Source organism: Bacteroides sp. D20 (assembly GCF_003436255.1).
Taxonomy (GTDB): domain Bacteria; phylum Bacteroidota; class Bacteroidia; order Bacteroidales; family Bacteroidaceae; genus Bacteroides; species Bacteroides uniformis.
Window position 1 is genome coordinate 346028 of sequence record NZ_QSOO01000003.1, and the last position, 48703, is coordinate 394730.

Annotated in this window: 30 protein-coding genes and 1 tRNA gene (1 of these 31 only partly in view); 22 read left to right on the plus strand and 9 right to left on the minus strand. The window is 46.9% G+C overall.

The features are described from left to right. Positions 1-176 carry the 5' portion of a polyribonucleotide nucleotidyltransferase gene (gene pnp, locus DXD78_RS04805; protein ID WP_009037364.1) on the minus strand. It extends 1969 nt beyond the left edge of the window, so 176 of the gene's 2145 nt are visible here — the first part of the coding sequence; its start codon is at positions 174-176; the stop codon falls past the left edge of the window. Between the two features lie 207 nt (positions 177-383). Between pnp and DXD78_RS04810 the strand changes: the two genes are divergently transcribed. The 3 genes from DXD78_RS04810 to DXD78_RS04820 all read left to right on the plus strand — a co-directional run bounded on the left by DXD78_RS04810 (position 384) and on the right by DXD78_RS04820 (position 2632). Continuing rightward, positions 384-1535, plus strand: a complete 1152-nt coding sequence (locus DXD78_RS04810; RefSeq protein ID WP_005824390.1) for a thioredoxin-like domain-containing protein — start codon at positions 384-386, stop codon at positions 1533-1535. A gap of 190 nt (positions 1536-1725) precedes the next feature. Beyond that, positions 1726-2190, plus strand: a complete 465-nt coding sequence (gene greA, locus DXD78_RS04815) for a transcription elongation factor GreA (RefSeq protein WP_005824394.1) — start codon at positions 1726-1728, stop codon at positions 2188-2190. Positions 2191-2239: 49 nt separating this feature from the next. Then, a complete protein-coding gene (locus DXD78_RS04820; protein ID WP_005824396.1) occupies positions 2240-2632 on the plus strand; it encodes an HIT family protein in 393 nt (130 codons plus the stop codon). 100 nt (positions 2633-2732) lie between these two features. Here DXD78_RS04820 and DXD78_RS04825 read toward each other — a convergent pair whose 3' ends face one another. After that, the gene (locus DXD78_RS04825; protein ID WP_008661978.1) at positions 2733-3818 is read right to left on the minus strand and encodes a mannose-1-phosphate guanylyltransferase; all 1086 of its coding nucleotides are present in this window, start codon (positions 3816-3818) and stop codon (positions 2733-2735) included. Positions 3819-3975: 157 nt separating this feature from the next. Here DXD78_RS04825 and DXD78_RS04830 point away from each other — a divergent pair. The 3 genes from DXD78_RS04830 to DXD78_RS04840 all read left to right on the plus strand — a co-directional run bounded on the left by DXD78_RS04830 (position 3976) and on the right by DXD78_RS04840 (position 6562). Further along, positions 3976-4059: transfer RNA gene (locus tag DXD78_RS04830), tRNA-Leu, on the plus strand. 75 nt (positions 4060-4134) lie between these two features. Further along, positions 4135-4944 carry a Fic family protein gene (locus DXD78_RS04835; protein ID WP_034525383.1) on the plus strand — a complete coding sequence of 270 codons (810 nt, stop codon included), beginning with the start codon at positions 4135-4137 and terminating at the stop codon, positions 4942-4944. A gap of 229 nt (positions 4945-5173) precedes the next feature. Then, positions 5174-6562 carry a PAS domain-containing protein gene (locus tag DXD78_RS04840; protein ID WP_117652550.1) on the plus strand — a complete coding sequence of 463 codons (1389 nt, stop codon included), beginning with the start codon at positions 5174-5176 and terminating at the stop codon, positions 6560-6562. 10 nt (positions 6563-6572) lie between these two features. Here DXD78_RS04840 and DXD78_RS04845 read toward each other — a convergent pair whose 3' ends face one another. After that, positions 6573-7532 carry a FimB/Mfa2 family fimbrial subunit gene (locus tag DXD78_RS04845; protein ID WP_005833650.1) on the minus strand — a complete coding sequence of 320 codons (960 nt, stop codon included), beginning with the start codon at positions 7530-7532 and terminating at the stop codon, positions 6573-6575. A 347-nt stretch (positions 7533-7879) separates the two neighbouring features. Here DXD78_RS04845 and DXD78_RS04850 point away from each other — a divergent pair, with 347 nt between their 5' ends. From DXD78_RS04850 to DXD78_RS04865, 4 genes are read left to right on the plus strand one after another with little or no spacing between them, the layout of a single operon-like run. After that, positions 7880-11074, plus strand: coding sequence for a TonB-dependent receptor (locus DXD78_RS04850; protein ID WP_009037357.1), 3195 nt, complete (start codon positions 7880-7882; stop codon positions 11072-11074). A gap of 13 nt (positions 11075-11087) precedes the next feature. Continuing rightward, positions 11088-12767 carry a RagB/SusD family nutrient uptake outer membrane protein gene (locus DXD78_RS04855; RefSeq protein ID WP_009037356.1) on the plus strand — a complete coding sequence of 560 codons (1680 nt, stop codon included), beginning with the start codon at positions 11088-11090 and terminating at the stop codon, positions 12765-12767. 41 nt (positions 12768-12808) lie between these two features. Next, a complete protein-coding gene (locus DXD78_RS04860) occupies positions 12809-14779 on the plus strand; it encodes a hypothetical protein (protein ID WP_034529142.1) in 1971 nt (656 codons plus the stop codon). Between the two features lie 8 nt (positions 14780-14787). Beyond that, positions 14788-17409 (plus strand): hypothetical protein, encoded by a 2622-nt coding sequence (locus DXD78_RS04865; protein WP_009037354.1) that lies wholly within the window; start codon positions 14788-14790, stop codon positions 17407-17409. A gap of 394 nt (positions 17410-17803) precedes the next feature. On the opposite strand, the gene DXD78_RS04870 is transcribed toward DXD78_RS04865, so the two are convergent. After that, positions 17804-19372: a glycoside hydrolase family 43 protein gene (locus tag DXD78_RS04870; RefSeq protein WP_005833639.1), complete on the minus strand. Its 1569-nt coding sequence runs from the start codon at positions 19370-19372 to the stop codon at positions 17804-17806. A 252-nt stretch (positions 19373-19624) separates the two neighbouring features. Here DXD78_RS04870 and DXD78_RS04875 point away from each other — a divergent pair, with 252 nt between their 5' ends. The 11 genes from DXD78_RS04875 to DXD78_RS04925 all read left to right on the plus strand — a co-directional run bounded on the left by DXD78_RS04875 (position 19625) and on the right by DXD78_RS04925 (position 42079). Then, positions 19625-21406, plus strand: a complete 1782-nt coding sequence (locus DXD78_RS04875; RefSeq protein ID WP_034529139.1) for a cellulase family glycosylhydrolase — start codon at positions 19625-19627, stop codon at positions 21404-21406. Positions 21407-21625: 219 nt separating this feature from the next. Then, positions 21626-25705, plus strand: coding sequence for a hybrid sensor histidine kinase/response regulator transcription factor (locus DXD78_RS04880; protein ID WP_187370431.1), 4080 nt, complete (start codon positions 21626-21628; stop codon positions 25703-25705). Between the two features lie 138 nt (positions 25706-25843). Continuing rightward, the gene (locus DXD78_RS04885) at positions 25844-28726 is read left to right on the plus strand and encodes a TIM-barrel domain-containing protein (RefSeq protein ID WP_008661966.1); all 2883 of its coding nucleotides are present in this window, start codon (positions 25844-25846) and stop codon (positions 28724-28726) included. Between the two features lie 163 nt (positions 28727-28889). Next, the gene (locus DXD78_RS04890; RefSeq protein ID WP_009037351.1) at positions 28890-31409 is read left to right on the plus strand and encodes a glycoside hydrolase family 2 TIM barrel-domain containing protein; all 2520 of its coding nucleotides are present in this window, start codon (positions 28890-28892) and stop codon (positions 31407-31409) included. 47 nt (positions 31410-31456) lie between these two features. Next, positions 31457-33670 carry a glycoside hydrolase family 3 C-terminal domain-containing protein gene (locus DXD78_RS04895; protein ID WP_009037350.1) on the plus strand — a complete coding sequence of 738 codons (2214 nt, stop codon included), beginning with the start codon at positions 31457-31459 and terminating at the stop codon, positions 33668-33670. Positions 33671-33866: 196 nt separating this feature from the next. Beyond that, entirely contained in the window at positions 33867-36329 is a 2463-nt protein-coding gene (locus DXD78_RS04900; protein ID WP_009037349.1) for a glycoside hydrolase N-terminal domain-containing protein, read from the plus strand. Positions 36330-36425: 96 nt separating this feature from the next. Then, positions 36426-37922 carry a 3-succinylated cholic acid synthase gene (gene bas-suc / locus DXD78_RS04905; protein WP_009037348.1) on the plus strand — a complete coding sequence of 499 codons (1497 nt, stop codon included), beginning with the start codon at positions 36426-36428 and terminating at the stop codon, positions 37920-37922. 4 nt (positions 37923-37926) lie between these two features. Then, entirely contained in the window at positions 37927-38559 is a 633-nt protein-coding gene (locus DXD78_RS04910) for a hypothetical protein (RefSeq protein WP_009037347.1), read from the plus strand. A 104-nt stretch (positions 38560-38663) separates the two neighbouring features. Beyond that, positions 38664-39218, plus strand: a complete 555-nt coding sequence (locus DXD78_RS04915; protein WP_009037346.1) for a cob(I)yrinic acid a,c-diamide adenosyltransferase — start codon at positions 38664-38666, stop codon at positions 39216-39218. 70 nt (positions 39219-39288) lie between these two features. Next, positions 39289-39510: a DUF2795 domain-containing protein gene (locus tag DXD78_RS04920; protein WP_002558131.1), complete on the plus strand. Its 222-nt coding sequence runs from the start codon at positions 39289-39291 to the stop codon at positions 39508-39510. Between the two features lie 133 nt (positions 39511-39643). Next, positions 39644-42079 carry a DEAD/DEAH box helicase gene (locus DXD78_RS04925; protein WP_009037345.1) on the plus strand — a complete coding sequence of 812 codons (2436 nt, stop codon included), beginning with the start codon at positions 39644-39646 and terminating at the stop codon, positions 42077-42079. Between the two features lie 70 nt (positions 42080-42149). Here the strand turns inward: DXD78_RS04925 and DXD78_RS04930 are convergent, their stop codons facing one another. The 3 genes from DXD78_RS04930 to DXD78_RS04940 form a co-directional block, all read right to left on the minus strand. Continuing rightward, positions 42150-42509 (minus strand): DUF488 domain-containing protein, encoded by a 360-nt coding sequence (locus tag DXD78_RS04930; RefSeq protein ID WP_005824440.1) that lies wholly within the window; start codon positions 42507-42509, stop codon positions 42150-42152. Then, the gene (ric, locus tag DXD78_RS04935; RefSeq protein ID WP_005824443.1) at positions 42506-43234 is read right to left on the minus strand and encodes an iron-sulfur cluster repair di-iron protein; all 729 of its coding nucleotides are present in this window, start codon (positions 43232-43234) and stop codon (positions 42506-42508) included. Before ric ends, DXD78_RS04930 begins: the two co-directional genes overlap by 4 nt. 280 nt (positions 43235-43514) lie before the next feature. Then, entirely contained in the window at positions 43515-44012 is a 498-nt protein-coding gene (locus tag DXD78_RS04940; protein WP_005824447.1) for a hypothetical protein, read from the minus strand. A gap of 161 nt (positions 44013-44173) precedes the next feature. On the opposite strand from DXD78_RS04940, the gene DXD78_RS04945 reads away from it, so the two are divergent. Continuing rightward, on the plus strand, positions 44174-44734 hold the full coding sequence (locus DXD78_RS04945) for a porin family protein (protein WP_034529135.1): 561 nt from the start codon (positions 44174-44176) through the stop codon (positions 44732-44734). A gap of 73 nt (positions 44735-44807) precedes the next feature. Here the strand turns inward: DXD78_RS04945 and DXD78_RS04950 are convergent, their stop codons facing one another. Next, positions 44808-45368 (minus strand): hypothetical protein, encoded by a 561-nt coding sequence (locus DXD78_RS04950; protein ID WP_034529132.1) that lies wholly within the window; start codon positions 45366-45368, stop codon positions 44808-44810. Positions 45369-45479: 111 nt separating this feature from the next. Then, a partial coding sequence (locus DXD78_RS04955; protein ID WP_117652551.1) for a PL29 family lyase N-terminal domain-containing protein occupies positions 45480-48703 on the minus strand: 3224 nt, incomplete at its 5' end.

Sequence of the window (48703 nt, forward strand, 5' to 3'; positions counted from 1 at the left end):
GGCATGAAATCTGTTCCGGGAACTGCGTCCTTGGCGGCACAAACAGTAGCTAAAAGCATGGTGTTGCCCATACGAAGCATTACAGAACCGTCTGCCTGTTTTGCCAGCTTTCCCGTTTCGAGCGTGATGGTTCTGCCATCAGGAAGCTCGATCGTCTTAACAATTGGGTTAATCATAAAAAATGTTTTATATCTAATTTTCTTTCAAAATTCGTGCAAAGATACATAATTTATTCATGTAAAATGGTGGGAATGAGATAAAAAGTTTGTATTTAGTTGTTTTTTGCAGTTTTCTATATGGAAGAACGAGGGAAAATGCTTTGACTGAACTTGAAAAGAAGTATATTTGCAGGCACGTTTGCAAAACAAAACTGAAGATACGATATGAAGAAAATCTTTTTTATGGCACTTGCTGCAATAGCATTGGGTGCATGTAATTCCGAACCGAAATTCAAAGTAGAGGGTGAAGTGTCTGGTGCCGACGGCAAGATGCTTTATTTGGAAGCCTCGGCATTGGAAGGTATTGTTCCTTTGGATTCTGTAAAGCTGGAAGGGGATGGCTCTTTCCACTTCAAGCAGGTACGTCCGGTGTCTCCGGAATTTTACCGTCTGCGGGTAGACGACAAGGTTATTAATTTCTCGGTAGATTCGACGGAAACGGTTTTGGTAAAGGCACCTTATACCGATTTCGCCACTGCCTATACAGTGGAAGGTTCTCCGAATAGCTCGAAGATAAAGGACTTGACGCTGAAGCAGATGAAGCTTCAGGATAATGTGAATGCATTGCTGCAGTCGGTGCAGGCACATAAGATAGGTGCCGATGTTTTTGAGGACAGCCTTGCCTCTTTATTGAAGAACTATAAGGATGAAGTGAAAATCAGCTATATTTTTGCCGCTCCCAATACGGCTGCTGCCTATTTCGCCTTGTTCCAGAAGTTGAATAATTATTTGATTTTCGACCCTCTGAACAATAAGGAAGACATTAAGTGTTTTGCAGCCGTGGCAACCAGCCTAAACAATTATTATCCGGATGCCGACCGCTCCAAGAACCTCTACAATATTGTGATAAAGGGAATGAAGAATACCCGTACTCCGCAGCAGAAGGTGGTGGAAATCCCCGAAGAGGCAATTTCCGAAACCGGCATTATCGACATTAACCTGCGTGACATGAAGGGCAATACACGTAAGTTGAGCGAACTGAAGGGCAAGGCTGTTATTGTGGACTTCACTGTTTATCAGAGTGCCGTTTCTGCTACACATAATTATATGTTGCGCGACTTGTACGACAAGTATGCCGCCCAGGGATTGGAAATCTATCAGGTTTCTCTGGATGCAGACGAGCACTATTGGAAAACAACTGCCGACAATCTACCTTGGATTTGTGTGCGCGACGGCAATGGAATTTATTCGTCTATAGCGGCTTCTTATAATGTGAAGAATGTGCCTTCTGTGTTCCTGGTCAACAAGAACAATGAGTTGAGTGCCCGTGGAGAGAGCATTAAAGACCTGGAGGCGGCAGTGAAAGCATTGCTGTAACATGTTATAAATAAGAAGTTTTCGTTTAAATATGTTACAAAGCAGCCTTTTATGCTTGACACGCATTGTATAAAAGGCTATCTTTGCAAAGGAAAATCGGAAAGAGGGTTCCAGCATGCTGACCATGTTGGAATTCTTTTTTGTTTATAGTACCATTAAAAACTAACATAACATTTAAGGAGGAAAAAGTATGGCTTATATGTCAGAAGACGGCTACAAGAAATTGATGGCCGAATTGAAACACCTGGAGACGGTGGAACGTCCCAAAATATCGGCTGCCATTGCCGAAGCGCGTGACAAAGGTGATTTGTCGGAAAATGCAGAGTATGACGCTGCTAAGGAAGCTCAAGGTATGCTTGAGATGAAAATTAACAACTTGAAGCTGACCATTGCCGACGCTAAGATTATTGATGAGTCGAAGTTGAAAACCGATTCTGTACAGATTCTCAATAAGGTAGAGCTTAAGAACGTGAAGAATGGCATGAAGATGGTTTATACTATCGTTTCCGAAAGTGAAGCCAATCTGAAGGAAGGAAAGATTTCCGTCAATACTCCGATTGCACAAGGTCTGCTTGGCAAGAAAGTAGGTGACATCGCAGAAATTAAAGTTCCGCAGGGCATGATTAACCTGGAAGTAGTGAACATATCCTTTTAAAGGAAGGCAGGTCCGCATACGGGCTTGCCTTATTTTATAATTTATAGCTATGGCAACAATATTCAGTAGAATTATCGCAGGTGAAATACCTTGCTACAAGGTGGCGGAGGATGACAGATTCTTTGCGTTCCTTGACATCAATCCGTTGGTAAAAGGTCATACATTAGTCATTCCCAAGCAGGAAGTGGATTATATCTTCGATTTGAACGATGAGGATTTGGCGGCGATGCATGTTTTCGCCAAGAGAGTGGCACTTGCCATCGGCAAGGCCTTTCCGTGTAGAAAGGTAGGAGAAGCGGTATTGGGGCTGGAAGTGCCTCATGCGCACATACATTTGATTCCTATGCAGAACGAAAAAGATATGCTTTTCTCCAATCCCAAACTGAAACTGACGGACGAAGAATTCAAGGCTGTGGCAGAAGCTATCCGTGCAGTGCTTTAATCGGTTTATTTTCCTCCCCTAAATAAACGGAAGCGGGAGTTGGACTTCATCCAGCTCCCGCTATTTTTTTGCCTTCGGCACCTATCCTTTAATTTTTAATTTAAATGTATTCCTCTCCCAGTTTTATCTGGGCATCATTCACATATTTGCGGATGGTATGTTCTTCATCTTTCTTGCAAATCAGTAATACATTGTCCGACTCGGCTATGAGATAACCTTCCAAACCGTCGATAACTGCAAGTTTGTTGTCGGGCAGCACCACGATATTGTCTTTGCTATTATAGATGAGGGATTTACATTTTAAGGCTACATTGCCTGCTTCATCTTTGGGAGACAAATCATACAAAGACCCCCAGGTTCCTAAATCAGACCAGCCGAAATCGCCTAATGACACATATACATTGTCTGCCTTTTCCATGATGCCGAAGTCTATGGAGACATTGGGGCAAGCAGGGAAGTTCTCATCAATGAATTGTTTCTCTTGGACTGTTCCATACACATCTTTGCCGGGGGCCAGTTTGGAAGTCAGCTCGGGCAGCAGGGCTTCGTTTGCCTTGATGATGGTATTTACGTTCCACATGAACAGACCAGAGTTCCAATAGAATTCTCCACTTTCCACGAATACTTTTGCCAGTTCCAGTTCGGGCTTTTCAGTGAAGGTTTTTACCTTGTAGAAATTATCACCGGCGGCTTCGGCTATTTGTATATAGCCATATCCGGTTTCCGGACGGTTGGGCTTGATGCCGAGTGTCAGCAGATTGTCCGATTGGGAAACGAAGTCCAGCCCTTTTTCGATAGCTGCCAGAAATTCGCCTTCCTTCAGGATTAAGTGGTCCGAAGGAGCTACCACTATATTGGCGTTCGGATTCAAGGCGCAGATATGATAGGAAGCCCACGCAATGCAGGGGGCTGTATTCCTGCGTGTCGGCTCCAGTAGAATCTGTTCGGGTTTAAGTTCGGGAAGCTGTTCTTTTACAAGGTCGGCATACAAGTCATTTGTTACGATAAGTATATTTTCCATGGGGATTACCTGCTTGAAGCGGTCGAAGGTTTGCTGCAGCAAGGAACGTCCTGTACCGAAGAAATCCAGAAACTGTTTTGGAAGTGTCTTGCGGCTGAATGGCCAGAAACGGCTGCCGATTCCTCCGCCCATAATTACACAGAAATTATCCTTATTGGTTACCATGCTATTGATTTTAAAAGTTTCTGCTAATGTACTGCATATTTTACAAACAAGGAATGATTCAAGCAGGTTTTATCGTTTTTTTCGCCTTTTTTTAGGAAAAGTATTGCAGGTTTAGAAAAAAGCTGTATCTTTGCACCGCATTTGAGAAGTCAAACATGCCCAGATGGCGGAATCGGTAGACGCGCTGGTCTCAAACACCAGTGGATTCACTTCCATCCCGGTTCGACCCCGGGTCTGGGTACGAAATAAAGAAGCGGGGAAAGTTTTAATGCTTTTCCCGCTTTCTTTTTATACTTATCTTTTATGCCCTTTGCTCATGGGAACAGATATCTGGCAAGAGATAGAAGTACTGAATCAAGAATTTGTGAGGCTTGGTATCAGTCAGTCGGTAGACTATGAAAAGTACTACCTCTATTCGCTTATTACCCATTCTACTGCTATTGAGGGCTCTACACTTACCGAATTGGATACCCAGTTGCTTTTTGATGAGGGGGTAACAGCTAAAGGAAAGCCGTTGGTCTATCATCTGATGAATGAGGATTTGAAGAAGGCATACGAACTCGCCAAAGAAGAAAGTGCACAAAATGCGGAAATTACGCCTGTTTTCTTACAAAAATTGAATGCTGCTCTAATGCGTACTACTGGGAGTGTATATAATGTAATGGGCGGTTCTTTTGATTCTTCTAAAGGTGAATTTCGTTTGTGCGGCGTTACTGCTGGGGTGGGCGGGTGTTCTTATATGAGCTATCCTAAAGTTCCCGCTAAAGTAGAAGAACTTTGTTCTATATTGAGAGAAAAGCAAAAGAATATGGAAACATTTCGGGAACGATATGAATTGAGTTTCAATGCTCATCTCAATTTGGTAACCGTTCATCCGTGGGTAGATGGCAATGGGAGAACGGCTCGTTTGTTGATGAACTATATCCAGTTCTGCCATCATCTTTTTCCGACGAAAATCTTTAAAGAAGATAGGGGCGACTATATTCTTTCTTTGCGGCAGTCGCAAGAAGATGAGAACAGTCAGCCTTTCTTGGACTTTATGGCAGCGCAGCTGAAAAAATCATTTGCGTCAGAGATTGAGAAATACAATACTGGACGTAAAAAAGGTTTTAATCTCATGTTTTGAAAAGCGACGATTCCTTCCTGATAAGCTCATATAGGCATTAGCTGATTGTGCTGTATCATCCTTTTGTATTGGGTTATTCTCAAAATATTCTCTTCTCGGCATTAAATACAAAATAATGGGTGTAAAATGCAAATTTATTTCGTAGATACTGTTTTCGCATTTATTTTTTTCTAAATTTGCAGTAGCTGGAATCTTATCTAACTATTTAATTATTAAATGTTTGCCAATTATGACAAAACATGTTCCTCTTTTTTTACCTCTCGGAAGTATTCGGTTACTGACGATATTCTTCTCTTTTTGTATAATCTTTGTTCATCCGGCATTGGCTGACAAAATGGCTGAAAGCCCCGAACTTTTCGATACTGCTTTCACCTTGCAGGAAAGGCTTGATATTCCCGACGGGTTTGTTCAAAGAGAGATGGTCTATATTTCCATTCTTTTAGGTACATTGGTGCTGTGCCTCTTCTTTTTCTTCATGCAGAGGCGGATGAAGAAATTGAGGGAAAGGGACCGGGAGAGGTATCTGCAACTGTTGGAAGGCATTCTTGATAATCTTCCCATTGCGGCAAAAGTGAAGGATGTGAATGATGGGATGCGCTATACTTTTTGGAATAAAAAGGCAGAGGAACTCTTTGAATGTTCGGCCAGAGAGGCTATAGGCAAGACGGATTTTGAAACAATGCCAGAGGCTGCGGCTTTAATTAGGAAGGAGGATGAAGAGTTGGTCAAGACGGGGATTCCACAAGAAGGTATACGACGTTTTTTTACCAAGAAGAACGAGGAGCGGTTTATCTTCCAGAACAATAATTTTATAAAGCTTTCTGATGGTCGCAAGTGGATTGTTTATACTGCTTGGGACATTACTGATTTGAAAATCATGGAGCGCAAGCTACGTCTGGCCAAAGAGGAGGCTGAGGAGTCCAACCGGATAAAATCGGCTTTCCTGGCCAATATGAGTCATGAGATACGTACTCCGCTCAATGCAATAGTTGGTTTTTCGAGTATTTTGACCACGGAAGTGTCTGAGGAAGAACGGGTGGAGTATCTCGATATTATAGAGCGGAATAATGAACTGCTGTTGCAGCTCATCAATGACATTCTGGATTTGTCGAAGATAGAAGCCGGTACATTGGAGTATGTCTATGCTAACGTGGATATCAATAAAATGGTGTCCGAGATAGAGCAGGCTACAAGTATCAGGCTGACCAATAAAGACGTGCGTCTGGTCACGGTTACGCCATTGCCCGGTTTGCTGCTGTATACCGATCAGCGCAGAATTACTCAGGTATTCAATAACTTCATCAGTAATGCGCTGAAGTTTACTGCTGCCGGTAGCATTACCATTGGTTACGGAATGCCCGAAAATAGCTATATCCGTTTTTATGTCACCGATACCGGGACGGGGATATCATCTGAGAATGCGCAGGGGATTTTTAACCGCTTTGTGAAGCTGGATTCCTTTAAGCAAGGTACCGGACTGGGACTGGCCATTTCGCAAAACATTGTGAAGGAACTGAAAGGAGAGATAGGGGTGGAGTCACAGTTGAGCAAGGGCTCCACTTTCTGGTTCACGTTGCCTTTTTATAAGATGGACGCGCACCGTTCTATCTTTCCTTGATGCTGCAAGCTCAATCCAATGAAGGGACATCGATTGTCTGGCTTTCCTCGTTCCAGTTGTCAAGGGTGAATTCTCCGGATGATTCTTCGGAAAAGATGTCTCCCAGAGTGAGGGTCAGGGTCAGTTTGGAGTTTGCTTCCAAAGGTCCGTTCAATGTTTGCTTGAAACTTTTCACGTTTCCATTTTTCAGTATGATGCTCATCTGGAATTCCGGTTTCCCGAAAGAAGGGAAGAGCATGACGGTGGCGTTGCTCATTTGTGTACCGTCGACGGAACGGACCAGAGGGAAGGCTACTGTGCGTGGGCTTCCTTGAGGAGCGGCGGTGTAGAAATTCAGTTCTCCAGCAATATTGGTGATGCGCACCACCATGCTGTCGATGCTCGAACTGAGGATGCCGTTGTTCTTGTCCTTGATGATTACTTTCAGTCCGGTCACTACCCGTTTGAGGGATGCTTTCAGGTCCTCACTTCCAATGTTGGCAGGCTGGACGGCGTGTACCAGGTCGAATACCGGATAATAGGTTGTGTCCGCTTCCATTTTGAATAGGGAGAAGTGTTGCCGGGACATGTCTTCGCCTAAGATGTAGACCGGGTCCCTCATGAGAGGATGTGCATAAATCGGCTCCTCGTATTTAGGGGTTCCCCAATAAATCATGTTATAGAGACCTGCGGGTAAGGATAACTCTCGATTGACGCCATCGTTATAGAAAGCTCCGTCTTTAACTTGGTAGTAACCGTAAAAAGGTGTCAGCTTCCGGTTTATGTAGTTTCCATAATAAATAGAGGTGCCCGCCTTGCAGGGCATGATGGTCAGTATGCCGGTCAGCGGGCTTTGTCCGCTTTCTGTGGACACGTCCATCAAAAGTCGTGGTGATACCAACTCACTGCTTTTTTCTATCTGGGGCGGATTGTCATCGGCGCAGCTTGCCACGATTGCGGCAAGTACTGCAAATACTACTAATTTTTTCATTATCTGTTAAGCTTTAGGTTGTTCTTCCTTGAGAACGTTTTTAGAAAGAAATGGTTCTTTGTACTCCGGAGAAAGTATATTGGGGATGGAAAAGTGAGGTGAAACCAATTCCGGTATTGAGGGGAATGGGAAGAATAGCCCCTCTTCAAAAGGCTTAGAGAAGGGACGGAAAACAAATTATACCTTTTTTAGTAACATTTTAGAAGCCTTGATTAACGAAATCATATACTCTTCGTAACAATTTCTCGACATTCTTTTCTTGTTCCTCCATACATTTGCATCCGAGTTCTTTGGTATTAATTGAAGAACACAATGAATCTTTGATATTAACCATTAAATAATGTACAATGAGAAAAACATTCTTGGAAAAGTGCATAAATCTGCGTTTATGCCGTGTTGCATTGGTACTTTTGTTTCTTGTACCTGCAATCAGTAGCCTGCAGGCTAATCCTTCTCAAAACAAGACCATTTCGGGTGTTGTGACATCGGCTACGGATAGTGAGCCGTTGATAGGTGTCAGCGTGCAGGTGAGAGAAACCGCTACGGGTGGAATTACCGACATTGATGGCCGGTATTCGGTAAGTGCCCAACAAGGACAGACACTGGTGTTTTCTTACATCGGTTATCAATCACAGGAAATCAAGGTAGGTACTTCTTCCGTCATCAATGTGGTGCTGAAGGAGGACACGGAAATGTTGGATGAAGTGGTTGTAGTGGGCTATGGTGTCCAGAAGAAGAAATTGGTGACGGGTGCCACTGTTCAGGTGAAGGGTGACGAAATAGCCAAGATGAATACAACCAATCCCTTGCAGGCTATGCAGGGACAGACACCGGGTGTAAGTATTGCTTCGACTTCCGGTCAACCGGGTGCTGACATGAAAGTGAGTATCCGTGGTCTTGGTACCGTGGGAAATAGTGCTCCTCTTTATCTGATTGATGGTGTGGGTGGTGATATTTCTACTTTGAATCCTGCCGATATTGAAAGTATAGATGTACTGAAAGATGCGGCTAGTGCGGCTATCTACGGTTCGGCCGGTGCTAATGGTGTAGTGCTTATTACTACCAAGCAAGGGCGCGAAGGTAAAGCGCAGATTAGTTTCGATGCTTATTATGGAATACAGAATGTAGCTCGTAAGGCCAATATGCTGAATGCAAAAGAGTATATGGCCATTATGGATGAGCAGGCTTTGAATAGCGGACTTTCGGCTTACGATTGGAGCCAATACCAGTCTATTTACGATGCCAATGGCAATGTGTATGATACGGATTGGGTAGATACTATGTTCAAAGATAATGCCACAACGGAGAGCTATACGCTGGGTGTCACTGGTGGAAGCGCAACTTCCACTTATGCCCTTTCGTTAGGATATATGAGTCAGGAAGGTATTGTCGGCGGTTCGGATGTGTCTAACTATTCGCGTTACAATTTCCGTGTGAACAGCGAGCACAAACTTTTCAAGGATATTTTGAAAGTGGGCGAGCAGGTGAGTTTTGTATATAAGATGAATAACGGTATCAGTGTAGGCAACCAATATAATAATACCTTACGCGGTGCATTCGGAACATCGCCTATCGCTCCTGTCTATAGCGATAATAATCTTTATGATTCGCCTTACAATGACACCAGTACCAGTGACTGGAATAAAGGTGATGGAAACCCTTATGGTTTAATGATGACCGACAGCAACAATGAGAACAAAACGGCTACTTTTTCCGGTAATGTTTATGCTGAATTGCAGCCTGTCAAGAATTTGAAGATAAAGTCTGTATTCGGTGTGGTTTATGGTTCCAGCGAATACCGTAGTTTCAAGCCTCTCTACAAGTTCAGCCAATATATATATAATGAAGAACGTACTACCGTATCTCAAAATGCCAATCACTCTTTGGGTATGACATGGACCAATACGGCTTCTTATGACTGGACTATGGGAGAACATTCGTTCAACGCCTTGCTGGGTATGGAAGCCTATCGTTACGAGGGCACTTATATCGAAGCTAAAAATGGTATGTTGAAAGAAGGTTTTGATGATTGGGAGCATGCTTTTGTGGGCAACGGAACGGCCTCCGATTCGACCAACGGCTTGGGTGTCAGTGGCAATCCGCATACCGAGAGCCGCAAGGTGTCCTATTTCGGCCGATTGGGTTGGAACTGGAAAGAAACTTATATGGTCAATGCTACTTTGCGTGCAGACGGTTCGAGCAACTTTGCCAAAGGCAACCGTTTTGGTTACTTCCCTTCGGTATCGGCAGGATGGACCATTACTAACGAAAAATTCATGGAAAGTACGCAAAACTGGCTCGACTTCCTGAAAATACGTGCCAGCTGGGGACAAGTGGGTAATGCCAACATTGACGCATTCCAATATCTGGCTCCTATCAAGAGTACCAATACACACTATCTTTTCGGCAGCGGTTACGGCGACTCGGATGCTGCGGCACAGCTCGGAACCAACTGGGGAGCTTACCCTAGTCGTCTGGCTAATGCTGACATCAAGTGGGAGACTTCACAGCAGACCAATATCGGTCTTGATGCCCGATTCCTCAACAGTCGCCTGGGTGTTAATTTCGATTTCTACATTAAAGATACTAAAGACTGGCTCGTGGTGGCTCCTATTCTTGCTACTGCCGGAGCAGGTGCTCCTTATATTAATGGCGGTGGAGTGAAAAACACCGGTGTGGAACTCAATCTTACTTGGAATGACCAAATAGGCAAAGACTTTAGTTACAATATCGGTATCAACGGTGCCTACAATAAGAATAAGGTCGGAGAGATTCCTAACGACGATGGTATCATTCATGGCTCTACCAACCAGTTGTATGACAATACTCCTGAATTCTATCGTGCCGAGAATGGTAAGCCTATCGGTTATTTCTATGGTTTCAAGACAGCAGGCATATTCCAAAACAATCAAGAAATAGAGGATTGGATTAAGGCTGGTAACGGTGTGCTGCAAGCTGACGTACAACCAGGTGACGTGAAGTTTGTGGACATCAACCATGACGGACGGGTGAACGAGCTTGACAAGACCGATCTTGGTAACGGTATTCCTGATTTCACTATGGGCTTCAATCTCGGTTTCAACTGGAAAGGACTTGATTTCTCTGTAGTGGCCAACGGTGCTTTCGGACAGCAGATTGTCCAGAGCTATCGTAACCATACCTCCAAGCAAGCCAATTATACTACTGCAATTTTAGGACGTTGGACAGGAGAGGGAACCAGCAATCGCATACCTCGTGTCACAGACCAGAATCTCAACTGGCAGTTCTCAGACCTCTATGTGCAGGATGGTGATTACCTGCGAATCAGTAACATTACTTTGGGCTACGACTTTGCCAAGCTACTGAGATGTAAGGTCATCAGTCAGTGTCGTATCTATGCTCAGGTACAGAATGCGTTCACATTTACCAAATATGACGGCATGGATCCGGAAATAGGTTATGGTCCCGAAGGAGATAACGGACAAGGTTGGGTGTCGGGCGTTGATTTAGGTTATTACCCCCGTCCCCGTACCGTATTGTTTGGTGTTAACTTGAAATTTTAAAATATAGACTGATATGAAGAAAAACAAAAATATATTTATGGCAAGTGTCCTGCTCCTGAGTTTGGGACTGGCTTCGTGTACCGACAGTTTTCTCGATGTTACGTCGAAGACTGAATCTTCAACCGGTACATTCTATAAGACTGAAAAAGATGCTTATCGTGCTCTGATAGGTTGTTATGATGGTTGGCGCCAGACTTCATCAGCCATGATGGTAGGGTTTTATATAGCTTCCGAGGTGATGAGTGCCGAGTGTTTTGGCGCTACCGGAAATGCCGATGGACGTGGCTATCAGGCCATTGACCGTTTTGACATCTCCCAATCGCCGGCTGACCTCAACCTATACGAAGGTGACTGGAAAAATTATTATGCGGGCGTCTATCGTTGCAACGAGCTGATAGCTCATGAAGAGCAGATTGTATGGAATGAATCGGATAGCAAACGTGGTATCTATATGGGCGAATGTCGTACGTTGCGTGCATTGCTTTATCTGGATATGGTTCGTTTATGGGGGAATATCCCACTCTTTCTGGAACCGGTAAACGAAAATCGCGCTCCTTCACCTGCCAAAGAGGTGTTCAGTGCCATATTTACTGACTTAAAATATGCTATCGAGAATATTCCCGGTGACGCTTATCCCAAGGCCGACTATACCAAGAACGACGGACATATTACAAAATATGCCGCCGAGGCTTTGCTGGCACGTGCCTATCTTTTCTATACCGGATATTACGGTGAAGAACCTGTAGAGGTGACTCGTGCCGAAGCTTTGGCTGCTGTAGAAGACGTAATCGCTTCAGGAGAATATGGTTTGGTACCGCAATTCAAGAATTTATGGCCGGCTTCTTCTGCAAAAGTGGCCGAAAAAGGAGACTATGAAACTTTGAAGGGTACATATGCCGGTGATGGAAACAAGGAAACCATTCTTGCGTTGAAATTTACCGCTACTCAGGATTATAACGGGAATAATGACTCCAACCGTTGGCAGGTGATGTTGGGTATGCGCCAGCTTAATGCTGCTCCCTATTGCAAGGGATGGGGCGCATTGACGGTAAATCCTGATTTTGTGGAAGCGTTTCCCACTGGTGACCTCCGCCGTTCGGCTTCTATCATTGATTTGGTAGGGGAAGGAATCACCGGTTCGGCCGACTTTACCACCAGTTTTAATGACTGGCGTGAATATACCGGCTATGCTGTGAAGAAGTATGCTCCCCTTTGCTATGCCGATGGAAGCCATGCCGGTAAGCAGGATGGTAGCGGTGACTTCCAGACACAGAACCGCCAAGACTACGTTATTATCCGTTATGCCGACGTATTGTTGATGGCCGCAGAACTGGGTAGCCCCAATGCGCAAACTTATTTCGACCAAGTGCGTAAGCGTGCTTATCAGGTTGATGACAACGGAACAGTATCGGCCAACTATCAAGCTAAGAGTGTGTCTCAACAAGCTATTATGGAAGAACGTCGTCTTGAATTTGCTTTTGAAAGCATTAATTATTGGGATCTCCTGCGTCAAGGTATAGACGTGGCAGCCGAGAAGCTCGCCTTGAATGGTGTCAAGGTGAAGAGTGGAGGCGCTGATGATGCAATAACCATACGGGTCGACCGTGTGAAAGCCACCAAAGGCTTGAGCCAGATTCCTTATAATCAAATTAACCTTTCACAGAGTGTACTTGTGCAGAATCCCGGATGGTGAGTACCATTAATAGAGTAAATAAAAAATAAAAACAATAAGATATGAGACTTAAATCATTCTTTTCCATATTGGCAGGAGCGGCTTTGATATTTTCCGCTTGCTCGCCCGAAGAGTACGAGATGGGGGCAAAAACCTATGTTTCCGATGATTTGGTGGAAGGTATCGCCTATACGGTGACCCCTGATGCCAATGATCCTAATACGATTCATCTGACTTCGCTCATCAAGGGAGCCACTCCCTTGTGGGTCACTCCAAGCGGTCCTTCTCAAAGGACCACTCTTGACTTGGCACTTCCTTTTGCCGGAGAATATAGCGTGACTTTCGGCGCTTCCACACCGGCAGGTCCGGTATATGGCGAACCATATACCTTCAAGGTAGAGACCAATAACTTTGCCATGCTCGAAGACCCTATCTGGGCTAACCTTGCTGGTGGAGTGGGCAAGAGCCGTAAGTGGGTTCCCATTGACAAGAACTTTGGTATTGGCCGTTGTTCGGGACCGGTGATGTACATGAGCCACACTGATGTGAAAAATGATGGAAGCAATATTACCGACCTTATGATTGGTAGCGCCAATTGGGCTCCCAACTGGGATCCGGGTATCCAATCGTGGCTCATTCCGGCAGACGACCCCTATTTCCAGTCGTACATCACTTTCGGCCTGGATGCTGTGAAAGGCTGTACGGTGGAACTTCATCGGGTGGCTGCTTCGGGCACGACGGATGCCACCGGAACTTTCAACTTGAATGTGTCTGACCCGAAACGCCCTGTCATATCTTTCTATGGCGGTACCTATTCATTGCATAACGAGGGTTTTGATGATGTCTGTTCCAACTATACCAACGACATCAAGATTATAGAATGTACTCCTTATCTGCTGCAGGTAGCTACGATGCGTACCAATAGCGAAGGTCCGTGGTGGCTGGTGTGGAACTTCATTTCCGAAGAGGCTTATAATGACCCCAGTATCATACCGACTGAAGATCCGGGTTTGCTTCAGCCTGCCGAAGTACAACAGCCTGCCATTGAAGATTTGGCAACCAAACTGTTCACTACTGAAATCAACGGTGTCACCTATGTGGGCAATGAGGCACGCTTCCTCATCAATGATGAAGAACCTTATGACTGGACATGGTGGAATGGTGGCTCTGCTGCTTGGGAAAGCGTAGTGAAGGGACAGTACGGTTCTTCATGGGCACCTGTGGCCGATGCTTCCATTGCCGACTATGAGCTGGTATTGAGCAGCACGGCCGATGGCTACAAATGGGATGACGGTACCAATGCCGGTAAGCTTGCCATTGAAGACGGCAAATTGAAATTTATGGATGCCGACGGCAATCCGGTTGAGATAACCGTCCTCACCGCTACCGGTGATAAGCGCACGGTGGAAGTGAAGGGAAGCGAGTTTACCGTAATGGCTTGCGATGTCACCAGCTCTTTCCAGATGGGTGTGCCTGCAACGACCAATGACAAGGGAGCCGTGGATTCTTATCTTTGTGCCAACCTCAACTACAAACCTATCGCTACCGGACCTACCGGGCCTACTGAAATCAAGGTAGACAACAGCAAGGTACAAATTCTTTTCGGTGACGGAAATCCCGATCGTTTGCGCTTGCAGTTCTACAATCCTTGGGGCGGTGGTGACGCGGGATGGCCGATCGACATCACGAAGGTGAAGTTGAAAAAGAACCAGACGCTGAAGATACAGTACAAAGTGCTGAGTGGAATCACTTGGAACGAGGGCGCGACTCCTAAGACCGTGATTATGGACAATAACATCGGAAATGCTTGGGAAGATGACTGCTACAACCTGGCTCATGCCGTGGCCTTTGATACTGCCGAAGGAGCTGTACAGACTGTGTCCGTGACCAATACCACCGGTGCCACTGTGACTTACGAAGGAAGCAGTTGTATCTGTATCGGTATCCAGAATAAGGGACTTGCTACTGTGGCTGCCACCGAAGACGGACAGCCGGATGTGAAGGTTGAGATAATTTCGATGACCATTGAATAACCACTTAAATGAATTTAGTATATATGAAGACAAAGATATATTTAGGAATACTTTCACTTGTACTGGGTCTTTCGCTGGCTTCGTGCAGTGAAGATGACGACTATACTATCCACACCACCCCGATTCTGAACGAATCGTCGGTGGTGACGGGGTCGTCCGATGTGACCGCCACTACCGCTACACTCCATGCCACGCTCTCCGGGTTGGATGGCATGGATGCCGGAAGCTATAAGACCGGCTTCTTCTATGGTTTTGCGCAAGACAACCTGCCCGAGGACGTGCAGGCTGCTTATGACGGCAGCGCCTTCAGTGCTCAGTTGAACGGGTTGAACAATAACTCTACGCTCTATTATCAGGCTTATGTATGCTTGCAGGGTAAGGTGTATTACAAAGGTGAGGTGAAAAGCTTGCTCACCACCGATGCCAAGGTGGCTACTGCCGATGCCGCATCTGTCGACTTCGCCTCGGCTGTATTGGGTGGGACATTGACCGATGCTACGGCCGATGCTACTTGTGGTGTTGTTATCTCTACTTCATCCGATGTAGAAGCGGTTCGTGCAGGCCTTATAGTGAAGAGTGAGGAACTTAAGGACAGCTATTCATTCGTCCATGCAGGGTTGGTGCCCGAAACGCAATACTATTATGCGGCTTACCTCAATCTGGGTAGCGGCATTGTGTATGGTGAGGTGAAGAGTTTCACTACTCCTGCCTATGACTTCGACCTCGACAATGACCTTGTCGACCTGGGACTCTCCGTGAAGTGGGCTCGCTTCAATGTGGGTGCCAAGAGCGAGACTGGACTGGGTGGCCTTTTCGGATTCGGTGACCTGACCGGATGCAACAATAGCATCGACCCTGCCGACTATGCTTCGGCCGATACTTATAAAACGGCTTCCGACTTGGCTTTCCGTGCATTTCAAGGGCGTGCCACACTGCCTACTGCCGATGATTTCGAGGAACTCTTCACGTTGTGCCAGAAAGAGTGGACTGAGCAGAATGGAGTGACAGGTTTCAAGTTCACCGGTCCTAATGGTAATTCCATCTTCCTGCCTGCAGCCGGTACGCGTGTGGCAAACGATGTGACAGCGCTGGGTACTGAAGGATATTACCTCACCGGTACTGTCAACTCTTCCAATACAGAATTTGCGGTAGGTTACCAGTTTGCAGCTTCTGTCAATCACCGTATCACTGCCGCAGTTTATCAAGGTATGGCTGTACGCGCTGTTTCCACAGCCAAGAACGTACCGTTCAACAAGGCTCTGCTCTATCAGAAGTGGTATCTTGACAATGGCCAGGACGGTAAGCAGCACGTGTTTGAAGGGCCTTTCACGCAGTGGGGGGTTACGGACAACTGGAGTACGGTTTCCAACGGACAACCCAACATTGAACAGCAGATTCATTGGGAGATGGGTACCGGTAATGGTTGGATAGGTTATACTTACGGAAAGGACTACGGTTATATGGAACTCAAGGAAGACGGTACGGTGAACATTCATCGCATTGCCGAAGACGGCACCGTGACCGATGAGACAGGTAAGTTTACGATTGACGAGGCGAACAAGGTGATTGACATTGACATAAACGTGCTTTGCGCCAATACTTGGATTGGCACGAAAAGCGGTAAGCTGAACATTCTGTCATTGACTGCCGACGGCTTGCAGATTGCCCTGCCTGATGGCGACTATGGCTATTCGTTGAACTATTACAGCCAGGCCAAGGCCGATGCCGATGCGCAGATTTCGGTATTGCTCAATATCGCCGATTCATCATGGGGAGGAAGTTGGGATGCACCGCTTGCAGCCATTTCACCCGAAGACTTGGCTGGACAGCACACGTTTGTTTTCGAGGGAACTTGTACCGATGCTATGGTGTTTACGCTTGACTTTGTCGATATGGTGAAGCGTTATCCCAATTCGTTTGTACGCATTGACGAAATCAAGCTGGATGGTACTTCCATCCGGTTTGATGCCAATCGCTTCTACTATGGCGACATTGAAGGAAACGGCAAGTACCGTGTTCAGTTGTTCAATGCTTATGGAGCCGGTTCAGCTGACAATAAAGTACCCTTCAGTCCGTTCAGCAATGTAGAAAATCAAGGTACCGAGCCTGCCATCCATTTCAAGGAGAAGCTTGAGATTGTCTGCACCGTCATTACCGACGGTACCGGTGCAGGTATTTATACGCCCAATCTGGTTACTGTCAATCCGGATTGGGGAAGTGCATGGGGATATAACGCAGGAGCTACGTTCGAGGTGAAATACGAGAACTTCCAGTACAGCCTTGTGGCTTCTCAGTTCGACATTAAGTACGAATCTGCCGACTATGCGGCAGGTTCCATCATGACCTTCGTTGAAGTGGCTGACATTTACAAGTATTTCCCCGGTTTACATGCCACACTTGACAACCTCTATCTGGATGGCAAGGAAGTGACATTTGATGCATCCAAAGTGCTCGATGCCAATGAATCCCCGAAGTATCGTCTGGAACTTTGGAATTGCTATGGGGCAACAAAGGATAAAGGGTGCGCTTTCGGTACTCCTGATGGTGATGTTATCAAGGAACTTGGTTTCAGCAGTTCTATGGAAGTGAAGTTCACGTTCCACACTCTTTTCTCTGTTCCTGAATGGTAAGAGGGATAGACGGAAATATACTGGTTAGATAGGAAATCCGGGATGCAGGCCATCCCGGATTTTTTGTTTTGCCCTCACCGGTGTGCATCGTTCTGATATAGATTGAAGAACCATAGAGAGAATAAAATAAAGGAGGTGGTCCGTAAGGCGGCGCTTTGATAGCTCTTTGCCTTGTACTTTGTTCGGACGGGATGGGTACTTATTGCGATAAACATAGTGATTTTATGGTATCTCCACTAAAGTGGTCCGCCTTGTTCATAGTAGTGAACAAATCAGCCCACTTAGGTGAACAAACTTGTTCACCTAAGTGGGCCGTTCATGAATCTTTGTACTGAACCGGACAGACAAAAGGGCGGAAGCGGAGAAAAGCAGGGGCTTTCTCTAAGATTGGCTGCTATTTTCCTTCGTAATCAAAGTATTCAAAGTCTGCATATGCTTTTGAGGTTTGAGAACCGGAGACGGCATACAATCCCAGCATGATTCCCGTAAAGCCACCGGCAGTTTCTGTACTGATATAGCGCGTATTCATTCGGCCCAGTTCTTTGAAGTCCTTTCCGTTTGTGGCATACTCGAACGAATAGATTTCGTTGCTGCCTTTTACACGGAGTTGTACTTTCCCCTGGGGCAGAATAACTTCCTTTTCCGTATGGGTCAATTCATTCAATTGGTAGCGCAATACTACAGCTTGTTTCCCGTCTGCCAATTGCTTGACTAATAAATCGTAATGGGACGATTCGAACATGTAGACCGTCAGGCCGGCTTCGTCGCCACTGGCGGCTTTTTTCAGTTGCATGGAAGTGGTGGCTGTGAAGTCGATATGTTCTTGCCGGCGGCCGGCAAAAGTAGGACTGCCTTTCCCGTTGTTCAGGTTTACGGGGGTTGCTTTCAGACGGAGGTTACCGGAAGCAAAAGTATAGTTTTCCGGATGATAGTTTCTGATATGAACCCATTCGGGACCTAATTTGCCGTTTTTGAAATCGGTGCGTGCAGGCTTGGGGGCAAGAGGATGTTGCGGTAGGGTTGGTACATCCATTTGCAGGGCTATTGTACCATCTCCGTTTACTACCGGCCAGGCATTCTTGTCCCAGCGCACGGGAGCAAGGTACGTTTCGCGTCCCAGCAGGTGATGGCTGCCGCTTTGCGGACGGAAAGCGAGACACACCATCCACCACGAACCGTCAGGAGCTTGTATCAGGTCGGCATGGCCGGTTCCTTGTATCGGGCTGTTCTGTGCATTCTTGTTGATGTGGGTCAGGATGGGATTGGCGGGGTTCTCTTCGTACGGGCCGTCTATATCGCGGCTACGGGCTATTGTCACTTTGTGCCCGTATTCCGTGCCGCCTTCGGAAATCAGCAGGTAATACCAGCCGTCTTTCTTGTAAATGTGCGGCCCTTCAGGGTGCCGTCCGCCCGTGCCGTTCCAGATGCGTTTGGACTCGTTGAGTTGTTCGCCGGTTTTGGGGTTGATTTCGCACAGATAGATACCTACGCCCGGATTGCTGACGAGGTAACACTTGCCGTCTTCAAAATAGAGGGACGGGTCTATACCGCCTTGCTTGAGCCATACGGGTTCTGACCATTCGCCACGCGGGTCGGTAGTGTGTACAAGGAAGTTGCCTTTGTCGGACACGTTGGTGGTAATCATGTAGAATGTACCGCTGTTGTAGCGGATGGTAGGTGCATAGATTCCTCCCCATGGGCCGGCGTCGTGAAGCGGCAGTTGTGAGGGGCGCGTCAGGCAGTGTCCGATTTGTTCCCAGTTGATGAGGTCTTTGCTGTGGAACAACGGTACGCCCGGGAAATATTGGAAACTACTGTTGACCAGATAAAAGTCATCTCCTGCGCGGCAGATACTCGGGTCGGGATGGAAACCGGGAATAACGGGATTTTGATAACCTTGCCGGTTTTGTGAAAAGCAGGACAGGCTGAGCGCCAGTCCTAAAAGTAACATCATCTTTCTCATAAATACATTGTATTTTAAATAGTTTATCAGATATATGAATCAGGGTAGTTGAAGGAAGTGTTTATACACAAAAATAAAGTATTCTTTCGGTTCAAGCAAGCCGGATGTGTCTGATGTCATTCAATGATAACTTTTGAACCCTATTCGGAAACAAATGATACCGTTGCAGATAACATGGCATCGGTGTGTTTTCCGCCTTTTCCGCTACTTTTGCTCTCACTGATTTAACCATTATTTTTAATACGTAAAGACATGATGAAGAATATCATTGAAAAATTCCAAATTTGCCTGGTGCTGTCGGCACTGCTTTTCTCTTCTTTCGTTGCCGCATGTTCCGGCAATGATGATACTGTGACTCCAGAAATAACGATTCCCGCGAACATTCTGACGGATGGAATGACTTTCTCCAAGACCGGAGGAACAAGTACGCTGAACATCAAGTCGAACGTTGCATTGGAAGTTACCAGCAGTGCACCGGAGTGGTGTAAGGTTACTGCCGAAAGTTCTGCTTCGAGTAGTATTTTGAAGTATACCGTTATGGCAGAAGCCAATACGGACACGAGTGACCGTGAAGCCAAGGTAACGGTGAAAGCCGGAGGCAGCGAAGTAGGGAGCTTCACAGTGAAACAAACGGCTGCGGACGGATTAATCATATCCAACTCTACCTCTTTCGACCTGCCAGCTGCGGGAGGAGATGTTTCTGTAGTGGTGGAAACCAATGGTGACGTACAAGCCGTTTCCGATGTTTCTTGGATAAAGGCAGTCAATACCCGTGCCATGGAAGACAAGATTTTCAAGTTTACCGTCTCTCCCAATCCTTTGGGAGCGCGCGAAGGCCATATTTCTTTTACTTTGGGTAGCCTGACGGAGACTGTGACCGTAAAGCAGGGTGCGGGCGAAACCGGGAATATGGAAAGCGATGCCAGGACACTTGCCGCCAAGATGTATGCAGGTATCAATATCGGCAACACGCTGGAAGCTTGTGATAACAAGAGCAAGATAGCGGGCGAAACGTTATGGGGAAATCCTAAAGTAAGCGAGGCATATGTCAAAGGGCTGAAGGCATTGGGATTTAATGCGGTACGCATCCCTTGTGCGTGGGATTATTACATTGTGAATCCATCGACCTATGAGATAGATGCTGTATGGCTCGACCGGGTGAGCGAAGTGGTGGGTTACTGTGTAGCCAATGATATGTATGCCATTGTCAATATCCATTGGGATGGCGGTTGGCTCGAAGAGAGTATCACTCATGGTTACAGCAGCGAAGTGGATGCCAAGCAGAAAGCTATCTGGACACAGATTGCCAATAAACTGAATGCTTATGACGAGCACCTGCTCTTTGCCGGATGTAACGAACCCGGACAGCAAGACCAGGGGAACGTTGGAACATCGGCAATAGATGTTATCTTGAAATATGAACAGACCTTCATTGATGCCGTGCGTGCCACCGGAGGAAATAATGCGAGCCGTTGTCTGATTGTGCAAGGCCCTTATACCAATATTGACAAGACGGTGAATGATTACACGATGCCCAAGGATGAGGTACCCGACCGTCTGATGGTGGAAGTTCACTTCTATGATCCCTATCAGTTCACCATGATGAACCATGACGAAACCTGGAGCAATGTATTCCTTTATTGGGGTAAGGATAATCATGTATCCGGTTCCATTCATAATGCCACCGGTTACGAAGAAGATTATGTGAAGCAGCAATTCCAGAAGATGAAAACGGCCTATGCAGATAAGGGAATTCCTGTGATTGTAGGCGAGTATAGCGCCATGAAGCGGACAAAAGAAGACAAGATAGAGGGGACTTCTGAACTTGCCTATCCTGATATTGACCAGGAGATGCATAACAAGAGCCGCGCCTATTGGAATGAGGTAGTCACCCGAGAGGCGAAAAACCACGGTTGTGTCCCCTTCTATTGGGAAACCGGCGGTGACATGAACCGTGGTACGGGTACGGCGAAGGAGGCTTATGCCATTGAGGGCATCATGAAGGGAGCCGCAGCCGGTCAATACCCTTATTGATTGAGTGGTGGATAGAATAAAAGACAGTTTTTAAAAGTATCATACAAATAGGTTTTATAGGTTACAAGGATTGTTGATATAGTTTTTTTGATTGGTTACGGAGAAGTATGTCCGCGAGGGATATGCTTCTCCTTCTTTAAAAATCCTTGTCTTTCCTTGCTTTTCTGTTCGTTTTTCACTTCATTTGCAACAAAAATAACTTCCCTTAGCTCTGATAGTATGAAAAGACTGCAACTACTGCTCTTGTGGGTTTGGATGGTATGTTTCTCTGCTGCTTCACATGACTACATGTTTAAACATTTGGAAGTGAAAGACGGACTTTCCAATAATCAGGTTAATGCTATTTATAAAGATTCAAACGGATTCATGTGGTTTGGTACAGCTTCGGGGCTGAACCGCTATGATGGTTACAATATAAAGATTTATCGCAGCCAGAAAGATGACGAGAAATCTCTTCCCGATAGTTATGTCGAGGATATACAAGAAGATGCGTCCGGTAATTTGTGGATACGTACGGGAAGTGGGTATGCCATTTACAACTCGGCTTCCGATGTTTTTGACCGTAATGTGGAAGCTTGGATGTGGAACGTCGGTCTGACCGGAAATCCTTCGCTTATCTATATTGATAAGGAAAAGACTTTCTGGATCTATATTAATGGTAAAGGTGTTTACAGCTATAGAGAAGGACAGAAAAATGCCGTGGCAGTAAAGGAGGCGGATGAACTGCTTGCGAAAGCCGAAGTGTCCGACATGAAAGAATGCGGCGAAGGAATCCTGTTGGTTTTGAGTAACGGTATCTTGGTTTGTATAGATGAGGAAAAGCAAAATATCAAGTGGACCAATCCGGACATTGCCGAAGATTGCAGGGAAGTAAAGAATGCTACCTTTGATTTGTTTGTCGACCATAGTGGGCGGGCGTGGATATTCAGTGTGGAGGGGATGTGGATTTATAGCCTTTCTCGGAAGGTTTGGGAACAGCGTTCTCCCCGAACGGACACCTACAATACCGTACGTGCAGTGGCACAGGATAAATACGGATGTATATGGGTAGGCAGGGATCAGGATGGCATTGAATTGATAGAACCGGCGGGACGGAAAATCCGTCTGGCGAACGATCCTAATAACGGGCGTACTCTGTCCAACAATACAATAACGGCTCTTTATGAAGATGAGGCCGGTACGATGTGGGTGGGAACCTACAAGAAGGGTGTCTCTTTCTATAATGAAAGTGTCTTCAAATTCGGCATTGCCGATGTAGGCGACATCAATTGTGTGGAGGACGGAGGCGGTGATATCGTATGGGTGGGGACCAACGACCGCGGGTTGATTCGCTGGAATAGCGTGACGGATGAACGTATGTTTTTTTCGCATACGGCAGATCCCCGCTCTATCTCGAGTGATGTCATAGTCTGCCTTCTTCGGGACAGTAGCGGCAGAGTGTGGGCTGGTACTTTCTGGGGCGGACTGAATTGCTATGATGGAAACCGCTTTATCCATTACCGGTCCCGTAAGGGAGACAGTAACTCGCTGGTCTATGACAATGTATGGGCATTGGCAGAAGATGCGGACAAAAATATCTGGATCGGTACGTTGGGGGGAGGATTGCAATGCCTGAATCCTCAGACGGGGATATTTACCACCTATTCTACAGGTAATTCAAACCTTGTGTCGGACTATATCTCATCCCTCTGCATCAGCTGTGACAATAATCTGATTATCGGTACTTCGGCAGGGATGGCTTTCATGGACCTGAGGACCGGCGAGATTACAAATTTTGCAGGTACAAAATCGGGTAAGACCAGACTTTCCAACCAAAATATCAATCAAGTTTACGAAGATAGTCGCGGTTTGTTATGGATAGCCACGCGTGAAGGCTTGAATGTATATGACAGCAAACGGGATGAATTGTACGAAGTGCCTATCAAACCCGGTTTCTCCAAACTATTGATATTAGGTATTACGGAAGATGAAAACAAAAGTATATGGATCAGCACCGGAGGAGAACTGATAAACGTGGTGTTGTCCGTTGACAGCAAGACGGAGCAGCCCGTGTTCCGTTGCTATACCTATAATGACAAGGACGGGTTGCAGAGTTGTGACTTCAACCAGCGTTCCCTCAAACGACTGCATACGGGCGAGATTGTAGTGGGAGGACTGTATGGGCTGAATCGCTTCCAGCCGGGCAACATAAAGTATAACCGTACGTTGCCCAAGGTTATGTTTACCGGTTTCCAGTTGTTCAATGAAGACGTGAAGGTGGGCAAGGAGTATGCAGGACGTGTCATCTTGAAGGAAGCTTTGAATGAAACAGAAGAAGTTGTCTTGGCTTATAAGCAGAATGTGTTCACGGTGCTGTTCGCGTCGGACAATTTCGTGCTGCCCGAAAAGACACAGTATTTCTATAAATTGGAAGGGTTTAATGAGAACTGGCTGACGAGTATGTCCGATATGCATCGCGTTACCTATACCAATCTGGCTCCGGGGACTTACATTTTAAAAGTGAAGGCTACAAACAGTGACGGATATGCGGGTACTGAAGAGGCTTCGCTCAAGATTGTCATTCTTCCGCCTTTCTGGATGACTCCGTGGGCATATATCGTTTATGCTCTTCTGATAGTAGGAGTTGTTTCCTTTTCACTTTATGCCGTACAACGGAGGGAACGTAATAAGTTCAGAATCCGCCAGATAGAGGAAGATGCGAAGAAGAGGGAGGAGTTGAGCCAGATGAAATTCCGCTTTTTTACGAATGTCAGCCATGAGTTGCGTACGCCGCTTACGCTGATTATATCGCCGATGGAAAGTATGATGAAGGAGATTACGGACGAAAAACTGCATGGCAAGCTACAACTGATGTACCGCAATGCGCAGCGTTTGTTGAATCTGGTCAACCAGTTGCTCGATTTCCGTAAGAATGAGATGGCAGGATTGCATCTCACTTTGTCCGAGGGGGATATTGTGGCGTATGTGCGTAGCATCTGTGCTTCTTTCCTGATGCTTTCTGAAAAGAAACATGTGCATCTGACATTCTTTTCGGCCATGGAATCGCTGAATATGTCATTCGACGAGGATAAAATTGGTAAAGTTGTGATGAATCTTCTGTCCAATGCTTTCAAATTTACTCCGGACGGGGGACGTGTGGATGTGGCATTGGAAATGTCGAAAGAGATGTCCGGAAGATTGCTGATAAAGGTATCGGATACCGGTGTCGGTATCAGGGATGAAGACAAGGAGCGGATTTTTGAACGTTTCTATCAGGTGGAGCAGGAAGAACCGGAGCACCAGTCAACGGGTAGCGGTATTGGCTTGAGCCTGGTACGCGACTTTGTGACGCTGCATGAGGGTACGGTGCGCGTTGTCGACAATGTGGGTTCCGGTAGTGTGTTTCTGGTTGAGCTCCCGGTTAAACATGTACGTGTAAGTCCTCCCAAGCCTGCACCGCTTACAGAAGAGGTGGAAGAGCATGAGGAACTTTTGCCGGGTATGGAAGAGGAAGCGCTTTCGGTTGATTTGCTGGACGATATGGAGGATAATGAAGATGAAAAAGAAAAGCCGTTGGCCCTGATTGTGGATGATAATGAAGATTTGGTTGCCTTCATGAAAGATAGTCTGAGCTTGTATTTCCGTATACAGTCAGCTTCCAATGGTCGGGAAGCTTGGCAGAAAATATCGGAACTGATGCCGGATATTATTGTCAGCGACGTAATGATGCCCGAGATGGATGGGAATGAATTGTGCCGCTGGGTGAAGACCGATAAACGCACGAGTGACATTCCGATGATATTGCTCACTGCACGGCAGGCTGTGGAAGATAAAGTGGAGGGGTTGACCATCGGTGCGGATGATTATGTGACGAAACCTTTCAATGTGGAAATCCTTATTCTGCGTATGCGCAAGTTGATTGACCTGAGCAAGAAGCGCAAGGCAAAGTCGCTCATTGACCCCGAACCAAGTGAAATAGCCATTACTTCGTTGGATGAAAAGCTGGTGGAAAATGCCATCAAATATGTGGAGGCGAACATCGGTCGGTGTGACTTGTCCGTAGAAGAGTTGAGTCGGGGGTTGGGTATGAGCCGGGTACATCTTTACAAGAAACTCTTGCAGATAACCGGTAAGACACCTATTGAATTTATCCGTGTCATCCGTCTGAAAAGAGCGGCGCAGATGCTGCGCGAGAGTCAGCAAAATGTATCGGAGATAGCGTATCAGTTGGGCTTTAACAACCCCAAGTATTTCAGCAAATATTTCAAGGATGAATTCGGTGTTTTGCCCTCTGTTTATCAGGAAAGAGAGGGTAGATAACAAAAGATACCCCTTACGGAAACATATTGTCTTTTAGGGTAATCAAAAGCGCCCTTTTGTTTCAACATCGGGAGGACTCGTTTTTGAAGTAAACTTTCTATTTTTGCATTGGAGAAAATTCACTTTAAAAACAGTAATATGAAATTGAAAAACACTTCAGTTTATTTGCTTGCCGGATGGATGCTCGCCGCATGTTCCGGAGGCGGATTCCAAAAGACCGAGAACGGTGTTGTTGTGGAAGTCAAGCAGCAGCAACCGACGGATGTGCGTAAAGTAAGATTAGAAGTAATGGGCGAGAAGCTCATTCATGTATCGGCTACTCCTGAGAAGGAATTTTCAAAGGAGCAGAGTCTCATTGTGATCCCTCAACAGAATAAGACCGACTTTAAGGTCGAAGAGCAGGGCGATGAAGTGACTGTCAAGACATCGGAATTATGTGCCATTGTGTCCAAGACAACGGGTGAGGTACGCTTCACGGATGCCGACGGCAAGCAGATTCTGGCTGAAGACTCTGACGGGCGGACCTTTACTCCGGTGGAAGTGGAAGGTACGAAAGGATATACAGTACGTCAGGTATTCCAGTCGGCAGGCAATGATGAGGCTTTCTATGGCTTGGGCCAGCACCAGGCGGATGAGTTCAACTATAAAGGTAAGAATGAGGAACTGTTCCAGTACAATACAAAGGTGTCTGTACCCTTCATCGTGTCTAATAAAAACTACGGTGTGCTTTGGGACAGCTATTCGCTCTGCCGTTTCGGTGACCCGCGTGACTACTCACAACTGGGTGATGTCTTCAAACTTTATGATAAAGAGGGCAAGGAAGGTGCTTTGACCGGTACATATATTCCGGGCAAGAAAGACGTGGAAACCCTTGTACGTCGTGAGGATTCTCTTTATTTTGAACATCTGGACCGTGCCGCACATCTGAGTAAGGTGGTTAATTTGCCTGCGGAGTTCCCGTTCGGAGGGTCCGACGTAGTTTATGAGGGAGAAATAGAACCGGCAGAAAGCGGCTTGTTCCGCTTCATCCTTTACTATGCAGGCTACATGAAAGTATATATTGATAATGAATTGGTGGTTCCCGAACGTTGGCGTACGGCTTGGAATCCTAACAGTTATAAGTTTGCTGTTAATCTGGAAGCGGGCAAGCGCGTTCCGTTGAAGATAGAGTGGAAGCCTGATGCCGGTGTTTCTTACTGCGGTCTGCGGGTATTGAGTCCGGTGGCTGATGAAGAACAGAACAAACTCTCTTGGTGGGGTGAAATGCAGAATGAAATAGACTACTACTTCGTTTATGGTGATGATATGGACGATGTGATTAGCGGCTACCGTACATTGACAGGTAAATCCCAGATTATGCCGAAATGGGCGATGGGTTACTGGCAGAGCCGTGAGAAGTACAATACGCGTGAGGAGGTTCTCTCCACCTTGAAGGAATTCCGTGAACGTCAGATTCCTATCGACAATATCGTAATCGACTGGCTGCACTGGAAGCAGAATGCATGGGGAAGCCATGAGTTCGACCCTGAACGTTTCCCCGACCCGAAAGGAATGGTCGACTCCATCCACGCCATGAACGGACGTCTGATGATTTCCGTATGGCCCAAGTTCTATGCTACGACCGAACACTTCAAGGAATTTGACGAAAAAGGTTGGATGTATCAGCAGGCTATCAAAGACAGCATCAAAGACTGGGTCGGTCCTGGCTATCTGGGCTCTTTCTATGACGCATACGATGCCGATGCACGCAAGCTCTTCTGGAAGCAGATGCAAGACCACTACTATCCTCTGGGTGTTGACGCTTGGTGGATGGATGCCAGCGAACCGAACATACGCGACTGTACGGATTTGCAATACCGCAAGGACCTTTGCGGTCCGACAGCACTCGGCCCCTCTGCCAAGTTCTTCAATGCATACGCACTGATGAATGCAGAAGCTATCTATGACGGACAGCGCGGCGTGGAACCGGACAAGCGCGTCTTCTTGTTGACACGTTCCGGCTTTGCAGGATTGCAGCGCTATTCTACCGCCACCTGGAGTGGTGACATCGCTACCCGTTGGGAAGATATGAAAGCGCAAATCTCTGCCGGCTTGAACTTTGCTGTCAGCGGTATCCCTTATTGGACTATGGACATCGGTGGATTCTGTGTAGAGAACCGTTATGTGGCTGGTCAGATGGAATTCAACAAGACCGGACGTGAAAATGCCGATTATAAGGAATGGAGAGAGTTGAATGCCCGTTGGTATCAGTTCGGCGCTTTCTGCCCGTTGTTCCGTGCACACGGCCAGTATCCGTACCGTGAGGTTTGGAACATTGCTCCGGCAGGACATCCGTGCTACAACTCCATCGTTTACTATACGAAGTTGCGTTACAACATGATGCCGTATATCTATTCTTTGGCTGGTATGACTTACTTCAATGATTATACCATCATGCGTCCGCTCGTAATGGACTTCACAGCTGATGCAAATGTCAACAATATAGGTGACCAGTTTATGTTCGGTTCTGCCCTGATGGTGGCTCCGGTTTACGAATACGGTGCACGCAGCCGCGAGGTTTATTTCCCGGTAAGCTGCGGTTGGTATGATTTCTACTCCGGTAAGTATGTGAACGGTGGTCAGAAGTTGACAGTGGATGCTCCTTATGAACGTATTCCGCTCTACGTTTGCGAAGGTGCCATTGTACCTTATGGTCCGGATATGCAATACAGTGATGAAAAACCGGCTTCGGAAATCACTCTCTATGTTTATACGGGTAAGGACGGCGCGTTTACGCTCTATGAGGATGAAGGTGTGAACTATAACTACGAGAAGGGACAATATGCCACTATACCGTTTGCCTATAACGATGCTGAGGGTACACTGGTTATCGGCGACCGTACGGGTGACTTCCCCGGTATGCTGAAGGAACGTACTTTCAATGTGGTGAAGGTAAGCAAAGACCAGCCGCAACCGTTCGATTTGAAGGCGAAAGGCACAACGGTGAAGTATGACGGAAAAGCACAAACCGTAAAATTATAATCAGAATGATAGACGACGGTGCCAGGGAGAGAAATCTTCCCGGTACCGTTCTCGTCGTTCCTCGGTGCCGAACGATGCCTTCCCCGGTGCCAGGAACTTCCCTACTTCTGAATAGCTGTGAGAGAGGAATAGGCACTCGATAATCTTTTAGATATTTATTACTATGAATAAAATCATATTGTCTTTGGCCATCGGGCTGTCCCTGCTGGCCGGTTGCAATGCTCCTAAAGAGGTAGCTGGCGATGACCGTAGCTTGGATTTTACTGCCGACTGGGCCTTTCGCTTGGGAGACGATACGGCGGCAGCCCGTCCGGATTATAATGACGCAGACTGGCGGAAACTGAACTTACCCCACGATTGGGCCATTGAAGGAGAATTCAGTAAAGACAATCCTTCGGGAACGGGTGGAGGTGCACTGCCTGGTGGTATAGGCTGGTATCGCAAGACTTTTACTGCCGATAAGGCCGATGAGGGCAAACGCTATCGCATAGATTTCGATGGTGCCTATATGAACTCCACCGTTTATATCAATGGCCATGAATTGGGGACACGTCCCTACGGGTACATCTCGTTCAGTTATGACCTGACTCCCTATATCAAGTGGGGAGTGGAGAATGTGTTGGCGGTTCGTGTGGACAATGCCGAACAGCCCAATTCGCGCTGGTATTCCGGTTGCGGCATCTACCGTAATGTATGGCTGACAAAGCTGAATCCAGCTCATATAGCGCAATGGGGTACCTATGTTACGGCAGAAGATGTGTCGAAGAACAGTGCCCAGTTGAAGATACGCACCAAACTACAGTACGATGCAGAAGCACAGATGGCCGATGTCGTCCTGCAATCCCGGTTAGTGGATGCTGACGGCAATGCGGTGGGTGAGGCTGTGTCGGAAGCGCAGTTGATGCCTCTTACTCCGGCAGAAGTGGAGCAGGAGATACACTTGAAGAATCCCCGTCTTTGGAGTATTGATACGCCCTATATGTATAGGGTAGAAAGCATCCTCAAGGATAAGCAGACCGGCGAGGTACTCGACCGTTACTATACTCCTACCGGCATCCGTACTTTCCGCTTCGATGCACAAAAAGGATTTATCCTGAATGGTGAACAAGTGAAGATAAATGGTGTCTGCATGCATCATGACTTGGGTTGCCTGGGAGCTGCGGTGAATACGCGCGCCATCGAGCGCCAGTTGGAGATTCTGAAAGAAATGGGTTGCAACGGCATCCGCTGCTCCCATAATCCTCCCGCACCGGAGTTGCTCGACCTTTGCGACCGTATGGGCTTCATCGTGATGGACGAGACCTTTGATATGTGGCGCAAGAAAAAGACCCGCCACGATTATTCACGCTATTTCAACGAATGGCACGAACGCGATTTGACTGACCTTATCGTGCGTGACCGCAATCATCCTTCCATCTTCATGTGGAGCATCGGCAACGAAGTGCTGGAGCAGTGGACGGATGCCAAAGCCGACACCTTGAGTCTGGAAGAGGCCAATCTGGTCTTGAACTTCGGTCACAGTGCGGATATGCTGGCAAAGGACGGAGAAATGTCCGTCAACTCACTGCTGACAAAGAAACTGGCAGATATGGTGAGAAAGCTCGATGCCACGCGCCCCGTGACGGCAGGCTGCAACGAGCCGAACCCGAACAATCATTTGTTCCGTTCCGGTGCGCTTGATATTATCGGCTTCAATTACCATGACGACTGGTTTGCAGGTGTTCCCGAGAACTTCCCCGGCAAGCCGTTCATCGTGACGGAAAGTGTTTCCGGCCTGATGACACGCGGTTACTACCGGATGCCGAGTGATTCGATGTTCATCTGGCCCGAACGTTGGGACAAGCCTTTCTATGATGCCTCGTTCTCTTGCTCCTCCTACGACAACTGTCATGTTCCTTGGGGCAACCGTCACGAAGGTACTATGCGTCATGTGAAGAACAACGACTTTATCAGTGGACAATACGTCTGGACGGGCTTCGATTATATCGGTGAGCCTACTCCTTACGGTTGGCCGGCACGCAGCTCTTACTTTGGCATTATCGACTTGGCCGGCTTCCCGAAGGATGTCTACTACATGTATCAGTCCGAGTGGCGTCCGGATAAGGCGGTGTTGCATCTTTTCCCGCATTGGAATTGGACGGAGGGACAAGACATCGATTTGTGGGCATATTATAACAATGCCGACGAAGTGGAGCTTTTCGTGAATGGAAAGTCGCAGGGTGTGCGCAGCAAGGGAAAAGACGATTTCCACGTCATGTGGCGCGTGAAGTATGAGCCGGGTACGGTAAAGGCTGTTTCCCGCAAGGAAGGAAAGACTGTGGCCGAGCAGGAAATCCGGACAGCGGGCGAACCTGCGCAGATTCGTCTCAGCCCCGACCGCAGTACCATTCAGGCAGATGGCAAAGACTTGAGTTTCATTACGGTTGAGATTCTGGACAAAGATGGAAATTTGTGTCCGAATGCCGAAAACGATGTGACCTTTGCCGTAGAAGGTGCCGGCTTCATTGCTGGAGTGGATAACGGAAGCCCCATCTCTATGGAGAAGTTCAAGGACAACCACCGCAAGACTTTCTACGGAAAGTGCCTGGTGGTACTGCAGAACAACGGTGAACCGGGTGGTGTCAAGGTGACGGCTACGGCTGATGGACTGGAGAAGGCGACGACGGCGATTAAAGTTAAATGATAATTTGATGTGCTAATTGGCACATTAGCATATTAACCAATTAAGACATGAAGAATAAATTTTTAGCAACCTTATTTCTTGCATGCTCCATCAGTACCGTGTCTGCACAGACACCGGTCTATATGGACGATGCGCAACCTATTGAAGCACGTGTAAAGGATGCCCTCAGCCGGATGACGCTGGAAGAGAAGGTAGCCCTTTGCCATGCGCAGAGTAAATTCAGCAGTGCGGGTGTTCCGCGGCTCGGCATTCCCGAGCTTTGGATGAGCGACGGCCCTCACGGTGTCCGTGCCGAAATCAACTGGAATGACTGGGGATATGCCAACTGGACCAATGACAGCATTACCGCTTTCCCGGCTTTGACTTGTCTGGCCGCTACCTGGAATCCGGACATGTCTGCAAAGTATGGCAAGGCCATCGGTGAGGAAGCGCGCTATCGTGAAAAGGATGTGTTGCTGGGCCCCGGCGTCAACATCTACCGTACTCCGATGAACGGTCGTAATTTTGAATATATGGGCGAGGACCCTTATCTGGCCAGTGTGATGTGCGTACCTTACATCCAGGAGTTGCAGAAGAACGGAGTGGCAGCTTGTGTCAAGCACTATGCGCTGAACAACCAGGAACTGTGGCGCGGACATATTGATGTGAATCTTAGCGACCGTGCTCTGTATGAAATCTATCTGCCGGCATTCAAGGCTGCAGTAGAAGAGGGAGGTGCCTGGAGCATTATGGGCGCTTACAATAAGATTCGCGGCCAGCACGCTTGCCATAACGATTTCACACTGAACAAGATTCTGAAAGATGACTGGAAGTTCGACGGCTGTGTCATTACCGACTGGGGCGGTGCCCACGACACCTATGAAGCTGCCGTCAACGGTCTGGATATTGAAATGGGTTCTTACACCAACGGTCTGACGTCCGAGAGTGTATTTACCTATAACGATTATTACCTTGCCAACCCTTACCTCCAGATGTTGAAAGATGGCAAAGTGCCGATGTCTACAATAGATGACAAGGCTTCCCGCATTCTTCGCTTGATATTCCGTACGGCGATGAACCGTCAGAAACCCTATGGTTCGGTAGCTACGGAAGAGCATTATGCCGCTGCCCGCGAGATAGGCAATGAGGGAATTGTGCTGTTGAAGAATGCTCCGGTGATAAAGAAAGGTGCCCCGTTGCTGCCGATTGATGCAGCCAAGTATCAGAATATCCTGGTGGTGGGCGATAATGCCGTACGCTTGCTGAATCAGGGAGGAGGCTCTTCCGAACTGAAAGTGAAGGATATGGTATCTCCGCTGGATGGCTTGCGTGCCGTTTATGGTGATAAGGTAGCCTATGCGAAAGGCTATGCCGCCGGTCGTCCGATGTACGGCCGTGCAGATGAAATTCCGCAGAATGTGGTAGACTCACTCCGTGCAGAAGCCGTGGAAATGGCGAAAAAGGCAGACTTGGTGGTACTGGTAGGCGGATTGAACAAGAACCACTTCCAGGATTGTGAAGGCGGCGATCGTCTGGAATACGGCTTGCCTTTCGGGCAGGATGAACTGATTGAAGCTTTGCTGGGGGTAAACAAGAACCTGGTTCTGGTGCTTCTCAGTGGTAATGCGGTGGAAATGCCGTGGGTATCCCGGGTTCCTGCCATTGTGCAAGGCTGGTATTTAGGCTCCATGGGTGGCAAGTCTCTGGCTGACATCCTGAGTGGTGCGGTGAATCCAAGCGGAAAGTTGCCCTTTTCTTTCCCTGCCAAGTTGACGGATTGCGGTGCACATGCTTTTGATGAACTCAGTTATCCGGGCGACAGCATTAAGCAGGAGTATAAGGAAGATATTCTGGTGGGCTATCGTTGGCACGACACCAAGGAGATTCCGGCTCTCTTCCCCTTCGGTCATGGCTTGAGCTATACTACCTTTACATATGGCAAACCGGTGGCTTCTGCCAAGGCCATGGCTGCCGACGGTACGCTGACGGTGACAGTTGCCGTGAAGAATACGGGTAGCATTGCCGGAAAAGAGATTGTACAGCTTTATGTAGGCGATGATAAATGCAGTGTGCTTCGTCCTGTAAAGGAACTGAAACATTTTGCAAAAGTCGGTTTGGCGCCGGGCGAGGAGAAGAGCGTGACTTTCACCCTTACTCCGGATGATTTGAAGTTCTACGATGAGGCTTCCGCAGCTTGGAAGTACGAACCGGGCAAGTTCAAGGCATACGTTTGCGCTTCGTCTGCCGACGTCCGTGGTGTAGTTCCGTTCGAAATGCAATAATCTTATAATCAGTGCGTAACCACTGCAAAATCAGTGCAACTATTTTGCAGTGGTACTGCATACCTTTTGCAGCGCTACTGCAATTGCTTTGCAGCGTCACTGCAAAAGGTATGCAGCAATGCTGCAAAGTGTATGCAGTAATGTTGCAAAATGTATGCGGTAAGTTTGTAGCCTGAAATCAGAATCAAAAAACAATATGAAGACACTTGCCACTCTATTTCTGCTTGCAGCCTCGTTGCTGCTTCGTGCTGCCGATACCCCTGCCGACAGTTGTAATCATCAGCTATACTATACATCGCCCGCCGCTATCTGGGAGGAGACTCTTCCTTTGGGCAACGGACGCTTGGGCATGATGCCCGACGGGGGCATTCTCCGTGAGCACATTGTGCTGAATGAAATATCATTATGGAGCGGAATGGAGGCGGATTATAGTAATCCGGATGCCTCGAAGAGTCTGCCTGCCATCCGGCAACTGCTGTTTGAGGGAAAGAACCGCGAAGCACAGGAGCTGATGTACAGCAGTTTCGTTCCGAAGAAGCAGGAGACTGACGGGAGATATGGAACCTATCAGGTATTGGGTGATTTGGATATAGATTTTACCTACAATTCTTCATTATCCATTCTCAATTCTCCATTAAACAACTATCGCCGTTGGCTCAACTTACGCGATGCGGTGGCATACACGGCTTTTAGGCTGGAAGATGTCGATTACCGCCGTGAGTATTTTGTTTCCCGTGACCGTGATGTCATGCTGATTCATCTGGTTGCCGGACGTGAAGGGACTCTGAACTTCTCTGCCCGTTTGAGCCGTGCAGAACATAGCCTGGTGACTGTCCAAGGGAACACCCTTTTGATGGACGGCATGTTGGAAAGCGGTAAACCCGGTTTGGACGGTATGAAATACCGTGTGGCGATGCAACTCGTGCAGAACGGTGGTGAATCATCTGTCAGCCCGGAAAATGGTATCTGCTTGAAGAACGGGCAGGAAGCCTGGTTGATACTTTCTGCCGCTACCTCCTATGCCGCTGCCGGTACCGACTTCCCGGGCGAACGCTATGCGGAAGTCTGCGACAGCTTGCTCCGTCCTTTCACCACCCCCGCTAATTCTCCATGTTCCATTCTCCATTCTTCATTATCCAACCATGTCACTGCCCACCGTTTCCTCTACGACCGTGTTTCCTTGACGCTTCCTGCCACGCCGGATGATACGCTCCCGACGAACGAGCGCATCCTCCGCTTCACACAGCAGGAGTCGCCGGCATTGGCTGCTCTGTACTATAACTACGGACGCTATCTGCTTATCAGCAGTACCCGTCCCGGCAGTCTGCCGCCCAATCTGCAAGGACTCTGGACAAATGGAGTATCGACTCCCTGGAACGGGGACTACCATACGAACATCAATATCCAGATGAACCACTGGCCCTTGGAGCAAGCCGGACTTTCCGAACTCTATCAGCCGTTGACAACGTTGATGGAGCGCCTTGTCCCTTCGGGAGAAGCAAGTGCGCGTACTTTCTATGGCGATGAGGCAGATGGCTGGGTGCTCCACATGATGACCAATGTATGGAATTACACCGCTCCCGGTGAACATCCTTCCTGGGGAGCGACCAATACCGGTGGTGCGTGGCTGTGTGCCCATCTGTGGGAACACTATCTGTATACGCAAGACAGGGATTATCTGCGTCGTATTTATCCCGTCTTGAAAGGTGCCGCCCGGTTCTTTAGTTCCACCACCGTGCAGGAGCCTTCTCATGGCTGGCTGGTAACTGCCCCCACTTCTTCTCCGGAAAATAGTTTCTATGTGCCGGGTGACAGCGTGACTCCCGTCAGCATCTGTATGGGTCCCACTATGGATGTGCAACTGCTCACCGAGCTTTATACCAATGTCATTGCCGCCGCCCGCCTGCTGGATTGTGATGCGGACTATGTGGCGAAGCTTGAGGCAGACCTGAAGAAGTTTCCGCCCATGCAAATCAGTAAGGAAGGATACTTGCAAGAATGGCTGGAAGATTATAAGGAAGTGGATGTGCACCACCGCCACGTTTCCCATCTCTACGGCCTGCATCCGGGAAACTTGATTTCGCCGGAGTCCACCCCCGAGCTTGCCGAAGCCTGCCGGATGACCTTGAACCGTCGTGGAGATGAGGGTACCGGTTGGAGCCGTGCTTGGAAGATAAACTTCTGGGCTCGTTTGGGTGACGGAAACCGTGCTTGGAAACTTTTCAAGAGTTTGCTGCATCCTGCTGTCGATGCTGCGACGGGAGGTCATGGTAGCGGCACTTTCCCTAATTTGTTCTGTTCGCATCCTCCTTTCCAGATTGATGGCAACTACGGTGGCGCGGCGGGAGTCGGCGAAATGCTGCTGCAAAGTCATGAAGGCTTTATCCATCTGCTTCCTGCCCTGCCGGATAGCTGGACTACCGGTAACTTCCGTGGAATGCGCGTACGCGGCGGTGCTTCCATAGACCTGGACTGGAAGGATGGACGGGCAACGAGGGCTGTTGTTACCGCTCTTGTTCCGGGTAAATTCATCCTAAAGATGCCCGCAGGCGCCGTTCGTGCCCAAGTGAAGATAGGAGGACGTACGCATACTTACAAAGAACCGGCATTTCCGTTGGATTTGAACAAGGGAGAGGCGGTGACCATACATTTCTTATAGGAACGTTCCCCTCCGACAAAATTATCAAGTTATTTGTCTTTCGCGTCCGAATGCTGTACATTTGCAGTGCATGTAGAACAAATATCTTAGATAATTATGAAAAATAGAGTACGTTTTTTCTTCTTGTTTCTCGGCTTGCTGGGAGCGTTGGCAGTTCATGCACAAATCAATGAGTTGCCACGTTCCACACCCGAGGCAGAAGGAGTCCCTTCCAAGGCTGTCACTGCCTTGTTTGATTCACTGATGGCATTGCCGAAAACAGACATCCACAGCGTGGTGGTGGTGCGTCACGGCAAGGTCATCGGAGAAATCTATCCGGCTCCGTTCGCGCCGGAATATCGCCATACCATGTATTCCTGCTCCAAAACCTTTGTCGGGGCTGCCGTAGGACTTGCCATTGCGGACAACCGCTTGCGTTTGACAGACCGCGTCGGTGCTTTCTTCCCGGAGCTTCTTCCGGATTCGGTTTCCACTAATCTGGCAGACATGACTGTCCGTGACCTGCTTACCATGACATCGGGTGTCACTCCCGACTGGAATATGCGCAACCTCACTCCCGACTGGATACGTACCTTCCTTGCCAAACCGGTGAAAACTCCGGGCAAGAAGTTTGAATATGATTCGATTAGTACCTATATGCTTTCTGCCATTGTGCAGAAGGTGACGGGCATGACCTTGCTGGATTATCTGAAGCAGAAGCTTTTCATCCCGATGCATATCACGGACGTTGCGTGGGAGATAAGCCCTGAAGGCATCAATACCGGTGGCTGGGGACTGCATATCCAGAGCGAGTCATTGGCAAAATTCGGATTGCTGCTGCTGAACCGGGGTGTTTGGGAAGGCAGGCAGTTGCTTCCGGCTTCCTGGGTGGAGCAGATGATGACCAGACAGATAGGAGATTATGGCTATCAGATGTGGCTTTGCGAATATCCGGGTGCTGTACGTGCTGACGGGGCTTTGGGACAATACATTCTGATTGTTCCGGATAAGGATATGGTAGTGGTCATTACCGAATGTACATTGATAGACGGTCGTCGGCAGCGTCGTCTGGTCTGGAACCGCTTGTTGCCGGAGACAGGTGACCAGGCATTAGTGCCCGGTAAGGACTACAAGCGCCTGCAGAAGAAACAGCGTTCTTATCAACTGCCGTTGGTGCAAGGAAAGGCTGCTTCCTCCCTTTCACAGAAATACGCAGGCAAGCGCATCCTGCTCGGAGAGAACAAATACGGATGGCAATCCATCGAACTGCAATTCAAGCAGCAAGAAGTAGTGATGACTGTGGTGGAGAAAGACGGAAAGACATACAGTCTTCCGTTTGGCTATAAGCAATGGTCGAAAGCGGCAATTGATGGCTATCCTCCGTATTCGGTTGCTGCAAAGGGGCGTTTTAAGGGTATAGAAGGCCCTTTCCAGGTGGCAGGCAGTTATGCGTGGGCGTCACCTGATGCTTTGCAACTGAAAGTACATTATGTCAACTGGATAAGCGCTCTTGGGCTTACGCTCTGCTTTGAGGATAACAAGGTACTCCTGACTGTTACGGAGAATTATTCTTCGGGTGAAGGGGTGACTTTCGAAGGTACATTAGCGCATTAAAATAATGAATCGTATTTTGCTTACTCTAAAACGGCCTTTTATCTGGCTGTACCGTTTCCGGCACCGTTGCGGCTACGGTGTACATTCTCCTTTTGCCTTTAACCTGATTACGCATGTAATTTACGAAAGTACGGCTTATTATAAATATGAAGAGCTGGCCAAGGCACAGAAGCAACTGGAGCTGGAGAAAGATAAACGTTGGAAGTACGAATCGAAGAAAGTAAAACGCCTTCTGTTCCGTCTGGTAAACTATACCCAGCCGGAGACCATTGTAGATGCCGGTACGCTTGCCGCTTCTGCCCTCTATCTGAAAGCGGGGAAGGAGGGAGCAGATTATACTTCGGCTTCCGACCTTTCCGAGCTCTTTCTGGAGAGTGGCGTTCCCGTTGATTTCCTTTATTTGCACGATTATCGTCATCCCGATTTTGTAGAGGAGGTCTTCCGCATCTGTTCTGCCCGTACCAGGGGAAAGTCTGTTTTTGTGATTGAGGGTATCCGTTACACTCCGCAGATGTCTGCCCTCTGGAAACGTATGAAGCAGGACGGGCGGGCGGGTATTACGTTCGACCTTTATGACCTTGGTATCATATTCTTCGATAAAACAAAGATAAAACAAGACTATATTGTCAACTTTTGATTATCTTTAGGCGTTTCAATAGTGATTAGCGGTTAGTGATTAGTGCTTAGCTCCACTTACTGGCTGCTAAACATTAATCCCTAACCCCTAAACATTAATTCCTTATGAAGATATACACCAAAACCGGAGATAAAGGAACCACCTCTCTTGTAGGCGGAACCCGTGTACCTAAAACGCATATCCGCCTTGAGGCGTATGGTACGGTGGATGAACTGAATTCCAATCTGGGTCTTCTCATCACGTACCTGCTTGACGGGAAGGATAAAGATTTTCTGCAGCAAGTGCAAGACAGACTTTTTGCCGTAGGCTCTCATCTGGCCACAGACCGGGAGAAAATGGAGCTGAAAGAAGCCAGTATCATCAGCCCGGAGCAGGTGGAAATGGTGGAGCGGGAGATAGACCGTTTGGATACTCTTTTGCCTCCTCTTTCAGCCTTTATTCTTCCCGGCGGAAGTCGCGGTGCGGCAGTCTGCCACGTTTGCCGTACGGTTTGCCGTCGTGCAGAGCGTCGGATTCTTGCTCTGGCCGAACAAGTGGAAATCGCTTCGGAATTACTGGCTTACGTGAACCGCTTGTCTGATTATTTGTTCGTTCTTTCCCGTAAAATGAATCAAGACGACAAAAAAGGTGAAATATTTTGGAATAATAGTTGCAAGTGAAATAAATTGTTATACTTTTGCCGAAAAATAGAAATAGGACTTAATATTCACAATTTTAATACTAGAGACTATGTATTGGACATTGGAATTAGCATCTAAACTGGAAGATGCTCCTTGGCCGGCAACTAAGGATGAATTGATAGATTATGCCATGCGTTCGGGTGCTCCGCTTGAAGTGATTGAGAATCTGCAGGAAATGGAAGATGAAGGCGAGATTTATGAAAGCATAGAAGATATTTGGCCCGATTATCCCAGCAAAGAGGACTTTTTCTTCAACGAGGAGGAATATTGATACGCTTTAAAAGAAAAAACTTACCGGTATGTCTGGTAATATTTTGAAACATAGGGAGAAGTAATTCCAAAACCGATAACTATGGTTGAAGAATTGCTTCTTTTCTTTTTAATACCCCCACACTACAATAATAATGAATGTACAAGAAGCAACAACACGCCGGTTACCGGATTTGAAGGAAAGGCATCTGCCTGAAAACTGCCGCGAAACCATAAACACGATTTTAAAGGAGACTTACGGCTACGAACAGTTTCGTAATCTTGAGATTTACGATGACTTGTCCAAGGGAAAAGAGAAACTCTGCATTTCGCAGGGACAGCTGATAGAGAACGTTATACTGGAGGCTGAAAAGGCTTGGAAAGGTGAAACGCAGGTAGACAATATCTTGCTGACTGCCCCTACCGGCTCCGGAAAATCCTTGTTGTTCCAGCTTCCTGCCATCTATCTGGGGAAGGAGTATAATCTGCTTACCATTGTGGTTTCCCCTTTGAAGGCGTTGATTGTAGACCAGGTGGAAAGTCTGCAAGAGCTGGGGTATATGCGTGTGGCATACGCCTCGTCCGATTTATCGCCGGAACAGAAGATGGAGGTTTACCGGCAGGTGCGTGAGGGGGAGATTGATTTGTTCTATCTCTCGCCGGAATTGCTTCTCTCTTACGACATTAAGCATTTTGTAGGCGAGCGCCGCATCGGTCTGGTGGTGGTCGATGAGGCGCATACGGTCACTACGTGGGGCAAGGAGTTCCGCGTGGACTATTGGTTCTTGGGGCGCTACCTGACTGCTTTGAAACAGACTCTCGGCTATAATTTCCCGTTGTTTGCATTGACTGCTACGGCTGTCTGGAACCCGAAAGGAGGTAATGACATGATATTCGAGACTATTCGTTCCTTGCAGATGGAGCCTTGCGTGCTTTATGTAGGTACAGTGAAGCGCCGGAATATTGGCTTTGACATCCGTCAGATGGAGATGGAGGACGGGGAGACATACGACAAGGCAAAGCAGCGCGTGGTGGCTGCGCGGGTGGAGGACTTCCTGGACGGGCACAAGACATTGCTCTATTATCCTTTTGCGGGTGGCATCGACATGCGCTTGAAGACGTGGGTGAAGCCGGCGGACTGGCGTCTGGTTGCCTCCTATTATGGCAAGAAGGACAAGGAACAGAAAGCTGCCATTGTACAAGAGTTCAAGGAAGGAACCAAGAAACTGATTGTGGCTACGAAAGCCTTTGGTATGGGAGTGGACATCAGTGATATAGACCGTGTATACCATGTGGCGCCATCCAGTACGTTTGTCGACTATATTCAGGAGATAGGGCGTGCCGCGCGTGATACGGAGATACAGGGTATTGCCGCTACCGACTACCATGAACGGGATTTCTATTATATGAAGCGTCTGCATCAGACAGGGAACATTGCCCAGGAACAGCTGGTGCTTATTCTGAGAAAACTCATGGAAGTGTACCGCATGAAAGGGGAAAAACCGGAAATCATGGTATCTTTGTCCGATTTCGAGTTTGTGGTGAAACTGCCGCGTACAAAGAACAAGCTGGAGTATGAAGCGGAGTTGGGACAGCTCATCAAGACCGCCTTGCTTTGGCTGGAAGACGATTTGATGCAGCGTTATGGAAGGCATCTGCTTGAAATCAGCCCCAAGAATCTGTTGACCGAAGGATATGTCCAGGACAAGACGGGTGATGTCTTTGCCCGTGAATTCCATAGCTATCTGACAAAGGTAGAAGGGGAGGACGGGGTTTACGTCGCACGTCTGGAAGCGCTTTGGGAAGAGCGTTTCCCTGAGCTTGGCTACAAGGAATTCAAACAGAAACTGAATAATGGAACGTTGTGGGAGGGAGCCCGTGCCGTGTCTGTAGGCAAGCATGAGGTGTTGTTGAAGGAAGATGCCACTGTCATCCGTGAGCGGATGGATGCCTTGTTCAAGAGCCTGACAACGATGCTGAAAACGTCATTGATAAAGTCGAAAGGACGTTTTGATGAAGAAGAATTGCGGGCTGTCTTTGCCGAGCATGGCATGGACGTGCGCTCTGCCAAACGCTTTATCGGTTCCCTGCTGGAGAGTCGCACGGAGGAAGGCCGCAGTGTAAGCTATATCAGCAGTGTGAAAAAGAAGGATTCCAATGAACTCTCTTTTACGGTGACCAAAGGCTTTGATTTGCTTTTGTCGCGCTATCAAAAACTGTTTAGCCAACGCATAGTGGGCAGTAAGGGAGACCGCCTGGTGTTTTATTGCACTCCTTTCTCGGACTTGAATATGCTGCTTAATCTGCTTTCTATGCTCGACTGCCTTTCGTTCAGTGTGGAGGGTGGCGGTACGCCTTGCGTATTTGTCCGTTTCAATGACCCCGAAACTCTGCAGGAACTTGCGCTTGGCGATGATTACCGCAATCTGATTCTGGATACCAACGGGCAGATATTCCAGGAGCAGATTGACTTGTTCTCTTTCTTCTTCGGAACAGATAAGCTGACGGATGAACAGCGCTGGGACTTTATAGAGGATTATTTTACGGGAATGGGAGTGGACGACTTGAAAAAGAAGTTTGTGTCCTTGTAGCACCAATTCGTTGAACAGCCTTTCCAGAGTTACAGTTCATCTTTGCTTTTACTGTAAAGATTGTGAGTAATTAGTCTAAGTGCTCCTGCAGAAACCGTTGCAGGATGCGTGCATGGTTGTATATCGGTGCTTTGGAAGCATATAGTAAGGTTATGGTATGGTGGTGTTTTATGGTGTCAATGAACCTAAGGGCGGCTTCCGAATTTTCCAGTTCCTTGCGATACATGGCTGCAAACCCCTCCCAGTGTTCCGCTTGGTCTTCGTGAAACCATTTTCTTAATTCAGGTGAAGGGGTAATATCCTTTTCCCAGACATCGTATTTCAGATGTTCCTTTTTTATGCCGCGAGGCCACAGCCGGTCCACCAATACACGGTAGCCGTCTGTTGCATCGGGTTCTTCATATACCCGTTTGATTCTGATTTGTGTCATGGCTGTTCTCTTAATTTTGCTTCCATTTTGATGGAGCGTGGGAAAACGATATTATTTTCCAGATGGATGTGCTGGTGCAAGGCCTCTTCAAATGCTTTAAGCTGTTGGAGTACGAGGCGGTAACTGTTGCAGGCATCTTCTGGAGCTGTATAGCCGTTGGTCAGATGCTCTATGTGGCGATAGCGTTCTCCTTCAATGTCATGTTCTGCCATCATGACGGATATGGGAGCTTCGATGCTTCCACAGTGGAATTCGGGCAGGGGAGTATTTTCCAGCTTAGCCTTTACCATCTCATAGATGTAGGGAAACAGTACCAGTTCCTCTTTGTCGAGATGGGCATTGAGGTCGGAGAGGGAATCATGAAAGAGAGCCTGCACATTGTAGAGTGACGGATGTTTTTCACCGTGTACGCGACATATTTTATCCAGCAGTTCTTCAATCTCGGGACCTTGTGTACGGATATTACGGTGGTGGATTTTGAGAATATAGTCCACCAATAAGTCCAGAGGCCAACTCTTGAAATCAATATTTTCGGAGGTTGTCGGAGCCAGATGCTCTATTTCTTCTATCACCTTCTCCATATCGGCTCCGGCAGTTTTACTGGCTTCGGGAAGCAGTGCGGAACCATGGCAGCAGAAATCAATGCCATATTTATCAAATATCCCGGCATTGTTGAAGTTGTCGGCTACGATTTCGCCGACTGTCATACGTTTATAATCCTTCATATGTTATCTTGTTTTTGTTTTCCACAACATTGTGGAAACCTGCTATATATACAATTATATGGCAGATAATGTTTGAAGGGTTATGATTATTTGAGTTTTCTTGCCCGGTTCTTTCATTTAAAGGAATTGGAGGAGTTATCACTTCGCTCCGCTCCGTCAGGAGTTGAAGAAGTTAAAGCCGATACTTCTGTGAATACATATGCACGAGTATTGGCTTTAACTCCTAAACCGACTTGTCGGCTGATAACTCCTTTAAATGAAAGATTCGTGGTTTCCTTGTCTATCCTTCTACTTTTTGGAATGCCAGCCGTTCGTCTCCATTGGCCAGAAGGATGATGCCGCAATATTTGAATCCGTGCTTCTTCAGTATGTATTGCAGGATATGATTGTCCCGGTGGGTATCTGCACGTAGGTTGGGTATTTGTTCGTAGCACCATTGCAGGCAGGCATTGGCCACTCCTTTGCTGTGTTCTGTACTTGCCAGCCGGTGAATGACGCCGTAAGGAAGCGTATCTTCCACCCATTTTCCTTCATAGATATGCGTATATGTGGGGTCGTTTCCACGGATAAAGGCGAAGGTTCCGATAATTTCTTCGGTATCGTCGGTGCACACATAGCTGTTTCCTTGTTCGATGTCTGCTATGACGATTTCCCTGGAAGGGTAGTTGCCTCTCCACTGCAGCATATTTCCGTCTTTCCGCATGATGTGCTTCGCTTGTTCAAAGATGTCCATAAGGATTGTAATGTCTGTGGGTTGCGTCTTTCTGATTTTTATCATAGCTTTTTATTTTATCTGTGTGGTATCTTTCTTTGATTTAGGTTGCAAAGGTAATGCGTTTTGTGATTCATTGTTCTCTTAAATGAACAAATGCTAATAGATGTTGTTTCTTTAGGAAGAATTTGCATATATTTGTCCCGTAATATTAAACACAATTGATTATGAAAAAGATTTTTAGTGCTTTCGTGATAGCTGTATGCTGTATGTTTATGGCTATGCCTGCCCAGGCCCAACTATTGAAGTGGGGTGTTAAGGGTGGTGTGAATATGACGAAAATAGATTGGGATGGTGGATATAAGGGAAACAAGGATAATTCTACCGGTTTCTTTATTGGTCCGATGGCTGAGTTTACCATTCCCATTGTAGGCTTGGGTGTTGATGGTGCTTTGCTGTTCTCTCAGCGCGGCAAGGACGAGGTGAAGCAAACAGGACTGGAAGTACCCGTAAATCTGAAATATACCATTGGCTTGGGTAGCTTGTTGGGTATTTATATAGCTGCCGGTCCCGATTTCTTCTTCGACTTCAAGAAGAAGGATTACGTAGACCGCAAGAAGGCTCAAGTGGCACTTAATTTGGGTGCCGGTGTGAAGCTGCTGAAGCATCTCCAGGTTGGCGTGACCTATCAGCTCCCGATGGGCGACTCATTTACGTGGGAGGAGGCGGGTAAGGCCATCGGTGCCAAGAATAAGACTTGGCAGGTGTCTGCGGCGTATCTCTTCTAAATGTAGTAAAACGATTTGTGGAATATAAAGAAAGGCTCTCCTACAAAAAGGAGGGCCTTTCTTGTGTTTTTGATTACTTTTCTACAATTACATCTACTGGGGCAGGTGCATCATCATGGAGTGGGGTAGCAGCTTCGCGACTAGGCTGTCTACCGTCTTTGATGGCGAGTACCCATTCCCCATTTGCTTTTATGGGGTTGAACATGAACCCCATACTACTACCTGGAGTGTCAGAATCTGAACGTGGCGTAAATTCTATTTTGTACTTCACGTCATTATTTCCTTGTGTAGAGAAGCTGAGGTAATCCAATCGATAACGAATTACCGGGAAACGCTGGAAACGTTTGGCCAGTGCTTCCCGTTGCTGTATCGTTAGGGGTTTGGCTATACCAGCTTCATCAATGGAGTAAAGCATATCAAGAGCTTTGTCAGTCTCTTTAGCTTTTAGAAGATCCATACACTGTGTACATAATGTAAGAACAGCGCTTGAGTCTGCAGCAGTCAAAGTAGCTACAAACTCGTCTTCTGCCTCTTTCTGTGTCTTCATCTTCTCTTCGTGTCCTTTTGTTGAACATGCTCCGAGTAGAAAGCCTGCTGAGAGAAAAAGCATAAAAAGGATTTGTTTATTCTTCATTGTCGATATATTTATTAATCATGCATTGTTAAAGAAAAAGGTGCGTCACCTTATTATGACGCACCTTTATTATATTACCGCATTTTAGGATGCGATGAGTTCTTTACAAAATTATCTGTTGGCAATAGTACCATCAACAGCAATGGCAACTTTAGCACTTACTGTACCCCATGTGTATGTGACCTTTACAGGAACCATGATGGTGAAGTCTTTAGTGTTACCCATATTGTTCTTGTAGTTCAATACTACAGAGTTCAACTTGCTGATGTTGGTAGTTTTGATGTCAATCGGGTTAGAAATTGCAGTACCACCTACTTTATCAAGGATTGTCAGCTTGATAACGTCCTTGTTGATAGGCTTCTGTTCACCGATAACATTAACGTCACAAGTTGCATTGTCAATATCCAAAGTTATTGCGCTGATACCGTAGTATTCGTACAAGTTAACGTTGTTTTCTTTAGCAGCTTCATATACTTTGTCTTTATCATTGTATACGATAACCGGTTTGTCGCGCCAGTCGTTGGCCTTGAACAAGTTACCAAGTAATACGGAAGAACCGTTAGCCTCTGCATCCAAGAACTTGGCTTTGTCGTTGCTTTCAATATCCAGCGGACGCAAGAAGCGAGCGTTGAAGTTGTAAGCGGGAGCCAGTTCAATTTCGCAGTCACCATAAACAGCGGATACCTCGATGATGGCAAACTGTTGGTTAGGCTTGTTTTCGTTATGACCGAAAAGGTTCAAGAATACTTTTGCTTCATCGTTGTTTGCATAAGTAATTGTCTTGGCTGTCTTATCAAGAGTTGCGATGAGAGAAGCGGTTGCTCTCTTTTCACCCCAGTATAACTTAGTGCTGCTCTTGCTCTTGTCAGCTTCAACTGTACTTACAAACAACTTCTTTCCACCTATAGTCAGACCATCGTTCTTAGCAGAGAACAAGTAGCTGTACTTGATTTCCATACCTTTGTCTTTGTTGTTCCAGATTTCACCATAAACCGGCTTGGAAGCTTCTGATACAATGAATTCGATGCCTGATTTTTCAACTTCTTTTCCAGCTTCTGTTACGTAGTGATAGAAGTAGTCATCAAGATTCTTCACATAATTTGCTACATTGTTTGCTGCATCCGGAGCAGGAACATTGGTACGTACAGTATCTCTGTCAGCCAAAGCTGTTTCAGCAGGATACCAGAACGCATCACGTTTGTTACCATAACTTGCAGTAGTCGGCAATTCTGCTATGGAAATCTTGATACCTACGTAAATAGCGTAAGTTGTTCCACCTGCTACAGGTTTGTACTTGCCATAAAGTGTCAAGGCGCGATCTTTGTAATCCTTGATGAGCTGGTCTCTTTGAGTCTTATTGCTAGTCCAGTTCAGGATAGCATTTGTACTAGTGTTACCGTCAGGAGTTTCAGTAACTACACCGTAAGTATTGTCTGCTGCAAATTTATTAGCAGCTGTTACTTGAATGAAGCCACCCTTACCGTCTGCTACATAAGTTTCGTCTTTTACAAATGTATAACCCTTTGTGAATTCTTCCTTGGTCATACCCAGTTCTTCAAGAATCTTACCGGACATGTCTTTCCAAGTGATGGATACAGTTTGTTCACCACACAAGTACGGCAACTGCGGAGTGCTCTTGTCAATAACAATTGCATCAGGAGTAGCGGCTTTTTCAGTGATTTCCAACTTGATGTAACCTGCTAATACTACATTATTTGTTGCATCAACCAGTTTAACCAATACTGCCGGACGACGACCGATAGCACTTCTGCCAATCTTTTCTGTGCTTCCTTCAGGAATAACCACACTTTCTTCTTTGTCGTTTACATAGCAAGGAGTGAAAGTACCGTCTTCTTCCAATTGAGAGTAAGCATTTTCCTCTGTATCATTGTCACCGCTGATATAGTGAACAGCTTCAAACTTGAGAGTCAGATTATATAGCTGGGCAGCTTCAGCAAGACTCATGCTTTTGTGAGTGGTTGCAGTAATTTTCTCTCCAAAGTTTTCTACATGATGGATACACAGTAAATCTGCCAATTCAATAGAACCACCATTGTATTGTGCAGGAACAGTATATACGTTTTCGATAGCTTCCTTAGCTGTCTTATACAGTTCAGGTTTACAAGTGTTTTTTGTTACGATTTTGCTGTCATCGGTATACGCAATGGCTTTAAAACCTTGAATCATCGGCATGATGGCTGCATAGTCAGAAGTAACTGTAGACTTTTCTTCACCTTCTTTTTCGCCATTAACCAATGTTGCTTCCAGAGCTGCGATAGAAATATAGTTGTTTTCACCGGGAGTGCTCAAATTGCCCTTCTTCAAATCCTCTACAGAGAGTTTGTATGTAGCATACATTCTTTCGCCGTCAATGGTCTTACCTGCGTTTTGGAAGATAGGGGTTACCACAGCAGGAGCAGCTTTTGTAGTTACATATTCCGGAGTAGCTGCCAAGAATTTCCACTCAATATCTTTCAGCTTGGCATTCAGCGGGTTCAAGTGATAGTACATTGCGCTGGTTGAAGGCATCCAATAAGTTTTCTTAGTGGCATCTTTCAAAGTAATCCAATTGGTAGCACTTGTACCTTTCTTGATTACATAAGCTACATTGTGGTCATCTTTACTTTCTATTGCGTTCTTTTCAGCTTCGATGAAATCACCGTTGGCATATTTGTATTTAGTAGCTTCTACTCCGTCTTCATACAAATCAGGAATGAATACCAATGCTTTCAACTTAGTAGTCAGAGAAATAGTCTTTTCAACCAATTTGCCGTTCTCATCCTTCATGTTACCAAGAGTCAGAGTCTCATCCTTTGTATTCCAAACAGCCGAAAGTGTTCCTTCCGGTAACCATTTCGTAGTTTGTACTTCATACAAAGGATCTTTACCCTTTTCTTCTGTTACTTTCACCCAGTAGCCAGCTTCTGCTTGGCCATGCAACTTACCAGTTTCTTCAGTACCTGGGTAGTAATAGATAGTTTTAGCGTCTTGACCAGCGCTACCGTTGCCCGGTTCACCTTTTTCACCGCGTGCAGGGAACTCCGTTTGTACATTGTCTTTAGCCCACCAATAGTCACCGTTAGCGTCTTTTACAATACTCCAAACGGGAGCGTTTGTGCCGTTTGTTCCGTTCTTGATAGGATAAGATTCGCCATTGCTTAATTTGATGACAATGCCATCTTCTGTTTTGTCAACGCCGGTAATGACCGATCCAGCGTCAATCTTAGCTTGAAGGTCACTTACCAGCTTTTCTACTGCTGATACGCGATTATCCAAGCTTTCGATGTCGTCATCATAGTCCTTACAAGACGTGAACGTTCCTGCAGTGCCCACCA

Coding starts and splice junctions, on each gene's coding strand:
- DXD78_RS04810 (WP_005824390.1), top strand. CDS start 384: ATGAAGAAAATCTTTTTTATGGCACTTGCTGCAATAGCATTGGGTGCA.
- greA (WP_005824394.1), top strand. CDS start 1,726: ATGGCTTATATGTCAGAAGACGGCTACAAGAAATTGATGGCCGAATTG.
- DXD78_RS04820 (WP_005824396.1), top strand. CDS start 2,240: ATGGCAACAATATTCAGTAGAATTATCGCAGGTGAAATACCTTGCTAC.
- DXD78_RS04825 (WP_008661978.1), bottom strand. CDS start 3,818: ATGGTAACCAATAAGGATAATTTCTGTGTAATTATGGGCGGAGGAATC.
- DXD78_RS04835 (WP_034525383.1), top strand. CDS start 4,135: ATGGGAACAGATATCTGGCAAGAGATAGAAGTACTGAATCAAGAATTT.
- DXD78_RS04840 (WP_117652550.1), top strand. CDS start 5,174: ATGACAAAACATGTTCCTCTTTTTTTACCTCTCGGAAGTATTCGGTTA.
- DXD78_RS04845 (WP_005833650.1), bottom strand. CDS start 7,532: ATGAAAAAATTAGTAGTATTTGCAGTACTTGCCGCAATCGTGGCAAGC.
- DXD78_RS04850 (WP_009037357.1), top strand. CDS start 7,880: ATGAGAAAAACATTCTTGGAAAAGTGCATAAATCTGCGTTTATGCCGT.
- DXD78_RS04855 (WP_009037356.1), top strand. CDS start 11,088: ATGAAGAAAAACAAAAATATATTTATGGCAAGTGTCCTGCTCCTGAGT.
- DXD78_RS04860 (WP_034529142.1), top strand. CDS start 12,809: ATGAGACTTAAATCATTCTTTTCCATATTGGCAGGAGCGGCTTTGATA.
- DXD78_RS04865 (WP_009037354.1), top strand. CDS start 14,788: ATGAATTTAGTATATATGAAGACAAAGATATATTTAGGAATACTTTCA.
- DXD78_RS04870 (WP_005833639.1), bottom strand. CDS start 19,372: ATGAGAAAGATGATGTTACTTTTAGGACTGGCGCTCAGCCTGTCCTGC.
- DXD78_RS04875 (WP_034529139.1), top strand. CDS start 19,625: ATGATGAAGAATATCATTGAAAAATTCCAAATTTGCCTGGTGCTGTCG.
- DXD78_RS04880 (WP_187370431.1), top strand. CDS start 21,626: ATGAAAAGACTGCAACTACTGCTCTTGTGGGTTTGGATGGTATGTTTC.
- DXD78_RS04885 (WP_008661966.1), top strand. CDS start 25,844: ATGAAATTGAAAAACACTTCAGTTTATTTGCTTGCCGGATGGATGCTC.
- DXD78_RS04890 (WP_009037351.1), top strand. CDS start 28,890: ATGAATAAAATCATATTGTCTTTGGCCATCGGGCTGTCCCTGCTGGCC.
- DXD78_RS04895 (WP_009037350.1), top strand. CDS start 31,457: ATGAAGAATAAATTTTTAGCAACCTTATTTCTTGCATGCTCCATCAGT.
- DXD78_RS04900 (WP_009037349.1), top strand. CDS start 33,867: ATGAAGACACTTGCCACTCTATTTCTGCTTGCAGCCTCGTTGCTGCTT.
- bas-suc (WP_009037348.1), top strand. CDS start 36,426: ATGAAAAATAGAGTACGTTTTTTCTTCTTGTTTCTCGGCTTGCTGGGA.
- DXD78_RS04910 (WP_009037347.1), top strand. CDS start 37,927: ATGAATCGTATTTTGCTTACTCTAAAACGGCCTTTTATCTGGCTGTAC.
- DXD78_RS04915 (WP_009037346.1), top strand. CDS start 38,664: ATGAAGATATACACCAAAACCGGAGATAAAGGAACCACCTCTCTTGTA.
- DXD78_RS04920 (WP_002558131.1), top strand. CDS start 39,289: ATGTATTGGACATTGGAATTAGCATCTAAACTGGAAGATGCTCCTTGG.
- DXD78_RS04925 (WP_009037345.1), top strand. CDS start 39,644: ATGAATGTACAAGAAGCAACAACACGCCGGTTACCGGATTTGAAGGAA.
- DXD78_RS04930 (WP_005824440.1), bottom strand. CDS start 42,509: ATGACACAAATCAGAATCAAACGGGTATATGAAGAACCCGATGCAACA.
- ric (WP_005824443.1), bottom strand. CDS start 43,234: ATGAAGGATTATAAACGTATGACAGTCGGCGAAATCGTAGCCGACAAC.
- DXD78_RS04940 (WP_005824447.1), bottom strand. CDS start 44,012: ATGATAAAAATCAGAAAGACGCAACCCACAGACATTACAATCCTTATG.
- DXD78_RS04945 (WP_034529135.1), top strand. CDS start 44,174: ATGAAAAAGATTTTTAGTGCTTTCGTGATAGCTGTATGCTGTATGTTT.
- DXD78_RS04950 (WP_034529132.1), bottom strand. CDS start 45,368: ATGAAGAATAAACAAATCCTTTTTATGCTTTTTCTCTCAGCAGGCTTT.